Below are 57,671 nucleotides of genomic sequence, written 5' to 3'. Positions count from 1 at the left end.
TCTTGTGGCGGTTCTCCATCTGCCAGGATCCGGCAGCGCCCTTGGAGATCACCTCGACAACCTTCTCGATGTCGAGTCCGGCGCGCTTGCCGAAGTGGATGCCCTCCGCGAGACCCTGGACCAAGCCGGCGATGCAGATCTGGTTGATCATCTTGGTGAGCTGTCCGGCGCCCGGTGCGCCCATCAGTCCGACCATGCGAGCATAGGCGTCGATGATGGGCCTTGCCTTCTCGTAGGTTGCTTCATCGCCGCCGCACATGACGGTCAGGACGCCGTTCTCCGCACCGGCCTGTCCGCCGGATACCGGCGCGTCGATAAAGTCGACACCCTTTTCCCTGGCGGCGGCGTAGAGTTCGCGCGCGACATCGGCGCTCGCGGTCGTGTTGTCGATCAGGATCGCCCCCGACTTCATCGACTGCAGGACGCCGTCCTTCGCCGATGTCACCGAACGGAGATCGTCGTCGTTGCCCACGCAGGTGAACACGAAATCAGCGTCCTTGGCTGCTTCGGCCGGGGTCGGGGCCGACTTGCCGCCGAATTTCGCTGCCCACGAGGCAGCCTTTGCGGCGGTGCGGTTGTAGACAGTGACATCATGCCCGCCCTTCACCTTCAAATGACCCGCCATGGGAAACCCCATTACGCCGAGACCGATGAATGCGACTTTTGCCATGTGTCTATTCCTTTCATGAATGCCGTGGACGAGGATTAGCCGAAAGCGAGGCAGGCGAAAAGGCCGTCGTTGGCAGGTATTGGCGGTCGATGTTGGAACAAAATTCCGCAGAACCGAAAAAATCGGGTCAGGAAAATTTCAGCAAAGGCAAATATCACAAATATAAATGTCGATCTAATTTATCGATTTTATCAGTATGGAGTTATCGCAAACGGATGCGGCGGCTGAACCAGAGGCGGCACGCGCGGAAACAAAGGGGATTTGCCATGATTTCACGTCGTCAGACACTGGGGCTTTTGGGTGCTGCGGCAGCAACGGCGTTGCTTCCGTCCATAAGGACGGCCCGCGCCGCCGCAAGTGAATTGCGCATCGGCTGGCAGAAGAACGGTGTCCTGGCGCTTGCCAAGAGGCGTGGTGCGCTCGAAAAACGGTTGGCGGATCAGGGCATCACGGTAAGCTGGTCGGAGTTCACGTCGGGTCCTCCGCTGCTCGAGGCCCTCGGTGCCGGCGCGCTTGATTTCGGCGCGACTGGCGACGTGCCACCGCTCTTCGCGCAGGCGGCCGGGGGGCATCTCTACTATGTCGGAACCTATCGTGGCAGCCCGGCGGGTTCGGCCATCGTGGTTCGCAAGGACTCGGCCATCAAGACCGTGGAGGACCTGAAGGGAAAGAAGGTCGCATTCAAGCGCGGTTCGAGCGCACACAATGTCACCGTCAAGATCCTGCGCAAGTCGGGCCTCCAGATTGGTGACGTCGAGGCTCTCGACCTCTCACCGCCGGATGCAGCCGCGGCGTTCAAGAACGGCAGCATCGACGCATGGTCGATCTGGGATCCCTACCTGGCGATTGCCCAGGCCGATCCGGACACGCGTGTTCTGTCGACAGCTCAAGGCATCGTCGACTCCTACAGCTATTTCCTTGCAAACGCCGAGTTTACGGATGCAAACGGTCAGGTGATCGTCGATGTCATCGATGAACTTGCGAAGGTCGGGCGTTCGGCGCAGGGCAAGCTTGAAGAGACGATCAAGGAACTCTCTGAAATTACGGGTGTGCCAGAGGAGATAACGCGCGTGACGCTGACGCGGCCGGGCGCGGACCTTGGAAGCGTTTCCACCATCACCGACGATGCGGCCTCTTACCAGCAGGCGCTTGCCGACGAATTCTTCAGCCTCGGGATTGTGCCGAAGCAGCTGAAGACCGGTGATATCGTCTGGCGTCCGAAGGCGAGCTGATCGCGCCTGCTCGCTGGGACCTTTTTGCGACCCACGGCATGGGGGGATGCCCCGATGCCGTGAGATGGGAAAATTATTCTCTCAAGTCAGTTAGAATAGAAAATTGATATTGTCGATCTAATTGGTCGTCTATGTCACTATCACCTCATGAAACGGCGGCGTGAAAGCGCCGCCAGCGATCAGTAGAGGGATAAACGATGGTCACCCGCAGACAAACATTCGGCCTTATCGGAGCAGCGGCTGCCACAGCGATCTTGCCGGACGTGCGGGCGGCGCAGGCCGCCGGGACGACGTTGCGCATCGGCTGGCAGAAGTTTGGCGTGCTTGCCCTTGCAAGGCGGACGGGTGCGTTGGAGAAACGCCTGGAGGCCAAGGGCGTCAAGGTCGAATGGAATGAGTTCACGTCGGGTCCGCCGTTGCTCGAAGCCGTTGGCGCCGATGCGCTCGACTTCGGCGTGACCGGCGACGTGCCGCCGCTCTTCGCGCAGGCCGCAGGCGGCAACCTGCTGTATGTCGGCGCATACCGCGGACCGGCGGCTTTTCACGGCTTGCTCGTACAGAAGGGGTCACCGATCCAGACGATCGAAGACCTGAAAGGCAAGAAGGTTGCCTACAAGCGTGGCTCCAGTGCGCATAACTTCGCGCTGAAGGTTCTCGCCAAGGCTGGGCTGTCAGTCGCAGATATCACCGAAGTCGACCTGCCGCCGCCCGATGCCGGTGCTGCCTTCAAGAATGGCGCGATCGACGCCTGGGCGATCTGGGATCCCTTCTTTGCCGTCGCCGAGGCCGATCCACAGACGCAGGTCCTGACGACGTCGGACGGCCTTCTCGATAACTGGGGCTACTTCCTCGGAAACGGAACCTTCACGGCCGAGCATCCCGAAATCGTCGCAGATGTTATCGACGAACTGGCGAAGGTGGGCGCCGCCGCGCAGGCGGATCTCGACGGAACCGTCAAGACGCTCTCCGAAATCACCGGCGTTCCCGCTGCCGTGACCCGCGTGACGCTGACGCGCAGCCAGGCCGACCTCGGCAAGGTGTCGCTGTTCCCCGATGCCGCGTTGACCTACCAGCAGACGCTTGCCGACGATTTCTACAAGCTCGGCGTCGTGCCGAAGCAGCTGAATGTCAGCGACATCGTGTGGCACCCGAAAGCAAGCTGAACTCATTCTCCAGACAACAAGGTTCGTTCCCCATGACCGCCACCCACGACCCCATCAACTTCCTCTGGTTCATCCCGACTTCGGGTGATGGTGCTTATCTCGGTTCCAATGAACTCAACCGTGCACCCGAGATCGGCTATCTCACCCAGATCGCACAGGCCGCCGACCGTCTGGGTTATTCCGGCGTGCTGCTGCCGACCGGTGTTGCTTGCGAAGAGTCCTTCGTCACGGCAGCTGCGCTCGCCGCGAAGACAGAGAAGCTGCAGTTCCTCGTCGCTATCCGTCCCGGTACGGCATCGCCGGCCTACTACGCGCGCCTTGCGACGACGCTGGACCGTATTTCCAACGGACGCCTGCTGCTCAATATCGTTGTCGGCGGTAGTCCTGCGGAGCTCGCCGGCGATGGTATTCATCTGGCGCATGACGAACGCTACGCTCATGCCGACGAATTCTTCACCGTTTTCGAAGAGCTGCTCGAAAAGGGCGTGGCGAGCTACGACGGCAAGTACATCAAGGCCACCAACGCGCGTCTCGGCTTCCCATCCGTGCAAAACCCGCGACCACCGCTCTATTTCGGCGGTTCCTCGGATGCCGGTATCGATTTCTCGGTTGGTCGCGTCGACAAGTATCTGACCTGGGGCGAGCCGCCGGCACAGGTTGCCGAAAAGGTGCAAAAGGTGCGCGCTGCTGCCGCAAACAAAGGGCGCGAGGTCAGCTTCGGGATCCGTCTGCACTTCATCGTTCGCGAGACGGACGAAGAGGCATGGGCCGCGGCTGACCGGCTGATATCCAAACTCGACGACGACACCATACGCGAGGCGCAGGAACGCTTCGTCAACGAGTCGGATTCGGTCGGCCAGAAGCGCATGGCGGCGCTTCATGGCGGTCGTCGAGATAGTCTGGAAGTGTCACCGAACCTCTGGGCCGGCGTAGGCCTGGTTCGCGCCGGTGCCGGCACGGCTCTCGTCGGTTCGCCGCAGACCGTGGCAGCGCGGCTGCGCGAATACCAGGACGTCGGAATAGATACTGTGATCGGCTCCGGCTACCCGCACCTTGAGGAAGCCTATCGCGTTGCAGAGTTGCTGTTCCCGGAACTGGGGATAACCCGCGACGAACAGCGCCACGGCTTCCAGAGCGATTTCGGCAAACACCAGGTATTCGGCGGCGGCAGCCATGGCGGAAACCTGAAAGTTGTTTCCGGTTCCTGATCCATCCTGTTGCGCCGTCCTTCCATCTGGGCGGCGCAGCGATGCTCAAACTTACGCACAGCCTTGCCGTGGGTCTCCAGCGACATCCGGCACGTTGCAGAAGCGAGGAAAGTCTTCATGTCGACATTCGATACGCCGATCGTCCGGGCGCTGACCGAGCGCGGGGAAGGTGGGGCGAGACCGCGGATTTCGCTTCCGGGACGCGACAGGTTTTTCCCTTATCTTGTCCCTGTCGCGATCATCGCCGCCTGGCAACTGGCGTCGTCGGCCGGTTGGATTTCCTCCCGGATCATGCCGTCGCCGGTCGACGTCGCCGCTGCCTTCTGGTCGACGACTGTCACCGGTCAACTGCCGCACGACATTCTGGTCAGCGCAGCGCGGGCTTTCGGTGGCCTGCTGGTCGGCGGTTCGATCGGTTTCCTCCTCGGGATCGCCAACGGGGTCTCCAAGGTCTCCGAGCAGCTGACGGATACGACATTGCAGATGATGCGCACAATTCCGCATCTCGCCATGATCCCGCTGGTCATCCTGTGGTTCGGGATCGGCGAAGAATCGAAGCTGTTCCTGACCTCGCTCGGCGTGCTCTTTCCCGTCTATCTGAACACCTATCATGGCGTCCGCAACGTCGATCGCGATTTGATCGAGATGGGCCGCGTCTATGGCATGGGCAGCTGGACGCTGTTCCGGAAGGTGATTTTCCCCGGCGCTCTGCCATCGATCTTTGTCGGATTGCGCTATGCTCTCGGCATCATGTGGCTGACGCTGATCGTCTCCGAATCGATCGCCGCGTCCTCGGGCATCGGGCATATGGCCAACAACGCCCGCGAGTTCATGATGACGGACGTCGTAGTCCTGGCGCTGGTGATTTACGCCGTGCTCGGCAAGCTTGCCGATGTCGTTGCCCGGGCATTCGAACGCCGGGCGCTCAAATGGAATCCGGTTTACCAGAAGTAGGAGAGACGCCATGACCCTCATCGCGCATGAGCGTTTTCAAGGCACCGTGAACGAGCAGGAATATGAGATCGACCATGTCCCCGCAGCGGGCGGCGGGGCGGCTGCGATCACGCTGAAGGGGCTGGAAAAGAGCTTTGGCGGCAATCGCGTGCTGCGGGGCATCAACCTGCACATTCCTGCCGGCCAGTTCGTTGCCGTCATCGGCAAGAGCGGCTGCGGCAAGAGCACGCTGCTGCGCATCCTGATGGGACTCGATGAGCCGACGGCCGGCGAATTGTACTTCGAGAATGCCGACGGCGGCGAAGCCGAGGCGAATGCCCGTATCGTCTTCCAGGAGCCGCGCCTGCTGCCGTGGTTGAGCGTCGCCGATAATGTGGTGGTCGGCCTGGGAGACAAGGTCGACACACGTGTTGCCCGTGCCGAGGCCGATGCGGTGCTGTCGGAAGTGCAGCTTGCCGAGAAGGCGGGGCAGTGGCCGGCGCAACTGTCCGGCGGCCAGCGGCAGCGGGTCGCACTCGCGCGGGCATTGGTCAGCAAGCCTGGCGTTCTGGCGCTCGACGAGCCGCTCGGTGCGCTGGATGCATTGACGCGGATCAGCATGCAGGAACTGCTCCACAGGGTCTGGCGGGAGCTTGGCTTCACGGCGGTTCTGGTGACGCATGACGTCAGCGAGGCGGTTCATCTTGCCGACCGCGTGATCGTCCTGGACGAGGGGCGTGTGGCGCTTGATCTCGCAATTCCCTATCCGCATCCCCGACGGCACGGCAATCCGGCACTGGCGGAACTCGAAGGACGGTTGCTTGCATCCATTCTCGGGACCGACGGCGCAAGCTGATCCCGGCAGATGCGCCAGAGTCAGTGAAAAATGCTGCCTTCGCGTTCGACAAAAGCCTGGATGCGATCAACCAGAATCTGCGTTCCCTGCAGGCGGGAACCGTTATCAGCATAGCCGTCGAGGAACGCGACCTGTTCTACGAAGAGCATCCTGGTGCCGGTGGCGATTGTCTCGAACGTCACCGTTGTGAGTGACGCGGAGATGCGGGTTTCGCCGAGCTTCATGTCGTAGGCGTAGATGATGCGTGCGCCTGGAACGATATCGATGTACCGCGCCTCGTAGGCGTGCAACACGCCGTCGGTGTCGGCGACATGGTTTCGCTCCGCCCCACCGACGCGGAAGTCGAGACTGTACTCCAAAGGCACCCACTCATCATGGCAGGCAAACCATTGCCGTTTTGCGGTGGGATCGGCCCAGGCGGCGAAGACCCGTGCTGCCGGCGCCTTCAGGTTGCGCTCGATTGTGAGCGTTGCATGTTCTGCGGACGTACCGGTCATTTCGCTCCTCACTTTGACTGCTCTTCCGCCAGAAACCGGTCCAGCCGGTCGAAGGTCCCGTTCCAGTTTGACCTGCGCTCCGCAAGCCATCGTTCCACATCGGCAAACGATTCCCGCTGTAGGCTGTAGGTCCGTACCCGGCCGGTCTTCACCGAGAGAACGATGCCGCTTTCCTCGAGGACGCCAAGGTGTTTCATCACGGTCGGCAGGGCCATGGAAAGCGGTTCCGCGAGTTCCGAAACAGAAGCCGGTCCACGGCCGAGGCGATCGACCATGCCGCGGCGGCTACGATCGGAGAGCGCATGAAACATTCGGTCAAGGGCGCCGGGTTCTTGCGTCATTGCGCGTTTTCATGCGGCCTGAAGCGGGCAGGGAGATTCTCGCGATAAGGGTACAGCTTGAAATAGGGCATGGCTTCCCGCAGGACCCTGGCAAAGGACGGGCGTTCCAGCAGGCGCTGGTAGTAGGCCTCGAGCCTGGGTAGGTCGTCTGCGAACGGGACGAGTGTTTCGGCATAGAAGAGGGCCGGCGCAGCGGCGCAATCGGCCAAGGTGAAGCTGTCGCCGGTGATCCAGATGTGGTCGCCGAGTTGCTGATCGATCACGCCGTAGGCCCTTATCAGTGCACCCCTGGCATCGTCCGCGCGGTTCTGGTCGCCATTCGGGCGCAGGCGCTCTCCAACGATCTGCTGCATCGGTTCCTGAACATAGAGATCGAAGAATCGATCCCAAAGCCGGACCTCCAGGGCGTGATCGAAATCTTCCGGGACAAAGCGGACGGAACCCGCGTGGTAGCGGTCGATATATTCAACGATGATCGACGTTTCCAGCACGGTTCGGTTGCGTGCCTCGTCGCGCAGTGCGGGCATCTTGCCGAGCGGCGAGATACGCAGAAAGGCTGCTCGCGACGCTTCGTCGCCAAGGTTGACGAGCACCGCCTCGAACGGTGTATCGTTCTCGTAAAGTGCAATCAGAACCTTGTGACAGAAGGAGGCAAGCGGATGCTGGTGTAGGACGAGCGTCATGCCAATCACCTTTCGAGCCATTCAGACACTTATCTGAATGGCTAAGTATCAACGCGACGCTCTACTGGCAAGTAGATAGTTTGCCATTTGGCTAACTATTGCGCCAGGCGTGCAATCACCAAGTGCCCGGGTGTCGGCTGGCCGTCTTCCATGCGGACATTGATGTCGGTGACCTCGACCAGCACGAATCCTGTGGCAGCCAGTCGTTCGCGCACATAGGCTTCGGAGTGGGCGAAACGCTGGCGGGGACCGACCATATACGGCCGGCCTTCGAGGGTGGTCTCCGGGAGGGTTTCGGACGAGAAGATAAGGAGGCCGCCCTGGTTCAGGTTCTCGGCGGCACCGAAGAACAGCGGCTCGAGCGCGCCGAGATAGGGTAGGACATCCGTTGCGGTGATGAGGTCGAAGGGATCCTCGTCATTGTCATCCAGGAAATCCTCGACCTCGGCGACGAACAAGGTCTCGTATAGATCCTTCTCGTGGGCGATCTCGACCATGTTCTCCGACAAGTCTATACCGGTCATGTCCTCGCACAGGTCGCGCAGTGTGCCGCCGGTCAGTCCGGTGCCGCAACCAAGGTCGAGCATGCGCTTGAACGGGCCGAGCTTCAACTCCTGCAGGCGTTGCCGCACCAGCATAGGCACATGGTAGCCAAGCTGCTCGACAAGAACATCCTCGAAGACTTCCGCATGCTGGTCGAACAGGGTTTCAACATAGGCATCCGGTGCCTTGGCCGGGATCTCGCCGCGCCCCATGGCCGCGATGCGGACAGCCGCGCCACCGTGATCCTCGGGATCGATGGCCAGGACTTCCTCATAGGCCCGGACGGCCGCGTCGATGTCGCCCGCCTTCTCCAGCGCGAGGGCGCGGTTATAGGCTTCCGCGAGTGCGTCTTCGTCGATCTTCTTGGCCATAGCAATTCACCACCGTTTATCTCTTGCGCAGCCTCTAAGGGCACTGGATGCGTTTTGCAATGGCGACGTCGGCGGCGCGGTCGACGGGACTTCGAGCTGGCGGTGGCCGTTTCAGCAGCGCTGCATCCATGTTCCTCTCGACGCCCAGGCTGCAGCGTGGCGTTCTGCTGTTGGGGAAGCGCATGCCTGACCTGTCCGGTGGGTTGTCAGTGGATGATGAATTCACCCTTCAGCGCGCGCCACTCGGTTGCCGAGATCAGCTTGCGATGAATATAGCGCACCGAATGCAGGGGGCCGTCCAGTTTTTCCTGCCAGAACTTCAGGAAGTTGTGCATCTCCGGAAAATCCGGCGCGAGGTCGTAGTCCTGCCAGAGGTAGGTCTGAAGGATCGCCTTGTGATCCGGCATCCGGTAGATGATCTGGGCCGTCGTCAGGCCATAGCCCTGAAGCTGTCTTTCCATGTCCTTGTGCATGTTCGTCTCGCTTTTCGTTCCAATCGGCGTTTATTAGCGCCATGTGAAATGGAACCACGATATGCTTAACCGAAGCTTGACGAATTGCCAGTAACAAGTCTGTTTGGTTTTTAAATTCAATCGCTTAGCAGCGTGTCTCCACGAGTGCTGCCAGATCTCAGCGCTTCAGGTGGCGCGTCAGTCGCCCTTCGATCCAATTCCAGAGATGTCGCAGCGCTTCGACCATGCTGAGATATAAGATCGCCGCCCAAAGGTAGGTCTGGTAATCGAATGTTCGCGAAAACGCGTAGCGGGTCTCACCCATCAGGTCGAGAACGGTGATGATTGCGACGACCGCCGAACCTTTGATGAGTAGGATTATTTCATTGCCGTATGGGCGCAGTGCGACAATCAGCGCCTGCGGCAGGATGATCTTGCGAAACGCAATGAACGTGTGAAGGCCGAGAGAAGCAGCAGCTTCATGTTGGCCGCGCGGGACGCTCTGGATCGCGCCGCGCAGAATTTCAGCTTGGTATGCAGCCGTGTTGATGGTCATCGCGAAGAGGCCACAAAACCAGGCCTCGCGGAAGAACCACCAGAGGCCAACCGCCTCGAGTTGCGGCCTGAAACTGCCAAGGCCATAGTAAATAAGGAACAGCTGTGCGAGGAGCGGCGTGCCGCGGAAGACGTAGACGTAGCAGTACGCCAATCCGTTTAGGAACCGGTTGCTGGACATCCGGGCGAAAGCCAGCGGCAGCGACAGAATTGCGCCGAAGACGACCGATATGGCAACGAGGGTGATCGTCGTTAACAGGCCGTGGATGTAGCGCGGCCCGTAGCGCGTGAATTTCTCAGGGTCCCAGCCGCTGACGACCATTGCGATCAGTGCTGCGGCGAGAGCGATCCACAGGCCGACGGTGATGTAGCCGGCAACGCGAGCGCCGGTGAGCGGCCTATCACTGGCCTTGGGGGCAGGCTGCGGCGGGATAAGGACTTCGGAATGGCTCATCGCCGGACCTCCGAGCGCTTGGCCCAACGCTCGACATAGCTAAGGCCAAACGATGAGATGATGGCGAGCGCAAGATAGAGGCCGCAGGCGACAGTGTAGAAGAGGAAGGCTTCTTTCGTCACCTTAACCGCAACACCGGTCTGACGCAGGATATCGGCGAGGCCAATGATCGACACATAGGATGTGTCCTTGAGCAAAATCATCCACAGGTTCGCGAGGCCCGGAAGAGCAATGCGAACGAGCTGTGGAAGGATGATCAGGATCATGGTGCGGCCACGATGGAAGCCAAGCGCATCGCCTGCCTCGTATTGGCCCTTGGGGATGGCGCGGAAGGCCGACAGCAGCACCTCAGAGCAATAGGACGAGAAAACGACCGAAAGCGCGATCATACCCGCAAAGAAGGCATTGATCTCGACGCGGCCATCGTAGCCTGCATAAGCCAGCAGCGTCTGAATGAGGATCTGCATGCCATAGTAGATGATGAAGAGTGTCAGCAGTTCCGGTAAGCCGCGAAAGATCGTGGTGTAGATACCGGCCGCAAGACGCACCGATTTTTCCTCGGATTGCTGGCCGAGGGCGACCAAAAACCCGATGACTAGGCCAATAGGGAGCGTAAGCAGGGCGACCGCGACGGTGACCTTCAGGCCGGATGCAATCTCGTCGCCCCAGCCGGTGTCGCCACAGGCAAGGATCGTCGATGGGGCGAACCAGGTGAAAAGTCCTGCAGGTCCGCAGAGCGGATCGAAAACATAACCTATCCAGGTCCATAGCGAACCCAGCGCGGAAAATAATCCGCCCATACCACTTTTCCCCTCGCGGTTTTCTACCGCTTCAACCTTAGCATCTTTGTCAAACAAAAATGGCGGAAGGGCAAGCCTTCCGCCATCGCCTTGATCAGCGAACTACAGAAATTATCATTCGCCGTAAACGTTGAAGTCGAAGTACTTGTCCTGGATCTTCTTGTAGGTTCCGTCTGCACGGATGGCGGCGATTGCCGTGTTCAGCTTTTCGCGAAGCGGATCGCCCTGGCGAACTGCAATACCGGCGCCTACACCGTTGATTTCCTTGTCGACAGGCAGCGTCTGCAGGATCTTGCAGCAAGCGCCGGCATCCGACTTGACCCACTGCGACAGGACCACGACGTCGTCGATTACGGCGTCGACGCGGCCGTTCGAGATGTCGAGCTTGTACTCGTCGGCGGTGGGATAGAGTTTCAGCTCTGTGTCGGGCAGGTGCTTTTCAGCGTAGTTGGAGTGCGTCGTGGACGTCTGCGCACCGATCGTCTTGCCCTTGAGGCCAGCGATGTCGGTGATCGTCGAATCCTTCGGCACGGCGACTGCCGGCGGGGTGTTGTAGTATTTGTTGGTGAAGTCGACGAGCTTGGAACGCTCCGGCGTGATCGACATGGACGAAATGATCATGTCGAACTTCTTGGCGTTGAGACCGGGGATGATGCCGTCCCAATCGCTACTGACGATGGTGCAATCGGCCTTCATCTCGGCGCAGAGTGCGCGTGCGATGTCCATGTCGAAGCCGAGGAACTGGCCACTGGCGTCAACATATTCGAAGGGAGGGTAGGTCGAGTCCGTACCGATTACATATTTCTCGCCATCGGCCATTGCCGCGCCAGCGAAAAGAGACATCGCGGCGACGGAGGCTGCGGCAAGAATACGGGTGGAAATGCGCATGTTAGTCCTCTCTGTTGGTGACCGCCGTTCGTGTTTTTGTTTTGCGGCGGCGGCCGGGTATGGGCGGTATCTGCACCGCCTTGATGGGATAATCAAACCTTTTTTTCGCGAATTGCAACTGGAATCGCAGGGGATGCGGTGCGCCAAATGTGGCCAACATGAACTTTCCCACACTGCCACATTCATACCGGGTTAATGGTCCAGTTCCTAAAACCTGCGGAACAAATTCCGCCTTGCGCTGTTTGCCGACGCGAACGAGCGCACCAAAAAGCGACGCTGGATGAAGCGTCTAGAAGAAATAACCGATGAGGAGCCCTTATGGGAATGAAATCCAGATTGTTTGCCAGTGCCACCTTTCCGCTGCTGTCCCTGTCGCTCGTGGTACCGCCGGTACATGCGTTTGCCGCGGTCACAAGCGTTGATCAGGTTCGGACTGTTCCGCAGGCGGTCTCAGGCAGTTTCGAGGTGGCTCAGGACGCGCCGTCCGATGAAGAGCTTTTGAAACAGCGCGACAAGCAGCCGGCGGAAGGCGAGCAAGCGCCGGCACCGGAGCAGGCTCCTGCCGCGCAGGAGCAGCCTGCCCAGCAGGAAGCCCCAGCCGAAAAGCCGCGCAAGCGCGAACCGGTCGCTGAACAGCCGGTACAGCAGGAAGAGCCTCCTGCTGAGAAGCCGCGCAAGCAGCGTGAGCCGGCGCCTGAGCAACCGGTGCAGCAGGAGAGCGCTCCCGTTGAAAAGCCGCGCAAGCAGCGACAGGAACAGCCGGCCGCGGAAACCGCCCCTCAGGCGGAACCCGCCGCACCGCAGCAGGAGCAGGTAGCGCCGGCGCAGGAACAGCCCGTGGAGCAGAAGCCGCGACACAGCAAGCGCGATAAGCAACAGCAGGAGGCCGCTCCGCAGCAGGCTGATCAGGCCGCGCCACTGCAGGAGGGCGTGAAGCCGGAGGGCGAGGGCCAGCAGCGTCCGCGCAAGCATGACCAGCAGGCCGCCGAAGGCTCCGAGCAACCGGTGAAGCCGCGCAAAAAGCCGGTGGACGGCGCGCAGGAACCCGAAGTGCAGAAGCCTACAGCGGAGCAAGCACCGGTTCCCGAAGCTTCTCCGACACCGGAAAAGGCTACGAAGCCCCAGGAGGCGAGCGCGCCTGAAACGCCCCCGGTTCCCGAGCAGCCCAACGCCGCCCAGAAACCGTCTGCCGGAGAAGAGCCTGCCCAGCAGAGCGGAGAGGCTCCAGCCCAGCAGCAGGGCGAGCAGGTGCCCGCTCAGCCGAACGGCTCAGCCGAACAGGCAGGTCAGGTCCAACAGCCGATTCCTGCGCCTGAAAAGGTAACGCCCAAGGAACTGGAACGGCGCAAGGAAATTGCTGCCGACCCGAGCAAGAGCACCGAAACCGTCGTCCTGCCGGTCGAAAATGGTGCGGCCGTTCTCGACAGCGACAAGGATGCGGACCGCTCGGGCGGCGTGCAGTCACGTCGCGACCGCGACAAGCAGCGTGGACAGGAGCGGAATATACGCGTTCCGAAATCCGACGCGGACGCGCAGGTCGCTCCGGATGGCACCATACCGGCACCGGTCAAGATCGAGGCAGTCACCAGCGAGCAGGGTCGGCGCCTCGACCGCCGCCCGCAGTTCGAGCGTCCGGATGGCGCGCGATACGGCGAGCGTGGTGACGACAACCGGGTAATCATCCAGTTCAACAACCAGACTTTTGTTCGCGGTGACGACGACCGTCGCTTCCTGCGCGATGGCGAACGGCCGACCTACGAGCAGCTGCCGCGCGACCGGTACCGCGAGACGATCGATCGCGATGGCTATCAGATCGTCACGGTTCGCAACCGTTACGGCGATATCATCCAGCGTTCGCGCATCGACAATCGCGGTCGCGAGTCCGTGCTCTACTACGCGCCGGAACTCTACGACGATCCGGATCGCAGCTACTTCGAGGATCCGGGCCGCGACCTGCCGCCGATGCGTCTGCGGATTCCGTTGCACGACTACATCATGGACACGAGCAGCGATGACGACCGGGACTACTACGACTTCCTGCGCGAGCCACCGGTCGAGCCAGTCGAACGCGTCTATTCGTTGAATGAAGTGAAGTATTCGGCTCGTATCCGCGACAAGGTGCGGCGCATCGACCTCGATACGATCACCTTTGCGACGGGCAGTGCGGAGATCCCGATGAGCCAGGCGCGCAGCCTGCGCAAGGTCGCCGATGCCATCAACGAGGTCCTTCAAAAGGATCCATCGGAAACCTTCCTCATCGAAGGTCACACGGATGCCGTTGGTTCCGACCAGAGCAACCTCGTGCTCTCGGACCAGCGTGCGGAATCTGTCGCGAACGTGATGAGCGATGTATATGGAATTCCACCAGAAAACCTGGCCACCCAGGGCTATGGCGAGCGCTACCTTAAGGTCAACACGCAAGGTCCCGAACAGGAGAATCGTCGGGTAACCATTCGCCGCGTCACGGCGCTCGTAAGACCGGTCGCTTCGAGGAACTAAACAGACGTCAGACGGAGATGGAAGCCGCCGGGTGACCGGCGGCTTTTTCATTGCTTTCGGGGCAGGTCGACGATCCCGGCAATGAAATCGGCAATGGCGTGCGTATCGTCGAGATCGAAGACGGGCAGGGTGGTTGCCGGGACCGGATGGTCGGCCGCGATCGCTGCGATGAAGGGATCGCTCGGAGCGAGCGGCTCGCGGTTGGCAGCCTCCAGCCGGCGCGCCTCGATTTTGGGGATCGGCTCGCGCTTGTAGCCTTCGATCAGCACGAGATCGCACGGTGCGATGCGGGCGAGGATTTCCTCGAATGTCGGTTCCGGCGCGCCGCGCAACTCGTGCATGATGGCGTAGCGCGTACCGGAGACGATGGTCACTTCGTGCGCGCCGGCCTGACGGTGGCGGTAGCTGTCGGCGCCGACCTTGTCGATATCGAAATCATGATGGGCGTGCTTGATCGTGGAAATCCTGTAGCCCCGCCGCGTGAATTCCTCGACGAGCCGAACGGCGAGCCCGGTCTTGCCAGAGTTCTTCCATCCCGAGATGCCAAATACCCTGGGTTTGTCCATCAGACCAGCACCTTCAGCCACCGCTCGGCCTCTGCGAGGTCGTCGGGCGTGTTGACGTTAAAAAAGGGATCGAGAAGGCTTGCGCGGGTGGGACGTAGCGGAAACGAAACTTCCGTAACGTCATGCCGTAACAGGAAGTCACGCACGCGGTGCTTTTCGTCGGTCGCAATCCAGGTTTCCAGGTCGCTGGCGAGAGTTACAGGCCAGAGGCCGAAAACGGGATGGCTGCGGCTCTCCGAGGTGGCAATGGCGATCTTTTGCGGCGCGTCCACGGCTGCGGCCAGCCAGTCCACGAGATCGTGGGGAAAGAACGGGCTGTCGACCGAAACCGTCGCGACATGGGTAGCTCCGGGCAATGCCGCCCCGTGGACCATCGCTGCATGGATTCCCGCCATCGGTCCTGCTTTGCCGGGAATAATATCCGGGATGAAGTGCCGGTCGCAGTTTTCCGGAAGCGCGTCGGCGTTGACGGCAAGGGTTGCGACCTGTGGCGCAAGCGTTTCGATCACCCTCTGCAGCAAGGTGCGATCCCCAAGCGGCACCGAAGCCTTGTCGCGCCCCATGCGCGACGAGCGGCCCCCGGCTAGGACAACGCCAGCGATGTTGGTTCTGTCCAGCGAAAATTGGTTCATGCTTGCCTCAGACGGGAGTTCTCGGTTCGGACTCCTGCGCGACCGGCGCCACGTGACGCTTGGCCTCACGATAGAATGTATAGAGGCCGGACGCTATGACGATGGCGGCTCCGAACAGTGTCCACGAGTCGGGGAACTCCGCGAAGAACGCAAAGCCGAGCAACGTCGAGAAGATCAGACTGGTATAACGGAACGGGGCAACGAAGGAAATCTCCCCGGTGCGCATGGCCATGATCACCGATTGGTAACCGACCAGCACCAGGCTCGCCGCGAGCACGATGTGGGAAAGCGACGTAACGCTGATCGGCCGCCACCCGCCCAGCAACGGCGTCAGCAACGCTCCGAAGATTGTGACGGAGACCGCCGTCACGACCGTGATCATGAGCGACGGGATTTCAGGGTCGATGCTGCGCGTCGCGAGGTCGCGGCCTGCCGTGACCAGAACGCTTGCGACGCAGAGCAGGGCGGCGATGGTGAAACCTTCGGCACCCGGGCGGATGATGATGACGACTCCGATCAGTCCGACGAGGATTGCCGACCAGCGTCTCCAGCCCACCGGCTCCGCAAAGAAGAGCGCGGCGCCGAAGGTGACGACCAGCGGCAGCGACTGCAGGATGGCGGAGGCGTTGGCAATCGGCATCATGCCGAGCGCGGTGATGTAAGTGACGGCCGCCAGTATCTCGCAGACGACGCGCAAGATGATCATCGGCTTGAGGATGATCTTCCACGACCTGAGCGCACCCATGTAGCGGGCGATGGCGTAGACGAAGATGCTGGTAAAGAGGCCGCGCAGGCACATGATCTGGCCCGCGTTCATGTAGGTGATGACAGACTTGGATAGGGCGTCGCTGCAGGAAAATCCGGCCATGGCCGAACTCATGTAGATGGCACCCTGGGTATTGCGGGACCGAGGCATTATGACATTCCGATTCGCGTACGGCCCCTTTTAGAGGCGAACCGCAGTCAATGGAATCGAATGAAGGACACACCGACAAAAATTCGGTTGCGCGGTGCACAATTGCCTCGCGCGCCGTATCCGTTGCGGAAACTGCTGGAAGAGACGCCAGCTCACGAAATACTCACCCTCCGGTGACGCTCATATGGCGTGCGACGGCGGGGCGGTTGTGGGTGCGGTCGATGATGAAGTCATGACCTTTCGGCTTGCGCGAGATCGCCTCGTCGATCGCCGCATAGAGCAGTCCGTCGTCGTCTGTGGCGCGCAAGGTCGAGCGCAAATCGGCTGCGTCGTTCTGCCCGAGGCACATGTAGAGCGTGCCGGTGCAGGTGAGGCGGACGCGGTTGCAGCTCTCGCAGAAATTATGCGTCATCGGGGTGATGAAGCCGAGGCGACCGCCGGTCTCGCTGACTTCGACATAGCGGGCCGGGCCGCCGGTGCGGTATCCGATGTCGGAGAAGGTGAATTGCTGTTCGAGATCTGCGCGCAGCTTGGACAGAGGCAGGTAACGATCGGTGCGATCTTCCTCGATTTCGCCCATCGGCATGGTTTCGATGACCGTCAGGTCCATGCCGCGACCATGCGCGAAGCGGATTATGTCAGGCATCTCGATATCGTTGAAGCCCTTCAGCGCCACCGCGTTAAGCTTGATCTTTAGGCCGGCCTTCTGGGCAGCATCGATTCCCTCCATGACCTTACCGAAGTCGCCCCAGCGGGTGATCTGGCGGAACTTGTCCGGATCGAGGGTGTCGAGGGAGACGTTGATGCGCCGCACGCCGCAGTCGTAGAGTTCATCCGCGAAACGAGCGAGTTGCGAGCCATTGGTGGTCAGTGTCAACTCGTCGAGGCCGGAGCCGATCCGCCGGCCGAGCCCGCGCACCAGATGCATGATGTTCTTGCGCACCAGTGGTTCTCCGCCGGTCAGCCTGAGCTTGCGCACACCCTTGGCGATGAAGGCGGAACAGAGCCGCTCCAGTTCCTCCAGCGTCAGCAGATCCTTCTTTGGCAGGAAATTCATGTTTTCCGCCATGCAGTAGGTGCAGCGGAAGTCGCAGCGGTCGGTTACCGACACACGCAGATAGGTAACCGCCCGCTGGAACGGGTCGATCATCTGCCTTGCGTTCGCCACCAGCGGTGACGCGTTGCCCGTCGTTCCTACGTTGCTGTTCACGACTACCTCCGCAATGCTACTAATGTGCGTATAGGCCATTGCCACGTCAAGGGAAACCGCAGTTGCAGCATGTTAAATTGGCCTTGCCTCGCAATAGGCGATTGCATACTCCTGATTTGAAAAGGACGGGACAATGAGCGACATCTGGCCGACCGAGCTTAGGGTTTCGAAGGACCGGAAACATCTGTTGGTGACCTTCGGTGACGGGCAGAGTTTCGACCTGTCGGCGGAGATGCTGCGCGTGCTGTCGCCATCGGCCGAGGTTCAGGGACATGGGCCCGCCCAGAAGGTTACCGTACCCGGCAAGCGCGACGTTTCCATCATATCGATGACGCCGACGGGTAATTATGCAGTGCGCATCGGTTTCGACGACATGCACGATACCGGCATCTTCACGTGGGCCTATCTGTATGAGCTTGGTGAAAAGCGCGAAGAGCTCCTTGCCGGATACGAAGATGAGTTGCGCGAAAAAGGAATGTCGCGGGACACGCCCGAAAAACCACGTTAAGCGACAATTGCCATAAGGGGGAACGCATGGCGGCACTGAGAGAACGGAACTGGCTGCGTGCGAAGGATAGCCCGAGCGGAAGCAGAGTGAGCTTCCTAGAACTCTTTTTCGATCTCGTTTTCGTTTTCTCGATATCGCAGCTGTCGCATGCACTGGCGGGACACTACACGCCGCTCGGCGCGCTCGAAGCTGGCCTGATGACGTTTGCCGTCTGGTGGGTGTGGATTTTTACGGCCTGGGTGACGAACTGGCTCGACCCGGAGAAGACGCCGGTGCGAGGCATGCTGGTGGTACTTATGCTGCTCGGCCTTGTTCTGTCGGCTTCGATCCCCGAGGCGTTCGGTGACAAGGGGCTGCTCTTTGCCGGTGCCTACGTGCTGATGCAGGTCGGGCGGTCGCTATTCATGACCTTTGCCGTCAGGCATTCCGGCGCAGCACACTATCGCAACTTCGTGCGCATCAGCATCTGGCTAATTGTCTCGGGTGTTTTCTGGATTGCCGGCGGGCTTCTCGAACACGAGGCGCGGCTGATCGCCTGGCTCATTGCGCTGGCGATCGAATATGCCGGTCCGGCTTCCGGTTTTGCGGTACCGGGCCTGGGTAAGTCCAAGGCCGCCGATTGGGACGTTTCCGGCGCTCATATGGCCGAGCGTTGCGCGCTGTTCGTCATCATCTGCCTGGGCGAGGCGATCCTCGTCGCCGGGCGGACGTTCTCGGAGCTGCCTTTTTCGACATTGACAGCCGTCGTCTTCGTTACAGGGTTCGTCGGAACGGTTGCGATGTGGTGGCTCTATTTCCGCTTCGGCCACGAACGTGCCGCACACCGGATCGAGCATGATGCCACACCCGGGGGCGTTGCCCGACAGGCGTTCACCTACGCCCACATTCCGATCCTGGCTGGTATCATCGTCCATGCCGTCGCGGTCGAATTCATGTTCTCGCACCCGCACGAGGCCGGCAATCTCGGCGTCATCGCTTCCGTGCTTGGCGGACAGGCGCTGTTCCTTGCCGGGAACCTCTGGTTCAAGGGAGCCACGACCGGGCGGCCGCCACTCTCGCATGTTGGAGGCCTGGTGTTGTTGATAATGCTTGCTTTCGCGGCTCCCTTTGCGGAAGTTTACGTCATGGGCATTCTCGCGACGCTGGTACTGATCGTCGTGGCTGCATGGGAATACAAGTCCCTTGCTGACGGGACGGTCAAGCAGACAGCGCACTGACTCTTTCCTCGAGCATGCGCGCATGGCCCTCTGTTGCGCATAGGGTTGGGCGGTCGAGGCAATGCGTGCGGCCGCGCAACGCGCTTTTCGACCTTCCGGCGAGGCGCATGTCATTGTAGCGTTACAATACGGGACTAGAGGCATCACGAAAAAGCGGCAGGGCGATCATGAAAATTATCAGCACGGTAGAAGAACTCGCGGCAATCTACGCTGGCGGGTTGACGCAGGCATCTGTGGCAAAGGTCACGAAGTATCTGACGCCGCTCTACCGCCAGATGATCGAAGCCTCACCGTTCGTCGCTTTGGCGACCGTGGGACCCGAAGGTCTCGACTGCTCTCCGCGCGGCGATGTGGGCGGGGTCGTGCGTATTGTGGACGAGACCACGCTGCATATGCCGGACTGGCGCGGCAACAATCGCGTCGACTCACTGTCGAACATCGTTCGCGATCCGCGGCTTGCCTTGATGTTTCTAATTCCCGGCTCCAACACGACGATGCGCATCAACGGCAGGGGCGTGGTCTCCAACGATGAGGCGCTGCTGTCCAGTTTCGAGATGGACGGCAGGCATCCGCGAACGGTCATCGTGATCAGCATCGATGAAGTGTACTTTCAGTGCGCGAGGGCACTGATCCGGTCGGAGCTCTGGAATCCGGAGAATTTCGCGAATCCCGACAGCCTGCCGACACCCGGTCTGATGCTGAAGGCGGCTACCGACGACTTCGATCACGCGACATATGACCGAGAATGGGCAGGTCGTGCCGCGAAAACCATGTGGTGAAGCTCTGCTCCGGGGCGGGACACCCGGCCGGAAATCTATCCCTTGTAGATCAGCCAGCTCTTGGTGAAGTCCTTCTGCATGCCGTCCTCAAAGAGGATTGTGCAGTTGCGACCGGAATTCTTGGCGCCGTAAAGCGCCACGTCAGCCTTATGGTACAACTCACCGGCATCTTCGGCGGACGACGCCATGCAGACCCCCACGGAAACGGTCACCGGACCGTAATTTATTCTCGTGCGTGAATTGGTGAAGGGCGTTGACTCGAGTGTCCGGCGGATGCGCTCGGCGGTCCCCATGACCTCGTCGGCAGTATTTCCCTCGATGATCAACGCGAACTCCTCACCGCCGGTGCGGGCCACGAAAACGTCGCGCCGGACGTTCGAGCGGATCACCGAAGCCACTGTCGCCAGGATCTTGTCGCCGACGGGATGGCCATAGCTGTCATTGATCTTCTTGAAGTTGTCGATGTCCGCCAGCACCAGTGCGGTGACGGGGCGCATCGCCTGACCGTTGAAGACGGCGGCAAGGCGATCGTCGAAGGCGCGTCGGTTCGACAGGCGCGTCAGCGAATCCGTGTTGGCGATGCGCTTGTATTCGTCGAGTTCCTTGCGGACCTCGGCCATTTCGTTGGACCGCTGGACGAAATTTTCTACCGTCTTCTCGCCGTGCGCCATCGTGTTGCCGGTCGCCTCGGTCAGGAGGTGGATGGCACTTTCGAGAAGGTCGACGCTGGAGTTGCTTTTCGAACTGATCCGCTTGTAGGTTTCGCCGAGCAGCTTGTTGTAGCTTTCGAGCGATGTCTGTTCCTGACGCAGGACACGCAGCAGGGTCTCAAGTTCCGCTGCAATGCGCCCATGTGCGTCGTCAAAAACGCGGGCAGGACTATGCGTGAAATACTGTGCCCCGAGCTTATCGAGCTCTTCCTGACTGGCCTGGCTGCCGAGAGCGGAAAGATCGCGCGTGAGCGCGGGATTGGAGCCAATGTAAGCTTCATAGAAGAGTTCGTAGTTCCGGGGAATCGGCGCTACGCCCATGGAGCGCATCGCGAACGTAATCTGACCTGCCACGTCGGGAACCTGCGCCCTAGGCGCTGCGGCCGTCGTCATCCGGTTACTCCTCATGATATCCAAAGTGTTGTCAGTTATTACTTAGCGTACAAATGTTTGGAAATGATTAAGGCTAGATATACCAATGATTACATGTGAGATTCATGGTTGTTTCTGGAAACGGAAGCATCTTCATGATTTTTATCTATAAATTTGTATTTTAGCAATATTCTATACGCTCTGCGCGCGAGTGAAATCTGAAAAAATTTCCACCAGTCGTTTCGAATTGATTGTCGCCCGCGCCCTGACAATCGGTGCCGGGCGTAAGGCGAGCCGGTCCGATAATGTCAAGCCGCGACGAGCGCTGCGGTCGGTCGGTCGCACCGCACAGACAGCCTGTTCTTCCGCTTGCGAAACTCAGGATTTGGTACGACGGCACCGCCTTGCATGCGGCGGTGCCCCCGCAGGGTTGTTGTGAGAGCCGTGCTATTTCGGGCCGATCATCATCTCGGGGCGGACGATTGCGTCGTATTCCTCGATCGTCACGAGGCCGCTGGCCAAGGCTTCCTCCTTGAGTGTCGTGCCGTTCTTGTGCGCGGTCTTGGCGATCTTCGCGGCGCTGTCGTAACCGATCGTCGGAGCAAGGGCGGTCACCAGCATCAGCGAGCGTTCGAGGCCCGCCTTGATGTTGTCTTCCCGGGCCTCGATGCCGACGACGCAATTGTCGGTGAAGGATACGGCCGCATCCGCCAGAAGCTGAACCGACTGCAGGAAATTGTAGGCCATCATCGGGTTGTAGACGTTGAGTTCGAAATGGCCCTGGCTGTCGGCGAAGGTCAGTGCGGCATTGTTGCCGAAAACATGGATGCAAACCTGGGTCAGTGCTTCGCACTGCGTCGGGTTGACCTTGCCCGGCATGATCGAAGAGCCGGGTTCGTTTTCCGGCAGGGCGAGCTCGCCGAGGCCGGCACGCGGGCCGGAGCCGAGGAAGCGGATGTCGTTGGCGATCTTGAAAAGCGCCGCTGCGGCCGCGTTGATTGCCCCATGGCTGAACACCATCGAGTCGTGGGACGCCAGCGCTTCGAATTTATTCGGCGCCGTAACGAAGGGCAGATGCGTGATGCTGGCGATTTCCTCGGCGACCTTCTCTGCAAAACCGACAGGCGCGTTGAGGCCGGTGCCGACCGCCGTACCACCCTGCGCCAGCTCGCAGAGGCCGGGGAGGGTCATTTCGATACGCCTGATTGCCGAGCCGACCTGCGCCGCATAGCCTGAAAATTCCTGGCCCAGCGTGAGGGGCGTTGCATCCTGGGTGTGCGTGCGGCCAATCTTGATGATATGGCTGAACTCGGTGACCTTCATGTCGAGTGCGGCATGGAGGTGCTTCAAGCCCGGAAGCAGGTGGCGAACGATCTGTTCGGCGCAGGCGATGTGCATGGCTGTCGGATAGGTATCGTTCGACGACTGGCTCATGTTGACGTGATCGTTCGGATGGACCGGCTTCTTCGATCCCATCACGCCGCCCAGCATCTCGATGGCGCGGTTGGAAATCACCTCGTTGGCGTTCATGTTCGACTGTGTACCGGAGCCGGTCTGCCAGACCACGAGCGGGAAGTGTTCGTCCAGCTTGCCGTCGATGACTTCCTGGGCTGCGTCAACGATTGCGTTGCCGACCGCCGGCTCAAGCTGACCTAGCGCCATGTTGGCGCGTGCGGCGGCCTGCTTGACAATTCCCAACGCCCGAACGATCGACAACGGCTGCTTCTCCCAACCAATTTTGAAGTTGCCGAGCGAGCGCTGCGCCTGCGCGCCCCAATATTTGTCGTTTGATACTTCGATCGGGCCGAAAGTATCCGTTTCCGTACGGGTGGAGCTCATGGCGATGCCTTCCTGTCTTGGCGTCTGGACGTGTGCGGTCTTATAGGTCTCAAATGGCTTGAAGAAAACCGGCTGAATCCGAAAATATGAGGCCTGTATTCGTGGTGCCGATCTCTGATCAGTTGTTTTTTTGACACGTCTGGGTTTTTATCCACCAGAGGCTTTTTGTCCGCTGGGTGTCGCGCCAAAAATAAAGTAAAAAATTAACCAATAGTTTCATAATTTTGTGTGAACTGGTCGTTGGCGCAAGCGCCGAAGCGTTGATGTAGGTTGAGTTCGATGAGGCTAGCGGCGGCACCAGCTTTCTGCCATTTGACCTGCCGGCGCCGGATGAAACGAGTTTTGAGCTGGGCTCTGCCCGTGATTAAAGACAGCATGATACTGGGACTGGAAAAAACATGACTTTCCTTTTGAAAAGTGCGATTTCCGCACTTTCGCTTTCCTGCGGCCTGGTGGCGATGGGTGTCGCGCCCGCGCACGCCTACACGCTGATGGACATGATCCGAGGCGATCGTGCGCGGACCCAGAGCACGATTATCAATCCGCCGACCGCGCCGGCGGTTGGGCGTTCGGTAGACGCGCCGCTGCCCAAGGTGTCGAGCCCAACCTACTATACCTACAAGCCCGATGCGATGCGCTTTGTTGATACCGGCAGGTTCACCGATCCCGTCGTCACAGGAGCAGTCGCCGATGCCTCGGCCACTGCTGTCGCGGCTCCCTCGGTGCAGCGCCGGTTCCTGATCGAAGCCAAGGTTCGTGCTCCGGTCGAAGTCGCGAAGGTGCTCGAAGCCTATTACGGCGACATCAAGAACCCGTTCGTGTGGCTGACCGGGACGGACGTCAATGAGCGCGCCAAAGGGGCCATGGATGCGCTTGCGGATGCGGCCTCCGTTGGGCTTGATCCTGCGGACTACACTGTCGACGTCCCAGCAGTCGATCCGTCCAATCCCGACCCGTCTGCCCGGGATCATGCTCTGACCCAGTTCGAGCTGGAGCTTTCGGCCAAGGTGCTTGCCTATGTTCAGGACACCGTCCGCGGTCGTGTCGATCCGAACAAGCTCTCCGGCTACCACGATTTCAAGCGCAAGGACGTCAACCTTGTGCCGGTGCTTAAGCTTGCTCGCATGAGCCCGGATGTCGCGGCATATCTGAAAACCCGTACGCCCGACGGTCCGCAGTTTGTCGCGCTCGAATCCGAACTCGCGAAATTGCGCGCGGAAGGCGGCACTGAGGAACCGATCAAAATCGCACTCGACGGTCTTCTTCGCCCCGGCGATAACTCTCCCGAGGTCGCCAATATCGTCAGGGCTATCGACAAGCACGGCTCGGCATCGCTGAAAGCCGAGCATGCCGCGACGCTCTCTGCTTATGCGGGCGATAGCAAGTATTCGCCGGAGATCGTCTCGCTTGTCGAGAGCTTCCAAAAGGAACGCGGTCTGAAGCCGGATGGCGTCATCGGGCAGGCGAGCGTCCGGGTCATGACCGGGGGCGACAGCAACGGCGCGAAGATCGAGAAGCTCGTCGTTGCGATGGAGCAGGCGCGTTGGCTGCCTGAAGATCTTGGCTCGCGCTACGTCCTCATCAATCAGCCAGCTTATATGGTCTACTACCACAACGACAACAAAGAGCAGTTGTCCATGCGTGTGGTGGTGGGCCAGCCGTCGCACCAGACCTTCTTCTTCGAGGACCAGATCGAGACTGTCGAGTTCAACCCGTTCTGGGGTGTGCCGCAGTCGATTATCATCAACGAGATGCTGCCGCACCTGCGCAACGACCCGAACTATCTCGATCGGATGGGCTATGAGGTTGAGGTCGGTGGCAGAGCCGTCGCCTCGTCGAGTGTCGATTGGTACGGCTCGACGTCCAACGTTTCGGTTCGTCAGCCACCGAGCGGTGACAACGCGCTTGGCGAGTTGAAGATACTGTTCCCCAACGCCCATGCGATCTATATGCACGACACGCCGTCGAAGAGTTTCTTCAAGCGCGACATGCGCGCGCTCAGCCATGGTTGCGTCCGTCTCGCCGATCCGCGCGCGATGGCTGCGGCGGTACTGGGTACGTCGGTGGATCAGGTCGCCAAGGAGATTGCAACCGGCAAGAACCATGCGGTGCAGGTTCCGCAGAAGATTCCGGTCTATGTTGCCTACTTTACCGCGTGGCCGAACAAAGATGGCGTGGTGCAGTATTTCGACGATGTCTACGGGCGCGATGCCTACGTCGAAAAAGCATTCAGCGCCACGACGAAGACACGCGGCGCCCAGATTTGAAGTTCACGTCCTGAAATAAACGAAAAGGCGGCTTGCGAGCCGCCTTTTTAATGCCGTTAGCTCGTCGCGGCACGGGTAACGGAACCAGCGGCAAAGTCGTCGATAAGCGCGTCTACCAGTGTTGGCGTGAGTTCGTTGAAGTGGTGGATGACCCGCGTCGGTTCGAGTGTTTCGACCGGCACGTCGGAATAGCCAAAGGGTACTGCGATAGAGGGCACACCAGCGTTGCGCGCGACCAGAATGTCGTTGACGCTGTCGCCGATCATCACAGTGCGGCTGATGTCGCCGCGTGCACGTTCGATGGTGCCGATGAGGTGCAACGCGTCCGGCTTGCGGACGGCAAAGGTATCGCCACCGGTGATGGCGTCGAAATATCCGGTCAGCTGCAGTTTTTCGAGGAGAGTCCGCCCCAGGCCCTCCAGCTTGTTGGTGCAGATAGCAAGCTTGTAGCCTTGGCGCTTCAGCTCATCCATCGCATTGACAAGGCCGGGATACGGCGCCGTGTGACCGGGCATGTTCTCGGTGTAGTGGGTGATGAAGCGATCTAGCAACTGCGGCAGTGCGTCCGGCGCAAGCACGTGCCCCTGCAACGTGCATGCTCGCTCGATCATCACCTTGGCGCCGTGGCCCACCAGGTGTGTGAGGTCGTCGTAGGTAACGGGCTGGAGAGCGAGGGCAGCAATCGTATGGTTCAGGCTCTCGACCAGATCGGCATGAGTATCGAGCAGCGTGCCGTCGAGATCGAATACGACAAGGGCAGGGGTCAATGAGTTTCGGCCTTTTCGCGATTGTGGTTCTTTGGCAGTAGGCGAAGCATCGCGGAAAAGCAACGTCCGGAGTGCTTACGCGGCGCGATGAGCAATTCGCCCAGTATTTCGAAAATCACTGCGCTATTTTGGCTTTCGTTTAACCAGCGAGGCGTGTAAACAGCACATCCAATGTAACAATCGGAGTAAGCGGCGCATGGATGCCCGCGAAATGAAGATCAAAGCTGCCAGGGCGGCGCTCGCTCATGTGGAAAGCGGGATGCGGCTCGGAATCGGAACCGGCAGCACTGCTGAAGAGTTCGTGCGACTGCTTGCCGAGAAGGTGGCGGATGGCTTCAAGGTCGAGGGCGTACCGACTTCCGAACGCACGGCAAGGCTTTGTGTCGAGCTCGGAGTACCGTTGAAGTCGCTGGACGAACTCCCGGAACTCGATCTGACGATCGATGGCGCCGATGAGATTGACTACGATCTTCGGCTCATCAAGGGAGGCGGCGGGGCGCTATTGCGCGAGAAGATCGTTGCAGCAGCATCGAAGCGGATGATCGTCATTGCCGACGAGAGCAAGCTGGTGCGGATGCTGGGCGCATTTGGTCTACCGATCGAAGTCAATCCTTTCGGGCTCGTTTCGACACGGATAGCGATTGAAAAAGTGGCGTCCAAGCTGCGGTTGGAGGTCGATCTCCGGCTTCGGCAGTCGGGTGGCGGAGATTTTACCACGGACGGCGGGCACTACATCATCGATGCATCTTTTGGCCGCATTCCTGATGCAGAGGCGCTTTCATACGAGCTGAATTCAATTCCCGGAGTCGTTGAACACGGTCTCTTTCTAAATATGGCGGCGCTTGCGATTATTGCTGGTCCGGAAGATGCGCGCACGCTGCGGGCGAACAGGTAACAGGAGCATTGAAACTCATGATTAAATTTGCAGGTCTTGGCCGTTTTGCTGCTGCGACCGTCATTCTTTCGGCCGTGGCTTTCGGCTCTGCCGCGCAGGCTCAGGAAGCTTCACCAGAGCAGCTGAAGGCAGCACGCGCGGCGATCAACGCGATTGGCGCAACCGCCCAGTTCGACAACATCCTGCCGGGGTTGGCTGAACGGTTGAAGGCCGACCTCATCCAGGACTCGCCCAACTATCAGGATGCGATCAGCGCCGAGGTCGACAAGCAGGCGCTCGCGCTCGCTCCGCGTCGCGCCGACCTCGAGAAGGAGGCAGCGCTGACTTACGCCAAGGCGTTCTCGGTGGAAGAGCTCAATGCCATCGCGGCATTCTACGACTCGCCCGTCGGCAAGAAGCTGTTGAAGGATGGTCCTATTGCCTCGCGCGAGACAGTGAAGGCCGCCGACATCTGGGCACAGGGCATTTCGCGCGATCTGCAGAAGCAGACCAGCGCCGAGCTCAGCAAGATCATCAAGGCAACGTCGGCGGCGGAACCGGCCAAGCCTGCTGCCCCTGCGGCCAAGCCAGCTGCGAAGCCGTAAGGCGACATCGCCAGAGATTTGAAAGCCCGGCATTGTCCGGGCTTTTGTTTTTGCGGCGGCCGATACTATATCAGCCGCATCCATCCAGCAGATTCCACCTGGAGCTATCCATGTCTTCGTATGATTACGACCTCTTCGTCATTGGCGGCGGTTCCGGCGGCGTACGCGCCGCCCGTGTTGCTGCGTCCCTCGGCAAGAAGGTGGCGATCGCGGAAGAATATCGATACGGCGGCACCTGCGTGATTCGCGGCTGCGTGCCCAAGAAGCTCTTCGTCTATGCATCGCAATACCACGAGCACTTCGAGGATGCAGCGGGATACGGCTGGTCGGTCGGCGAGACCTCGTTTGACTGGAAGAAGCTCATTGCTGCAAAGGATGGCGAGATCGCGCGCCTGGAAGCGATCTACAAAAAGGGGCTCTCGGGCGCCAATGCCGAGATCCTGGAGACGCGCGCGGAACTCGTTGACGCACACACCGTCCGTTTGGTGAAGACCGGCGAGACGGTGACCGCCAGGACGATCTTGATCGCGACCGGCGGGCGGCCCAATCCGCATGCCTCGCTGCCAGGGCACGAACTCTGCATTTCCTCGAACGAGGCCTTTCATCTGGAAGAACTACCGAAGTCCATCGTCATTGCCGGCGGCGGCTATATCGCGGTGGAATTTGCCAACATCTTCCACGGTCTGGGCGTGGAGACGACGCTGATCTATCGTGGCGCGGAAATCCTCTCGCGCTTCGACCACGACCTGCGGCGCGGCCTTCACGAGGCGATGGTCGCCAAGGGTATTCGGATCCTTTGCCACGACATGCTTCAGAAGGTTTCGAAAAACGGTGATGACCTTTCCGTTGAGACGCTGAACAACGGTACGCTGAGGGCCGGTGTCGTATTGCTGGCGCTCGGGCGCATGCCGAATACCGAAGGATTGGGTCTTCAGGCGGCTGGGGTGAAGACTGACGAACGAGGGGCGATCGTCGTCGACGAATATTCGCGCACCACTGCCGCAAACATCTTCGCGTTGGGCGACGTCACCGATCGGGTGCAGCTGACGCCGGTCGCGATCCATGAGGCGATGTGCTTCATCCAGACCGAGTACAAGAACAACCCGACAAAGCCGGATCACGACACGATCGCCACCGCTGTTTTCTCGCAGCCGGAGATTGGCACGGTCGGTTTGACGGAAGAGGACGCGGGCAAGCGCTATGCGGAGCTAGAAGTCTACCGCGCCCAATTCCGACCGCTGAAGGCCACTCTTTCCGGCCGCAGTGAGAAGATGCTCATGAAGCTGATCGTCGACGCTGCAAGTCGCAAGGTCGTCGGCGCGCATATTCTTGGTCATGATGCCGGTGAAATGGCGCAGATCCTGGGTGTGACGTTGAAGGCCGGTTGTACCAAGGACGATTTCGACCGCACGATGGCCGTGCATCCGACGGCGGCCGAAGAGCTGGTCACGATGTACGCGCCGAGCTACCGTGTGCGGGACGGGGTTCGTATTTGAGCGAAGCCGCGGCGCGCCAATGGCACGCTGATGAGAGACAGAGTGTATTATAATCCTGACCGTTAAATTCGCCGACTCCATTTGAAATTACCGGACAAAGTTCCTTTATTTCTGGCGAAGCGGGATGCGGTCGCGTCGACCTCAAACGGCTCAAACGCAGCTATGCAAGGTGGCGCTAAAGGTTTATAAGCCGCGCAACATTTTAGACGGGACATCCGGCAGAGGCGGGATGGTGAAACAGGTGAGTGAGATGGCACAGAATTGGACTCCGAACAGTTGGCGGCAAAAACCGATCCAGCAGGTTCCGGACTATCCCGACCAAGCGGCATTGGCAGCAACCGAAGCCCAGCTCGCATCTTATCCGCCACTCGTTTTTGCCGGTGAGGCACGCCGCCTCAAGAAGCATCTTGCCAACGTCGCCGAAGGCAACGGTTTTCTGCTGCAGGGCGGAGACTGTGCCGAGAGCTTTGCCGAACACGGGGCGGATAATATCCGCGACTTTTTCCGCGCGTTCCTGCAGATGGCTGTCGTCCTGACATTCGGCGCGCAGTTGCCGGTCGTCAAGGTGGGTCGTATCGCCGGCCAGTTCGCGAAGCCGCGGTCTTCAGGGATCGAGACGCAGGATGGCGTTTCGCTTCCGAGCTATCGTGGTGACATCGTCAATGGCATCGAGTTCACGGAAGAAGCGCGCATCCCGAATCCGGAACGTCAGGCCATGGCTTACCGCCAGTCGGCTGCGACGCTGAACCTGTTGCGCGCGTTCGCGATGGGTGGCTATGCCAACCTCGAAAACGTGCATCAGTGGATGCTCGGCTTCGTCAAGGACAGCCCCCAGGGCGAGCGCTACCACAAGCTTGCCGGTCGCATCAGCGAGACGATGGACTTCATGAAGGCAATCGGCATCAGCTCGGAAAACAATCCGAGCCTGCGCGAGACTGATTTCTTCACGAGCCATGAAGCGCTGTTGCTCGGTTATGAGGAAGCACTGACCCGCGTCGATTCGACCTCCGGCGACTGGTACGCGACATCGGGCCACATGATCTGGATCGGTGACCGCACGCGCCAGACAGACCACGCGCATGTCGAATACTGCCGCGGGATCAAGAACCCGATCGGTCTGAAGTGCGGCCCCTCGCTGCAGGCGGACGATCTTCTCAACCTGATCGACATTCTCAACCCGGCTAATGAGGCAGGCCGACTGACGCTGATCTGCCGTTTCGGTCACGACAAGGTTGCCGAGCACCTGCCGCGTCTCATCCGCGCGGTCGAGCGTGAGGGCCGCAAGGTCGTCTGGTCTTGCGATCCGATGCACGGCAACACGATCACGCTTAACAACTACAAGACGCGTCCCTTCGAGCGGATCCTGTCGGAAGTCGAGAGCTTCTTCCAGATTCATCGCGCTGAAGGCTCGCATCCGGGTGGTATTCATATCGAGATGACGGGCAAGGACGTGACCGAATGCACGGGCGGCGCCCGTGCGGTGACGGCCGAGGATCTGCATGATCGCTATCACACGCATTGCGACCCCCGTCTCAATGCCGACCAGGCCCTCGAACTCGCCTTCCTGCTTGCCGAGCGCATGAAGGGTGGCCGCGACGAGAAGCGTATGGCCGTCAACGCCTGATCGCCTGCGACATCGATTGCATAGCCCGGCCATGTGCCGGGCTTTTTTATGGCGTGAACACGGATTTCGGTGCCCGTATCGCGGGGACGGGGTCGCGGCTTCGCGACAGTTGCGCGAAACGAAAAATCCAGAACAGCTGCGGTGCCGTCGCTTCAGTTCGGCAGGCGTTGGGCAATGCGCGCAATGTCCTCGCGCAGTGACGCGATTTCTGCCAGCACGCGCACGTCAATCTTCTGGTGAAGGGACAACACCTCGAGTTCAGCCTTGAGGTTGACTTCATAGTCCTTGGCGGCTTCGAAGCGATCCCGCTCGGCCTGTCGGTTCTGCGACATCATGATGATCGGAGCCTGAATGGCGGCGACCATCGACAGCAGCAGATTGAGGAAGATGAAGGGATAGGGGTCGAAGGAGTCCGTCAGAAGCACGACGGTATTGACGACGCACCAGACGACCAGGAAGAGCAGGAAACCTATAATGAATGACCAGGAGCCTCCGACGCGAGCGATGGAGTCTGATAATCTCTCGCCAAATGACGTTTCGGCTTGGAGTGCGGCATTGACGTCGGTCGAGATTATCTTGCGCTCATGTGCCTTGGCGAGAACGCGCTTTTCGATTTCGCCAAGTTCTTCCGCTGGCTTGTCGAAATGAACGTGGATGAAGTTGGGCAAGTTGTACATGGCAGGCTCCGATGCGTGACCGCTTTCACTTGCCAGTATTCCGCAATGTTTTCAAATTGCAATTCTCGGCGACGTCCGTGGCGTCACGTACCTTCAGGGTGAAGCCAGGCGTGCTGCGGGAAAAACCGGTCGAGCGTCTGTCCCTTGCCGAACATGATGTCGTGCTGGAGGTACCGGTAATCGCGCACGAGCGGATCGAGCGTTTTGGGCTTCAAAACCCAGTCCGGCGATGGCGTATTGTCACGGGCAATCAACTGATAGCGGTCGATAACGCCATACTTTCGCTGCACCCGACCAAGGAAACCCGTGTAGTAGGGGTGCTCAAATCCCGCGAACTTGAGCAGATGATAAGGGAGTAGCGACGGGCTGATGGTGCCGACGTCCTTCTTGCTCCCCTTCCTGTTTGACCAGATAACGAGTGGCGTCTCGTGCTCCTGCTTCATGATGCTAACCGAAGCCTTGCGGGTGGCCACCTGGTCGGGCATGTACCCCGTGGACATATAGACGTTTCCGAGCGGCGGGAGATGGTCACCCCATAGCACGATGATCGTTTCGCGCGGACGTTTCTCGGCCCAATCCATTAGCATCTTCAGACTGTCATCGGCTTCCCTGACGCCCTGTGTATAGGTTGCAAGCGTGGCACGGTCGGCGTCGTCCAGATTGCCCTGGATCTCGACGGTGTTGTGACCATATCGGTTAGGCTCGTACGGGCCGTGTCCCTGCAGGGTGACAGCGAAGAAGAAGAACGGGCGATCCATTCCATCCGCTTCGCTCATGATCTCCTTCATGAGGGAATCGTCGGACGCGAAGATGCCGCGTTTCCGCATTGGGGGCATGTTTTCTTCGGTACGGAATTCCTCGAAACCGAAGTCCTTGTAAACCTCGTTGCGGTTCCAGAACCAGCCGCTGAAAGGATGCAGCGAGCGCGAGGTGTAGCCTTCACCGCGGAAAAAGGTCGCGAGCGAGGGAATGTCCCGGCGGATATATTGCTGATAGGGGATGCTGCCATAGGGAAGGAAGGCGTTGGAAAATCCGGTCAGCGCCTCGAACTCAACATTGGCCGTCATGCCGCCGAACTCGGGCGAGAAGACGTGGCCCGACTGCGCAGCGCGGACGGCCGGCATCGGGTCCGGTGAGAGCGTAAGCGTTTTCAACCGCGTTGGATCCCAGAAGGACTCGCTCATCAGCATGATCACGTCGGGTTTCTCGCGGGGACCGCTCAGATAGCCGTAGTTGCGTGCCGGTATCGCGTCGAGCGCCTGCGTACCGAAACCGGCGGGGGTGGCAACGTCAGCCATCGGGATGTTGAAGATGAAGGCCAGGACAAAGCCGTTGCTGCGATAATTTTCCTTCTGATCCCACATCATCGGCACGACCTGCAGGCGGTCGCGGATATAGGAGTACTTGGAATAGTCCATCAACGAGCCGAATGCGGCAATCATCGGCAGACCGATGCACAACCGCCGTACGCGGGCGTTTGCTGAGAGTTTGGGAAAATGACGCCAGGCGTAGCGCCAGGCGAAATACGCACCAATGACGGACAGCGCGATGCCAACGACCAGAGCGACGGCAGTGCCGGGTCGGTCGCGCACCATGACCGGCAGCAACTCCATAATTTGGCGACCGAACAGGACGTCGGACGGGTAGAGCGGGTCCGAGAGATAGTGCTGCTTCTGGTTCGAAACGAAAGCCGGCACGAGAACCAGGGGTAATACGATCAGGGCCGAGATGAACCTGCGTCCAAGGACAGCATCCAGAGACAGCATCAACACTGTCAACATGACGATAGTCGTCATGCCGGGCCGGGCCGTGGAAGTAAGGAACTCGCGGACGTCGGCCGTTCCATCGCGGGCGATGGCTTCTACGGCTGCCGTGGCAAAAAGAGCCAGAAGCGCAGTCAGTCCGACTCCGAGCGATGCACGAGCAGCGGGCGAGCGTACGCTTTCGCCCAAACCGGACGAGAGCGACGCAACGCGCATTGCGGTAGCGGACCTCATTACCAACGCGATCAACCAGAGAACTCCAGTGTCATCAAAACTTCATCGAACTGTCACATCTCAGTCATGAACGCTAGATGAACCGTTCCTGTTTCCCGTATTTGTGATCGTCCGACGAATTTTTCCCTTTGATCGCTCGTGTGATGATCGCCCAGCTCGACTGACGTGCTTGTTCTTGACGCAAACCCGTCGTAGGTCAGGTGAACCGATTTGGAGGGTTCCGATTGCGCAGTTCAGTAGAGATCCACAATGTCATGACGGGCGAGACCCGGGTTGTCTGGCAAACCCGGCAGCTCGTGGAAGCGCCGAACTTTTCGCCTGACGGAGCCTACCTTCTGTTGAATGGCGATGGCCTTCTCTATCGTCTGCGCCTTGACGGTTCAGCCGAGGCCGAGAAGGTGGATACAGGCTTCGCTGTTGCCTGTAACAACGATCACGGTATCTCCCCGGACGGAACGCAGATCGTAATCTCCGACAAGATCGAGTTCGGGAAATCGGCGATCTATCTGGTGCCGTCAGTCGGCGGTGCGCCACGGCTGGTAACACAGAACCATCCGTCCTATTGGCACGGCTGGTCGCCGGATGGGCAGGAGCTCGCTTATTGCGGTATCCGGGATGATCTGTTCGATATCTACACGATCTCGGTGAAAGGTGGCGAGGAGAAGCGACTGACGAACGGCGAGGGCCGCAATGACGGTCCCGATTATTCCGCCGATGGCCAGTGGATCTATTTCAACTCCAGCCGTACGGGCCTCATGCAGATCTGGCGCATCCACCCGGATGGTACCGGCCTCGAGCAGATTACGCACGACAACTACGGGAACTGGTTCGCTCATCCTTCGCCGAACAACGACAGGGTGCTGATCCTCTCCTACGATCCCGACGTCTTCGACCATCCTCGCGACCTCAATGTGCGCCTGCGGCTGATGGACATGGATGGCGGCAACCTGACGACAGTGTTCGATCTGTTCGGCGGGCAGGGCACCATCAATGTCCCTAACTGGTCACCGTCCGGTGATGAATTCGCTTTTGTCCGTTATTTCCCGGCCACTTCTTAGAGGGTTGCCCCAACACGGTTTAAGCGCCATAGATCCGTTGTCGGGTGCCCGCTTGGGCGGGAGAATCGGGAATTCGGTGAAAGACCGAAACGTGCCCAACGCTGTAAGGTCGACGCTTGCCGTTAAATGCCACTGGCTCAACCCCGGGAAGGTGCGGCAGGCGGATGACGCCGAGTCAGAAGACCGGCCCGACATCAAAGACTGACCCGCGCGGACGGCGGGCCTGTTGTGTTGTTGGGGATTGACGATGCGACCAGACCTTTCCGGCTCTCTGTCGGGCGCCGCTGCCTTTTCGACAGACGAGCGCGATGCCGTCTATAGGGCGATCACGACCAGACGCGACGTGCGTTCAGAATTTTTGCCCGAGCAGATACCGGACGATGTGGTCAGGCGGCTGCTGACGGCAGCCCATCACGCGCCATCTGTTGGCTTCATGCAGCCGTGGAACTTCATGCTTTTGCGCGATCCACGGGTCAAGGAGGCGGTTTGGCAGGCGTTCGATCGCGCCAATCGCGAGGCGGCCGAGATGTTCGAGGGTGAGCGGCAGCGGACTTATCGATCCCTGAAGCTAGAGGGGATTCGTACGGCGCCGCTCTGCATCTGCATCACCTGCGATCCCGATCGCTGTGGCGACGTGGTGCTTGGCAGGACCCACAACCCGAGGATGGATTCCTATTCGACGGTGTGCGCGGTCCAGAACCTATGGCTTGCGGCGCGGGCCGAGGGCATCGGTGTCGGCTGGGTCAGCATATTTCATGAGGCCGAACTGAAGAAGATCCTCGGTATCCCTTCGTCAATCGAGATCGTTGCCTTGTTGTGCGTCGGTTACGTCGACCAGCTCTACGAGCAACCGGAACTCGCCGTGAAAGGTTGGCGCCAGCGTTTGCCGCTGGAGGAACTGATCTTCGCCGACCGATGGGGCCATTCCGATGGCGCCAGTGGCACTAACGTTGCTGTTGAGGCTGAGGACCCGACGTTGCAGGATTCTTAAGGTCAATCGCTCCCTTGTCGCCCGAGAGGAATTGCGGACCGATCTGGCGGACTTTGTTGGTTGCCGGATCGTAAGGGCGATCCGGCACCTGCGGCTGTGGCGCCGTCGCGGTTTCGGTTTTCGCTGCCGGTTTCTTGGTCTCGATCGTCATGATCGATCGCTGGGGTGCCGGCTCGATGACCGTCTGGTTCTTTCTCATCCGCTCGTAGTAACCGGTCAGATCGCAGGCGCACGAGGACGCTTCCCCGGGCTTGCGGTTCTTGTAGGCAAACGCATTCGGCATGGCGCTGTAGGGCGTGCCCGTAGTTGCGGATGTCATGTTCGCCGTCTCTGTGCTGGAAACGTCGTGGAAAAAGAGCTCGGTGTCGATCCCGGGGCACATTTTCGCACATGTGTCGGCGTCGCGCGCGAAATCCATGGAAGTCGCGTTCGAGCTGATGGGGAAAAAGCCGCCGTCGCAGCTCCGCACGCACACAGTATTGACGTTGGAAAGCGTCGACATGCGGGGCAATCCGTAGTGACTGCCATTCAGAGGAATGAACGTGTCCTCACTGAGGGTCTGGTCTTCGATACTTGGTACGGATGCATATCCTGGATCGTCCGAACGCCACTGATGCTCGTTGCAGCCGTTCTCGTCGAGCGCCGCCAGGAGCTCGTTCTTCATCCTGACATCGCCGCTCTGTTGGCGCGACTCGTCGCGGCGATCCTGCAGGTAGCGAATGTTGTCGGTCATCCTTGCTTCGGACTGTTCGAGCTCTCCGCAATAACCGGCCTCGTCGCCACCGATCACAACCATGCTGCCGCTCGTGCAGCCATTGCGGCGCAGGTCACTGCGGACCTTCCGCAGCTCGAGATTTTGCTCGGCAATGGCGCTGGCATATTTGCGCACCTCCGGCGTACTGCCGATGACCTCGGGCAAGTCGGCGAGGCGCGCGCGAAGATCGCCGCAGATTGCGGACATCTGAGCGTGAGCCGGGGTCGCCAGTGCGAGGGCGACCGAGAAGGAGAAAATCCAGCGTTTCAAGGCATCGTCCCATGGGTGAGCAAATACCAGGCAAATACGACCGCTCGGCCGTACCCCAAAGCTAACCTGTTTCTCTTAACAAGCTGCCGCTGAAATCCTAGTGCATTTCTCCGACCTGCGCCAAATCAGGCCGGTTGGGAGGCCTCCACCACCGCAAGGGCTGCCATGTTGACCACACCGCGCGAAGTGACGGAGGGCGCCAGGATATGAGCCGGCAGCGCCGCACCGAGCAGGATCGGACCGACATGCAATGCGTCGGTCATCGACTTGACCACCCCAAGCGTGATGTTGGCGGCATCAAGGTTCGGGAAAACCAGGAGGTTGGCTTCGTCGTGCAGTGTCGTATCCGGCATGACGCGCTTGCGCAGCGATTCCGAGATCGCGCTTTCACCGTGCATCTCGCCGTCGACTTCCAGTTCCGGCGCCGCGTGGCGGACGAGTTGCAGGGCGATGCGCATCTTGGTCGCACTCTCCGATTCGCGGGAGCCGAAATTTGAGTGTGAGACGAGGGCTACTCGGGGCGTGATGCCGAAACGCTTGATTTCTTCCGCAGCCAGTACGGCAGACTCGGCGACCTCTTCTGCCGTAGGATTGAAGGTGACATACGTGTCGGTGAAGAAAGTCGCGCCCCGCTGCGAGATAAGCAGGCTGAGGGCCGAGAAATCCCGGACATTTTCGCGCTTTCCTACAATCTGGCGGACGTCGCGCAGGTGCTTTTCGTAGCGGCCTTCAAGACCGCAGATCAACGCATCGGCTTCGCCGCGCTTCAGGGCCAACGCGCCGATGACGGTGGTGTTGGTACGAACGATGGTGCGGGCTGCTTCGGGGATGACGCCGCGACGGCCGACCAGCGAAAAATAGAGGTCAACGTACTCGCGGAAACGTGGATCGTCTTCGGGGTTGATGACGTCGAAGTCTGCCAGCGGGCGGATACGCAACCCGTAGCGCTTGAGGCGGGTCTCGATGACCTGCGGTCGTCCGATGAGGATCGGTTTCGCGATGCCTTCCTCCAGAAGGACCTGGGCTGCGCGCAGAACGCGCTCGTCCTCGCCTTCGGAGAAGATCACCCTCTTGCGTTCCGCGTGCTTCGCTGCGGCAAAAATGGGCTTCATCACGAAGCCGGAGCGGAAAACGAAGCGGTTCAGCTGGTCGAGATAGGCGTCGAAATCCAGGATCGGACGAAGGGCGACGCCGCTCTCCGCCGCAGCCCTGGCGACGGCGGGCGCAATGCGCAGGATCAGGCGCGGATCGAAGGGAGAGGGAATAAGGTAATTCGGGCCGAAGACCGGTGTCTCGTCGGAATAGGCGCGCGCGGCGACATCCGAAGGTTCTTCGCGGGCAAGTGCGGCGATGGCGCGTACGGCGGCCATCTTCATCTCTTCGTTGATGGTCACGGCACCGCAATCGAGCGCGCCACGGAAGATATAGGGAAAGCAGAGGACGTTGTTGACCTGGTTGGGGAAGTCCGAGCGGCCGGTGCAGATCATCGCGTCGGGGCGGGCGGCGCGGGCGAGGTCCGGCATGATCTCGGGGTTGGGATTGGCAAGCGCCATGATCAAAGGCTTTTCAGCCATCTGTGCCAGCAGTTCCGGCTTCAGAACGCCGGCCGCAGACAAGCCCAGGAACACGTCGGCGCCACCGATATTCTCGGCGAGCGTGCGCGTGTCGCTCTTCTGGGCATAGACGCTCTTCCATTCGTCCATCAGCTCGACACGGCCTTCGTAGACGAGGCCTTCGAGGTCGTGAACCCAGATGTTTTCTCGCTTGGCGCCGAGGGTGACAAGGAGGTTGAGGCAGGCGAGCGCCGCGGCACCGGCGCCGGAAGCAACGATCTTGACCTCTTCGATCTTCTTGCCAGCGAGCTCAAGGCCGTTGAGGATCGCCGCGGCGACGATGATGGCGGTGCCGTGCTGGTCGTCGTGGAAGACCGGGATCTTCATCTTCTCGCGAAGCTGGCGCTCGATCTCGAAACATTCCGGCGCCTTGATGTCTTCGAGGTTGATACCGCCGAAGGTCGGTTCCAGCGAGGCGACGGTCGATACCATCTGGTCGACGCTTGCGGCATCCACCTCGATATCGAACACGTCGATGTTGGCGAATTTCTTGAAAAGAACCGCCTTGCCTTCCATTACCGGTTTGGAGGCGAGTGGCCCGATATTTCCGAGACCAAGTACAGCGGTTCCATTGGAGATCACCGCGACGAGATTGGCTCGCGACGTGTAGTCGGCTGCCGTTTCCGGATTGTCGCGAATGGCGAGGCAGGGGGCAGCGACGCCCGGTGAGTAGGCAAGCGCCAGATCGCGCTGGTTACCGAGCGGCTTGGTGGCCTGGATCTCAAGCTTACCGGGACGGGGGTGGCGGTGGTAGAAAAGCGCCTGTTCGTCGAGGCTTCCACCTGCCAGGGTCTTTTCCGTCTTGGACTTTTCGTGATGATCCATCATCGCCTCCGGGCTGCCGCATGCTGTCTCTGGAGTGCCTTCAATACATCAATCGAAAGGCCGGAACAGTCAGAATTTCGGGTCGGCTCCTCAAAACCTCGTAAATGTGACCTCACACGATAGGGGTGCAGAAAAACACGGGTGACAAGCGGATTCGTCGTTATGTCATCATCCTGAAACACGACTCTGGTTTTGGAATGGGTAGGTGAACCATTTGACGCGGGCAGGATGCTTGTGAGGGAAAATATGGATACGCGGCACTTCCGTACGCTCTTCATTTCCGATGTACATCTTGGCTCGAAAGCCGCCAAGGCGGACTTCCTTCTTGATTTTTTCAAGTATCACGATGCGGACACCATCATACTTGTCGGTGATATCGTCGACGGATGGCGTTTGAAGCGCAGCTGGTACTGGCCGCAGGATTGCAACGACGTTGTGCAGAAACTGTTGCGCAAGGCGCGCAAGGGCACGCGCGTCGTCTATATCCCCGGCAACCACGATGAATTCCTTCGCGATTTCCCCGGTATGCATTTCGGTGGCATCGAGGTCGCCGAGCGCATCATGCACGAGGCCGCAGATGGCAAGAAATACCTTGTCCTGCACGGCGATGAATTCGACGTTGTCGTGCGCAACGCGCGCCTTCTCGCCTATCTTGGCGACTGGGCCTACGACATGGCCATCATGGTCAATGTCGGCCTGGCTGCGATCCGTCGCCGCCTGGGGATGCCCTACTGGTCGTTTTCGGCCTGGGCGAAGCTGCAGGTCAAGCATGCCGTCAACTTCATCGGCGAATTCCAGCGCGTCGTGGTCGACGAGGCTCGGAAGAACGGCGCTGACGGCGTGATTTGTGGCCATATCCACCATGCCGTCATGGAGGATATGGAAGGGATCCGCTACATCAACACCGGCGACTGGGTGGAGAGCTGCACAGCCATTGCCGAACACCAGGACGGCACATTCGAGCTGATCGAATGGCGCACCATCCGCGACGCTTTGCCGGCCCCGTTGGCCATCGCACATCGCGACAAGGAGTTGGCGCAGCGGGCCGCCTGAGCGTAGCTGATCCAGACACAATATTTTGTATCAATTTAGCCCGTTGCCTCTTCGCGACAGGCCCTATTTATTTCCTCAAACGTTTCCGGCCGGCTATTTCTTGCCATGGTCGCTTTCAGGGTGATGTGTTAGGCAGCGTGCAGTTTTCCTGCAGGTCCACCGATGATTCCCGCTCACGATTCCTCCATGGGTGAGGCGGCGCCTCCGCGCTTCCGGCTGCTCAGTGCCCTGTCCTATTGCGCGCCGTTGCTTGTCAACGGAGTCGCCTTGCCGTTTTTCCCTGTGTGGCTCGCGCTACACAAATTCAACGACCAGGAGATCGGGATCATTCTGGCGGTGCCTATGGTCGTCCGGGTGCTTGTCGCACCAATCGTCGCAATGTATGCCGACCGCATGAAGGAGCGGGCGGATGTCCTGGTCTTTTCCGGCGGGCTGTCGCTGCTGACGGCGATTGCCCTTTATTGGACGACAACGTTCTGGCCGGTGCTGATCGTCTACACCATTCAAGGCGCAACATTCTCACCGTATGTCCCTGTGGTCGAATCGATCGTAATTTCCGGGGTTCGCCGCTGGGGGCTCGACTACGGCGGCATGCGGGTCTGGGGGTCGATCGCTTTCATCGTGTCGACGCTGGTCGGCGGGCAACTGATCGGGCACTGGGGCGGCGAGATGGTGCTGCCGGTCATGGTTTTCGCCTTCGTCACGACGATAGTCATGGCCATCTATTGCCCGCGGATCGGTCCAACGCGGCGACACGGCACGCCGGTCGATATCCCCGCGGCGACCGGCAGTTCCCTGCGTCAACCGCACCTTCTGGTTCTACTGGTCGGCGTTGCCATCCAGCAGTCGAGCCATGCGGTACTGTATACCTTCGCTTCGATCTATTGGCGGGACCTTGGTTTTTCCGGTTCCGAAATAGCGGTGTTGTGGAGTGCCGGCGTGGCAGCGGAAGTTTCGGTGTTTTTCCTTTCGAAGCGGCTAAATCGGTGGTTTAGCCCCTGGACGCTGATCCGGCTGGGTGCGGCCGCCTGCGTTTGCCGCTGGCTGTTATTTCCCATGCATTGGGGATTTGCCGGATTCTTCCTGCTCCAATGCTTCCATGCCTTCACCTATGCGTTCGTTCATACGGGCGTCCAGCGGCGTATCGTGGAAACAGTGCAGGCGACGCAGGAGTCCTCGGCCCAGGGTGCATACTTCTTCTACAATGGCATGTTCCTGGGCCTGATGACGATCGCTTCCGGCTATCTTTACGCAGTGCTCGGTCTGGCGAGCTATTACGTCATGGCGCTCGTGGCGCTTGTTGGGCTCGGCCTGGTGGTGTTCGCCTACTATCTTCAGCCCCAGAGCGCAGGTTCCGGCGGCCAGACGAGGGAAGCCGCATAGTGCAGGCCGGGTGCGCGGTCTTGTGCGAGAAGTAGCGGCCCATCCAGGTCGACGAACTCGGCATCTTGCGCCAGCAGCACGGCAGGCGCCATTGCCAGCGACGTCCCGACCATGCAGCCCACCATGATCTTGAAGCCGAGGCGCTGGGCCTCGGCTTTCATCGCCAGTGCTTCGGTCAGTCCGCCGGTCTTGTCGAGCTTGATGTTGATCGCGTCATAGCGATCGCGGAGGCTGGCAAGATCACCGGTATGATGGACGCTCTCGTCGGCGCAGACCAGAACCGGGCGATCTATTTCGGCGAGCAGTTCATCTTTGCCGGCTGGCAGCGGTTGCTCGACCAGCGTTACGCCGAGGTCGGCGGCAACACGCAAGTGGTGTTCGAGCGTATGCTCCGGCCAGCCTTCGTTGGCGTCCAGGATGATGGCGGCGCCGGGGGCCGCCATTCGCACGGCGCGCATGCGGCTTTCGTCGTCACCGGTACCCACCTTGACCTTGAGCAACGCCCGGCCAGCGTTGGCGCGCGCCTGTGCCGCCATTGCGTCCGGTTCACCAAGGGAAATCGTGAAGGCGGTGGTCAGGGGTCGCAGTTCGGCAAGGTGGAGGCGCGCGGCGGCGGATATTTCGGTCCGTTTTGCCTCGACATCCCATAGGGCGCAGTCGACCGCATTGCGCGCGGCGCCGGGTGGCATCGCCCGCTGCAGGTCGTCGCGCGACAAGCCAGCCTCGATAAGTGGCCTCACGGCCTCGAGCTGAGCCGCGACGCTTTCCGTTGTCTCGCCGTAGCGTCGGTATGGAACACACTCGCCCCAGCCAGTGGAGCCGGCATCCCTTATGATGCAGGCGATCACCTCGGCAGACGTCTTGGTGCCACGCGAGATTGTAAACGTCCCGGCAATCGGAAAGCTGTCCGTCTTAATTTCGAGTGACCGTGGCATATTTGCAATCCTGCGCGCATGGAAATCTTGTGCGGTTTCGGTATATTAACCGTAAGCGACGAACCGGTTGTTCGCGAGTCGGCAATGTCGCCGTAAGCCTTGAAAGACACAAGCGTTTTGAAGTCCGAAACCCGTAGCGCCGCCTCACTGCACGTGGACGACCAGTACGATGGTACGAGCCAGCATGTGTATCTCGAAGGCAATTGGCGTAGCGCCAACATTCACCTCGTTCTGAATGATTTTGAAAGATTTACCGCGGGAAACAAGGGGGATGTGACACTCGACCTCTCTGGTGTCACCGAGATCGATACCGCCGGTGTCTGGCTGCTCTGCCGCCTCAAGAAGCATGTCGAGGACAGCGGGCACAGCGTGCGTTTCGACGGCAGCAATCCGCATATCGATGAGATGATTTCGACCTTCTCCGCGGAGCAGGAGAATCCCGAGGCTGAGGAAGGGCCGAAGCTGACGGTGGCCGAGCGGGTATTCGCGCCAATCGGCAAGATCATGTACGACGTGTGGAACAATCTCAGCGCCGCCATGTATATCCTCGGCTCGGCCGTTCGTGGTGCGCAGATGAAATTCGGTCGGGGCAGTGGCGTTTCGCCGGCTTCGATCGTGAACCAGATTGATCACATGGGCGTGAGGGCCGTCCCCATCATCCTTCTGATGTCGTTTCTGATCGGCGCGATCATTGCGCAGCAGGGTGCATTCCAGCTTCGCTATTTCGGCGCCGAAGTGTTCGTGGTCGACCTCGTGGGCATCCTGCAGTTGCGCGAAATCGGTGTGCTGCTAACTGCCATCATGATTGCCGGACGCTCGGGAAGCGCCATCACCGCCGAGATCGGTTCCATGAAAATGCGCGAGGAAGTCGATGCGCTGAAGGTGATGGGTCTCAATCCTGTCGGCGTGCTGATTTTTCCGCGTCTGGTCGCGCTTACCGTCGCGCTGCCGCTTCTGACCGTGCTGGCCAACTTCGCGTCGCTCTTCGGTGCCGCCGTCGTTGCATGGGGCTATTCAGGCATTACCTTTGCCAACTTTCTTGCGCGCCTGCATGAAGCAGTCACGCTGTCTACGGTGCTTTCCGGGATGATCAAAGCACCTTTCATGGCGCTCGTTATCGGTATCGTCGCGGCAGTGGAAGGCTTAAAGGTAGGCGGAAGCGCCGAGTCGCTCGGCCAGCATGTGACTGCCGCGGTCGTAAAGGCGATCTTTGTCGTCATCCTCATGGACGGGCTTTTTGCCATGTTCTATGCCTCTATCAATTTTTAAGGGTCGACCTTGGACGAAGAGCAGACAGACAGCCGAAACCAAGAGAAGCGCGATATCGTGCTTTCCGCTCGCGACGTAACGGTCGGGTTCGGGTCGAAGGTCGTCCTCGACAATCTCAACCTCGATATCTACCGCGGTGAGATCCTCGGATTTGTGGGTGCTTCGGGCACCGGCAAATCCGTACTAATGCGTACAGTGCTTCGGCTGCTACCGCGCCGCTCCGGCAGTATTACGATTCTCGGACAGGATTTCGACGATCTCGACGAGCCGCAGCGCAATGCGCTCGACATGCGACTGGGCGTGCTTTTCCAGCAAGGCGCATTGTTTTCTTCGCTGACGGTCAAGGAGAATATCCAGGTGCCGATGCGCGAATATCTGGACCTTCCCGTCTCGTTGATGGACGAACTGGCACACCTGAAGATCAGGCTGGTTGGCCTGGCAGCGGATGCGGCCGACAAATATCCCTCCGAGCTCTCTGGTGGCATGATCAAGCGTGCAGCGCTGGCGCGCGCGTTGGCGCTCGATCCGGAACTGGTCTTCCTCGACGAGCCCACATCAGGTCTGGATCCAATCGGCGCGGCGGAGTTCGACGAACTGATTGGGAGGCTTCGCGATACGCTTGGCCTCACCGTCTACATGGTAACCCACGACCTCGACAGCTTGTTCTCGGTCTGTGACCGCATTGCGGTGCTCGGCAAGAAGCGGGTAATGGTTGAGGGCACTATCGAAGACATGCTGGCCTACGACGATCCGTGGGTTCAAGCTTATTTCAAGGGGAAGCGAGCGCGTTCGATCGTGCCGCAGCATAGCCACGGCGCCGACGACAGGTTGGCGCAAGATAGCCGCGGGAAGTGATCTATTACGATGGAAACCAAAGCGAACTACACGATTGTCGGTTTTTTCACAGTGCTCGTGATCGCGGCTGCGTTCGGATTCGTCTATTGGATGGCCGAATACGGGCGCGGCGGGCCGATGGCCGAGCTCATCGTGCGGATCCCCGGCTCGGCCAATGGCTTGAGTGTCGGATCGCCGGTACGTTTCAACGGTATTCAGGTCGGCTCGGTCAAGTCTCTGTCGATCGATGCGGACGATCCGAGTTTCTCGCTGGCATTCACCGAGGTTCGGGTCGATGCGCCGATCTATCCGTCGACAAAAGCGATCCTCGAGATTCAGGGATTGACCGGTGCTGCCTATATCGAACTTTCGGGGGGCAAGGTCGGCGAGAAGAACATCCTGCAGCAGTCGATTGACAGTGGAAAGCGGGCGGTGATCGTTGCTGACCAGTCGAGTGTCACCAACCTGTTGGCGACGGCGGACAAGATTCTCGATCGTGCGAACGATGCGATCGGACAGGTTCAGGGGTTCGTGAAGGATGCGCGCGGGCCGCTGACCAAGACGCTGCAGAACGCGGAGACGTTCTCGGACGCGCTGGCAAAGAACTCCGGCAACATCGACTCGTTCCTGCAAAGTGTCGGTCAGCTTTCGGATACCGTCCGCAAGGTTTCAGGTCGTGTGGATTCGACACTGGAGGCGGTGGAAGCTCTGGTGAGGGCCGTCGATTCCAAAAAGATCGACAACATAATCTCCAATGCCGAAAAGGTCAGCAGCGATATCGCGAACGCCTCCGGCGACCTCAAGGGCGCGATCCAGAAGTTCGATGAGACGGCGACCACGTTCAACGATTTCGGCAAGAAGGCGCAGGTGACGCTCGACCGCGTCGATACGCTGGTTGCGCAGATCGATCCGGCGAAGGTGAAGGGATCCGTCGACGATATTTCGCAAGCGACCAAGGATGCTCGTGTTGCCGTCGCGTCGATCAAGGATGTTGCGAATACAGTCGCGGCCCACCAGAAGGACATCGATCAGACAATCCAGAACGTCTCGCAGATGGCGACCAAGCTGAATTCCGCGTCGACGCGTGTCGACGGTATCCTGATCAAGCTCGACGCCTTGCTCGGCACGGATAACACGCAGTCGCTCTTTGCGCAGGCGCGTGAGACCCTGACGTCGTTCAAGGCCGTTGCCGACAACCTCAATGCGAGGGTCGGACCGATCGCCGACAATCTGCAGAGGTTCTCGGGCGCCGGATTACGGGATGTGCAGGCGCTCATCAACGATGCGCGCTCCGCCGTGCAAAACCTCAATGGCGCGATCAGCGATTTCGATCGCAATCCGCAGCGGCTGATATTTGGCGGCGATACCGTAAAGCAATTTGATGGCCGGACGCGGCGATAACAGGAAATCAGGGGAAGCGCATATGGCCGTATCGGATCTGTTAGTGCGTCGTTCGTGGATATTGAGAACCACGATCGCACTGCCGCTGTTGGCTGCGGTCCTGGCCGGCTGCGGGACGGCTGCCAAGAACGACACTTTCGATTTGTCCGCGCCCGTAACCGGCAGTGGACCGCCTGCAAAAAGGGTACAGATACTCGTGCAGCAGCCGACGGCGCTGAGCGCGCTGGACAGCGAGCAGATCGTCGTGCGTGTCTCTGCCTCCGGTATAGAGTATCTCGCCAAGTCGCAGTGGAGCGACAAGCTCCCTCGCATGGTGCAGTCGAAGCTTGTCGAGGCCTATGAGAATTCGGGCAAGCTCGCCGGCGTCGGCATGCCTGGCCAAGGTCTTGCAATCGACTTTCAGGTGGTGACTGACATACGCGCCTTCGAGATCAACACCGCCGGCGGCAGCCGCGCCGTTGTCGAGATATCCGCCAAGATCCTCAACGACCGCAACGGTTCCGTACGGGCACAGAAGGTATTCAGCCAGACCGTGCCGGCGGGCGGCGGGGCAGCTGGTTTTGTCAAAGCGCTTGATCGCGCTTTTGCAGTGGTGGCCGGCGAGATCGTCGACTGGACGCTGCGTTCGATCTAGCTGCAAGCTAGCCGGCTGCGATGTCGACTGCAAATTTCGTCCGACCTAGCGCCCGTGTGGCGAGATCCTGCGCATGAAAAGACCGCCACAAGGGCGGTCTTTTCAGATTGAGGGCTTGCGCGCGCGTGCTTACTTCAGGCGACCGGCCGCATGTGCGAGCATCGTGTAGACCTTGCCCGTGTCCGAGGTCAGGTACGACTGCGTGATCGACTTGTCGCGGTCGGTGCGGGCCACGTCTGCCAGCAGCTTCTCGAAATCCGCTATGTAGCGATCGACTGCGGTACGGAATTCCGGCTCGCGTTCGTACTTGCGCTGGATCTCGTCAAACGTCTGCTGGCCCTTCAAGGTGTAGAGACGGCGGGTGAAGACATCACGTTCGCCACGCTGGTAGCGGCGCCACAAATCGACGGAGGCGTCATGATCGATCGCGCGGGCGATATCGACGGACAGGGAGTTCAGCGATTCGACGACATGGCGCGGATTGCGGCTGTCGTTGCTTCGCGGAGCTGTTGCCGGTGCCTCCGCTCGCGGCGCTTGCTGGCGGGCGGGCGCTTCGTCGGCAGCTTCGTCACGCGATGCGCCGCGGAGAAGATCGCTGATCCAGCCGCCGGAGGTCGGAGAGGTGGGTGTCGGCGCTGCGACCGGCGCACGCTGCTGCGTGGCTGTGGCCGGCGTTGTTGGTGTCAGAGTACCACGCAGGCCAAGGTTTTCGACCGGCGAGGGGGCGACAACACTCGGAGCAACGGCCGGCGTCGCGGGCTGCGTTTGCTGAGTAATCGTCTGTTGCGCTGGGCGTGGGGCAGGCTGGACCTCGGACAGGGCGCGGGCGGCAGGTTCGGAGATTTCCAGCTGTTGCGTGGAGCGGCCGACGATATGCGAGATATCCTGCAGCGCCTTGATTTGCTCGGCAACCGCGCGGCGCATCGCAGCAGCACTTTCCTTGGCCTCTTCCGGAAGGTCGAAGGCACCGCGCTTCAGTTCGCTGCGGGTCATGTCGAGTTCCTTGCGGATATCGCCCGCGGAGCGCCGGATTTCCTCGGTTGCGCCGGAGAAGCGGCTAACCGCCTCGTCAACTGCCTCACGAAGCGATTCGCGCAGCTGCTGGGCGGCTCCATCGGACGCGCGGCCGGCTTCGCCAAGCATGCGCTCGACATCCGAGAGAGAGGCCGTCAGGCCGCCACGCATCCGGGTGGAAAGCTCGCCGGATCGCCGCTCGGCATTGCTGAACGCACCTTCGATCGTCGCGTTTGCTTCTTCGCCCGCCTTTGTGAGCGCGCTGCGCATCGACTCCGCAGCTTCCTGGGCACGCTTCTCGGTTTCGGAGAGGACGCGGCCGATATCTGAGAACGAGGACTGCACGCTCTCGCGAAGATTGCCACTCACCTGGTTGGAGCGCTGTTCGGCACGATCGAACGCGGACTCGACCATACCGCCGAGCGACCGCATGGTCTTTTCTATTTCCTCCGAGCGTTGAACGAGCCCGACAGACAGGTTTTGGAGCGCACTTTCGCGATCCTCGAGTGTAGAGACGAGGTTCGACTGTGCCGCCGCGAGCAGGCTGGAGGCCTGACCCAACACCTTGGAGTGTTCGTCGAAGCGACCGATGATGCCACCCACCTGCGCAAGCGTCTGGCCGGAAATGTCCGACAGGCGATCGACCTTGCCTTCGAGCAGGCGCGTCGAGGCCGAAACCATCTCCGCTGCTTTCGAGGCCGATTCGGTGAAGCGCGACGTCGTGTCGCCAAGACGGCTGTCGACGGCCGTCAAGTCTTCGGCGGCGCGGCTCATCATGGCACCCATCGCGTTGCCGTTGTCGGACAACCGCTCGATAAGCTTGTTGACGTTGGCGAGCAGGCTGTTCTCCATCGCGTCGACCGCCGAAGACGCACTTTCCGTGCGCATTGCTATGGCGTTGATCAGTGCGTCATTCTCGGTCTTCAGGCGCTCGGTGCTCTGTTCGGTTGCTGCGACGATGCGCGCGGCCGCTGACTTGCCGGTTTCGGCATATCGATCGATCAACGGTTGCGCCGTCTCGTCGAGTATGCGCGTCAGTTCGGCGGAACGGCCGGAGAGCATCGAGTTGAGCTCGCGCGTGCGCTCGTCGAGTGTCGCGCGGATCGTGTTTCCGCGCGTTTCCAAAGCCTTCTCGACGTCGGTCAAAGTGCTGTCGATCTCGCGGGTGCGATCCTCCAGGCCGGAGCGGATCGCATTGCCGCGCGCTTCGAGCGCACGCTCAACCTCTGCCATGGTCGAGGCGATCTCCTCGCTGGCGCCGGTGATGGTGGTGCGGATGTCCGTGCCGTGGCTCTCGAAAGTCGCCTGGGCGTCGCTGAGTGCGCGGGATATGGCGCCAACCTGGCCGCTGACGAGCGTTTCGGCTTCGGCAACCTTGTTGATGATCGCATTGCCGGCCTCGGAGAATGTTTGCGCGACAGCCGCCGCCTGTCCGGCCAGGCGGTTCTGGGCTTCGGAAACGCGGCTGACAATCTGCTCGGAACGCTCACCCATGGTACGCGTGAATTCGGCGCTGCGGGCGTCAAGGCCTTCAGTGAACTGTTGGCCGGTTCGGCTGAGACTTTCCGCAGCGCGGGCTGCTTCCCCGTCCATGCCCTCGCTGACCTCGGCAACCGCGCTGCGCAAGGAAGTTGCAAGGCCCGCTGCCTTGCCTTCGATCGTGCGGTTTACCGCGTCGAGACCGAAGGTGAGGGCGCGATCCATCGTCGACAGGCGCTCTTCCAGGTGGGCGCTGCCTCGATCCATCGCGTCGCCGATGCTTGTCGCTCGGGCGTCGATGCCGGTGGTGAGTCTCGAGGTGCGATCGTCGATCTCGGAGGTGAGATTGGCGGTGCGGGCGTCGATTATGTCGACAAATTTGGTCGCACTGTCATCAAGCACGGTCGCGATGCGACCGGTGGCCTCTCCGCCAAGCGCGCTAAAGCGCGAAATGCCATCTGACAATGTTGTCGAAAGCCGGCTACCAGCGGCATCAACCTGCTCGGCAACGCCTCCGACACCATCGCGGATGCGGTTTTCGAGGGTTGCCAAGCCCGCTTCGACGCGTGAACCGGTTTCGGCAAAACGCCCTGTCATGCCATCGATCGATTGATCGAGGTGCGACGAGAATGATTCGGCAGAGCGCGAAATCTCGCCGGCAGCGTCCTGGAAGCGACCGGCAATGTGACCGGTGCTGTCGCGCAAACGATCTTCCAGCGCCTTGGCGCTGGTGTCGATCGCCTGGCGCAGCGAAACTTCGTGATCCTCGAGCGACATTTCGAGCATGCCGACGCTGGTCGCGATCGAGGCGCCAATCGTCGTCGCCTGATCCGAAAGCGTATCGCTGATGCGATTGTGGGCGTCGCTCAGGGAGAGGCTGATCGCCTGTTCACGGTCCTCAAGGGTTGCGCGGATACGCTCGTGGGCGGAATTCAGGCCACCCTCAATGCGCGTCGTGGCGTTCCCGGTCAGCGCTTCGAAACGGTCGTGCGCGGCTGCCAGCCCACCCTCCAGGCGTGCGGCAGTATCGGCATGCAGCGCCTCGAGGCGCTGATGGGCGCCCGATAGGCTGCTCTCGATACGCGATGCCGCATTGCCGGTGAGAGCGTCAATGCGATCGCCGCCGCCCGTCAGCGTTCCGGCCAGCGCGGACGCGTGATCGGAGAGCGAACGTTCGAGACGCTCATGGTTCTCTGTGTAGGCATTGCGGATGGCATCCGCCTTGTCGGTGAATGCGCCGGCGACCCGCGCCTCGGCTCCCGCGACGGTATCCAGCAGCGCGTTGGTGCGCGCCTCGAGCGCGTCGTCGAAACGGCTCTGGCTGTCGCCGAAGGAGATGGCGAGAGCCATTGCCTTTTCGTCCAGCGTATCGGACAGGCGGTCGTGAACTGTTGCGATCGAATGCGCGATGGTGTCGACGCGCCGCGACAGGGTATCCTCGATCCGGCTGTGCCCTTCATTCAGCGACACGGCCAGCGCCATGACACGCTCATCAAGCGCGTCATTGATACGGTCGTGGCCCGATGCCAGTGAGTTGGCGATAGTCTCGGCGTGCTGGCCGAGCGTATCCGCGAGCCGGTTTTCGCTCTCGTTGAGAGAGATCGCAAGCGACATCGACCTGTCGTCGAGCGCCTCGGTGATCGTGTCGTGACCGGCAACGATCGACTTTGCGATCGCCTCGGAGTGGTGGCCGAGCGTATCCGCGAGCCGGGCTTGCCCCTCGTTCAGCGAAACGGCGAGTGCCATCGTCTTTTCATCGAGGGTATCGGCCAGTTTCTCATGCCCCCCCGCAAGCGAGTCGGCGATCGCCCTGGCATGCTGGTCGAGCGTGTCCCCTATGCGGTTCTGGCTTTCATTGAGCGCTATCGCCAACGACATTGCCTTTTCATCGAGGGTGTCGGCCAGTCGCTCATGGCCGCTAGCGATCGAGCTTGCGATTGCCTCCGCGCGCTTTCCGAGGGTGTCTTCAAAGCGGTTCTGGCTCTCGTCGAGAGAGATCGCCAGTGTCATTGCCTTGTCGTCGAGCGTCTCCGCCAGTCGCTCGTGGCTGCCGCTGACAGCATTTATGATCGCCTCGGACCTGGTGGCCAACGTGCTCTCGAAGCGATTCTGGCTATCGGTGAGGGCGACAGTAAATGCGTCGCCGCGATTTGCCATCACGCCGTCGATGCGCTCATGGGCGGAGTCGAGGGCCTGGGTAATGTCGGCGGCGCGCTTGGAGATCATCGTGTTCAGATCGTCAGCGCGACCGAAGGCGGAGGTGATCTGCTCGGTGCCAGCGGAAACGGCTGAGCTGAGGTCGGAAGTGGTCGTCAGCAGCGTGTCGCGGAATTCCGTGGCGCGAGCGGAGAGATTGTTGTGCAGATCCGACGTTCCTGATGCGAGAGCGAGGGATATCTCCGAGGTCGCATGGCTGAGGGCCGAGGTCATTTCGGCGGTGCGCGTGTGGATGACGCCGGTAACCTCGTCGACCTTGCTCGTCAGTGAGCTTTCCAGCACTTCCTGGCCGGTAGCAAACGTGGTTGCAAGCGCAAAGGACTGGTCTGTCAGCGACGAGCCAATGCGCTCTATGCTGGAACTAAGTATGCCGTTCAGCGAGTCCGAGCCACCGGTCAGCGTGTCGTTTATGCGGTTGAGGCTTTCCATGAGCTTGGAATCGAGCGATCCCGCGCGCTTGTCGAATGCGTTCGTGAATTCGGCAACGCGGTCGTCGAAGGAAGTCGAGAGCTGTGCGACGGTTGCATGCAGTCTCTCGTCGAAGAAGCCGGAGCGCAGGTCGAGGTCCATGATCGTGTCATCGACGGTAGACTGCAGGCTGTGACGGAAGGATGAGCCCTTCTCGTCAAGCGCACTGTTCAATTTCGACAGCACATCATCGAGGGTGCCGCTGATGCTGCGTTCGCCGCCCGTCAGACTTTCGCTGATCTCGCGGGTGCGGGCGATGAGGATTTCGTTCAGCTGGCGGGCGCGGTCGTTGAGTGCGGCGTTCAGCTTGTCAGCGCTGCTGTCCATCGTGGACGCGCGGGTCTCGAACTGGGTGAGGATGTGGTCGCCGCGCTCACTGAGGCTGGAGGTGAGGGATTCCAGGCGGGTATCGAACTCGTTGGCAAGCGAGAAGCCCGACGAGGTCAGCGTCTGCAGCAATGAATCCGTCTTTGCCGCGAGCAGCGAACCGAGCGACTGGATAGCGGATTCCGACTTTTCAGTGATAGCCGCGGCGCGGGTGTCTATCATGGAGGCAAAGGCTTCGCCTGAGGTCGCAAGACGAACGGCGATCTCCTCGGTGGCGAGAGACAGGTCTTCCTTCAATTGATCATGCACACCGGTAATCGACGTGCGGATACGTTCAGCGTGGTTGACGATCGCCTCGCGCTCGGAGCCGAGTTCGTGAACAAGGCCACGGACCCGTAGCTCGTTGTCGGCATAGCTACGCTCGAGCGCGTTTACCTCGGAGTGGACGAGGGTTTCCAGTTCAGAGGCGCGGGCGATGGTTCGCTCGATGCCTTCATTCATTGCTGAGACTTCGCGGCGCACGGCCTGGCCGACCGTCATGATGCGTTCGGAAGCAACCGTCTCCGGCTCGGACAAGCGAAGCGCGACTTCAGCCATGGAGCGTGCGGCGTTTCGCATATCCTGGGCGCGCGACATCATGATCGCAAATGCATAGAACATCAGCACAGGAACGATGATGCCGACGATGCCCGCGATCAAGCCAGGCAAAGCCAGAATGTCGGCGGTCGTCCGGATCTGCCAGATCTGTGGCGAATAAAGCAGGGCCATCAAACCGATTCCAGCCACGATCCACAGGAGCGAGACGATCGTCGCGTTGCGCATTGCCGAGCGGCTGGTGCCGCTTTCGAGCGATTTCAGCAGCGAGGCCGGCGTGATACGGCTGCCGTCGTTGGCCGCAAAGGCTGGTGCCCTCGACGTCGGCTCGGGCGGGCGAGGGGTGTTGGCTGCAGGCCGTCGCCGCGCCTTGTCCTGACCCTGCTTATTGCGCGCACTTGGTGTTTCGGACACTTTGGCCTCCGGGGCGTCGGGCGTTTTGCCGTTAAGCGACGGCGTATCGTCTTCTTCGAAGTCAATCTGGAGCGCTTCGTCCAATGCCTTGAACGCTTTGTCCTCGATCGACTCGTTGTACTTGTTGTTCGCCATTACGTTACGCCTCGTTACATCTCAGCCGGTTCACCAATGTATCCGGACCCGCTTCGCCCGAACCAAACCTTTGCCTCTGAGCCCTTCCGTCCACGTTTCCGAGGGCGGATAAGCATATCATTTCAGAGTAGATAGCTGCTTTTTCATACAGACGGTATCAAAACATTACCATTATCCACTTGGCGAGCAAAGGCAGGTGCCGGAAAGCTCGCCCAGCAGTATCGTAGTGACACATCCGCGCCTGCTAGACAATTAACGGGGTTGCTCAAATGCCTCGACATTAAGGGATTGTTAACACAATAGAAGATCGCGCATGCGCGGAAAACCAACGGCTTAGCGATGTTTGCGGTGCGTTAACCATATCTCGAGAAATCCGCCTTGAATGTGCTCGAATTTAACGCGATGGCCACCGCGCGCCCGCAAGGCTAGACAACGGCGGGAATATACGACGGGAGAATTGGCACATGGCAGCAGTAAGTATCGCGTTCGCAGCGCCCGACAATTGCAAGGGACCTCGCCCTTCGCAGGAACGCCCCGTGGATCTGGTGCATCTGGCAAACCAGACGATGGGCGACAAAGCACTGGAAATCGAGGTTTTGCAGATGTTTGCTCGGCAGGCACGGGCATGCCTGAGCGAGATCGCCTCTGGCGAGGCGAAGACCGTGGCGGCAGCAGCCCACCGTCTAAAGGGCGCGGCCGGTTCCGTTGGCGCCTTTCGGGTGTGCGAGGCCGCGGAAACGCTGGAAGGCAATTCCGGCGATGCCGCCAGCATGGCGGCGGTCGGGATGGCGGTGCTGGAAGCCGAGAATTTCATTCTCAAGCTCTGCCGCTAGTCGCCAACAGCGATAATCCGTCTTGAAAAGACCTGTTGCTCCATTTCGAAGCAACGGGTCTTTTTGTAGCGCTCCGCGTGCCGCATTTTGACAAGCATGTCGCTTCTCAATCTGAGATGAAGGACTCAGGCGGTCGTTGTTGACTGCTTCACCGAATTGTTGGAAGAAAAATCCAGACCCTCCCGTTGACGAATACCGGAAATCATGATGCCCAAACTATCTATTGTCGCCTTCGACGGCACGCGCTTCGATCTTGATGTCGATCAGGGATCGACCGTTATGGAAAATGCCGTGCGCAATTCTGTGCCGGGCATCGAAGCTGAATGTGGCGGCGCCTGCGCCTGTGCGACCTGTCACGTCTACGTTGACGAAGAGTGGACGGAGCGTGTCGGTCCGCCGGAAGCAATGGAAGAAGACATGCTCGACTTCGCTTTCGACGTACGCCCGACCTCGCGCCTTTCCTGTCAGATCAGGATGAAGGCCGCGCTCGACGGCCTGACCGTTCACGTGCCCGAGCGCCAAGCTTGATTTCAACTAGGCAAAAAAAGCCTCGCTGGCCGCAAGACGAGCGAGGCTAGGTAGGCGCATTACCAACGAACGAGGGAGGATCGTTCGCGGCTTCGCAACGCGCCAGGAGAACCCAGGAGCGAAAGTTCTAGCTTACGAAACCTGAACTTTCGAATGTTTGAATATTAGCGTGTTGTGTTCGGTTTAGCTAGGGCGAGAAATCACCAGTAAATCACTGGGGACACTGTCGTTTCGCACAAGATTTGTTACGCGGCTAAACTTCCGTGATCGCTTTTGGACCGAGAATCAGCTATTTTTCTCCGCCTGACATTTTGAGGCGGTTGTCCAGCAGGCGCATCATCCTGTTCTGGAAATTCACCGCTTCGACTCGATCGAATCGGGCCTGAAGCCTGTCATGCTCTTCGATTCCCCGGGTCGACACATCGCTCACCAGTTGCTGCATGCGCTCACAGCTGCGTTGTGGCGGCAGGGCGAGAATCTGCTTTTCCATTGCTCGCGCCTGGTTTCTGGCGATCTCCGCGTGGCGTTCCTCATGACGCTTGATATCACTGGAAAGCGCATCCCATATCATCGACAGCTGCTTGCTCGCACCCTTGCGGCTGCTCCAGCGCGGTAGGATGATCTGCGTATGGACTGTAACCTTCGCGCTGCCGACGCTGCACCGGCCGTCGTGCTGGACGTAGGTCGCCTCGCCGCCAAAGCGGATCTTCGTCGCTCCGGGATGGCGTGCCGACGAGCCGTTCGCCGTCGGACCGCGTGTGCTCAGTTGCAGGTCGAGGTCGTCCGCCGTCTTACCCTTGATGGTGAAGTAGGAGTAGCTCTTTGTCGCAACCACAGCGGCAGTCGCGGGATTGCAAGTCGACATGACTATGGAAAAGGCAAAGACGATGGGCATATAACGCGGTACGGAAGGCATTATGCAAATACTCATGTTGAAGTTTGGCGGAGCTTGGGGCATAGGCACGGCCAGCGCAATATCGTGAGGCGCTTTTTTCGATCGACAGGATGAATGCCGTGGCACAGCGTGGAAGCAGTTTCTGGCGCGTCGCACATGGCCGTGAGATCGAGCTCGGTGCTCGCGCCGCCATCATGGCGATCGTCAATGTGACACCGGATTCCTTCTCTGACGGTGGACGCTACGACAGTGTCGACGCTGCTGTCGCTTATGCCCTCCGGGCTGTCAGCGACGGCGCTGACATCGTCGATATCGGTGGAGAATCGACGCGCCCCGGGGCCGATTTCGTCAGTCCCTCGGACGAGCAGGCGCGTGTTTTGCCGGTGATCGAAGCGCTGCGTGGCGAAACCGATGCCCTGATTTCGATCGACACCTACCGCGCCGCTACGGCGCGTCTTGCCGTAAGCGCCGGAGCCCATGTCGTCAACGACGTGTACGGACTGCAGCGGGAGCCGGAGATCGCGGCGATCGCTGCCGAGACCGGTGCGGGTCTCTGCATCATGCACACGGGCCGAGACCGGGAGAAGCTTGCCGACGTCATCGACGACCAGTTTCTGTTCCTGGGGCGGTCGTTGGCGATTGCATTCGAGGCCGGTGTGGCCCGGGAGCGCATCGTGCTCGATCCGGGCTTCGGCTTTGCCAAGGACACCCAGGAAAACGTGGATCTGATCGCGCGGTTCAGTGAACTGCACGCTCTGGAATTGCCTTTGCTCGCCGGCACGTCGCGCAAGCGCTTCGTCGGTGCAATCACTGGCCGCGAAGCAGCCGACCGCGACGCGGGAACGGCAGCAACGAGCGTGCTGCTGCGCCTTCAGGGAGCGGCGATTTTTCGAGTACACGATGTCGCAATCAACAGGGACGCACTGGCTGTCGCCGATGCTATGCTGGCGGCGCGCCACGGCTTTCAGCGGAGACACACGGCATGAGCACCACCTACACGATCACGCTTCAGAACTGTGCGTTCTTCGCACGTCACGGCGTCCACGACGAGGAGGAGTTCCTGGGACAGCGGTTCTTCGTCGATGCTGAACTTGACGTTGTGGCTGGCGATGCGTTGGAAAGCGATTCGATTCACGACACGGTGAACTACGGCATAGCCTTTACTGTGATCGAGGAGATCGTGACGGGCAAGCGCCGCTACCTGATCGAGGCTTTGGCGCTCGATATAGCGAGAGGCTTATGTGGAAGGTTTCCACAAATCAGGCGCGCCAAGATCAACCTACGCAAGCCGAATGCGCCGGTACCCGGCGTTCTGGATTTCGTGCAAGTGAGTGTCGAACATTTTGCCTGAGCGTGTTTTCCAGACAGCAACACTTGGCCTAGGCGGGAATATAGGCGACCCGGTTCATGCGATGGCGGTGGGGCTGCGCGCGCTCGACGAGCGCCAGGACTGTCGCGTGCTCGCCGTTTCGCGGCTCTTCAGGACCCCGCCCTGGGGCAAGACCGATCAGTCGCATTTTTTCAACGCCTGCGCTCGCGTCGAGACGACACTGGCTGCCGAAGCCCTTCTCGACGTCTGTCTCGATATCGAACGCGGCATGAAGCGGGAGCGGGTCGAACGGTGGGGGCCGCGGACGCTGGATATCGACATTCTGACGTATGCCGATCTGGTTCAGGAGGCGCCGAAGCTGGATCTGCCGCATCCCCGGATGACCGGGCGTGGCTTCGTACTGTTGCCGCTTGCCGATTTTGCCGCCGATTTGCTGGTCGAGGGCTGGACGATTCGTGAGTGGCTGTCTCGGGCGGACATTCAAGGCATCGAGGTCGCTGACCAAAACGTGGATTGGTGGCGGACAGCCTGAAAAGAAGAAGGCGGCGAAATGATCCGCCGCCCGGAAATTGTGGCCAGGGAAATCTGGCGTTCTATTCGACCGACCCGACCGTTATCTCGTCGACCTGACGGGCAAGGGTCAATCCGATCACCGGGATCATCTGGTTTTCCACCTTGACCGAAATCGTCACATTCATGGTCTTGTCGTCACGCACGCGGGCGATCATTGCGCCGTTGAGCTTGGAACGGTTGAGACCGACGACAACGGTATCCTGTGTTACCGCACCGGAAACGACGTCGAGGCCCTTGCCTTCGGCACCATCCAGAAACTTGCCCTTGTAGCTGCCGCCGGACTGGGTGATCAACGCTGTCATTGGCTGTTTGAAGACGCCGACTCGGCAACTGCCATCAAGCTTGATGCCGGCGCCACTGCCGTTGACAGGTTCGCCCACTAGGTTGCAGGTGAACTTCGTGCCCTTGTACTTGCCGGCAACGATCTCGCCGGGGCCTTTCCAGCTGCCTGCGACCGACTCAAAGAAAGCCTTGTCGCGAGTGGCGGCCGTCGCAGACGGAGCCATTGCGGCGAATGGGGGAAGTGCAACCACCGCGAGGCCGAATAGAAGAAGAAACTTGCGCGAATGCATTGATTTTCCTTGGCGACACCATCGCTTAACTGATGCCAAGTTTTGCCCAAAAATGGTTAACGCTTGGTTTC

51 protein-coding genes and 1 riboswitch (1 of these 52 only partly in view) are annotated in these 57,671 nt (G+C 60.1%); of the genes, 27 read left to right on the top strand and 24 right to left on the bottom strand.

Going from position 1 to position 57,671, the window contains the following annotated elements; translation table 11 throughout:
- Positions 1-670 carry the 5' portion of an NAD(P)-dependent oxidoreductase gene (locus ASC90_RS11495; protein ID WP_056539871.1) on the bottom strand. Its footprint begins 200 nt before the window's first position, so the window shows 670 of its 870 coding nt (coding positions 1-670); the start codon lies at positions 668-670; its stop codon lies beyond the left edge, outside the window.
- Between the two features lie 266 nt (positions 671-936).
- On the opposite strand from ASC90_RS11495, the gene ASC90_RS11490 reads away from it, so the two are divergent.
- The 5 genes from ASC90_RS11490 (at position 937) to ASC90_RS11470 (ending at position 6,062) form a co-directional block, all read left to right on the top strand.
- On the top strand, positions 937-1,902 hold the full coding sequence (locus ASC90_RS11490) for an aliphatic sulfonate ABC transporter substrate-binding protein (protein ID WP_056539868.1): 966 nt from the start codon (positions 937-939) through the stop codon (positions 1,900-1,902).
- 197 nt (positions 1,903-2,099) lie between these two features.
- Complete coding sequence (locus ASC90_RS11485; RefSeq protein WP_056539866.1) at positions 2,100-3,065, top strand: aliphatic sulfonate ABC transporter substrate-binding protein; 966 nt, start codon at positions 2,100-2,102, stop codon at positions 3,063-3,065.
- A 32-nt stretch (positions 3,066-3,097) separates the two neighbouring features.
- On the top strand, positions 3,098-4,273 hold the full coding sequence (gene ssuD, locus ASC90_RS11480) for an FMNH2-dependent alkanesulfonate monooxygenase (RefSeq protein ID WP_056539863.1): 1,176 nt from the start codon (positions 3,098-3,100) through the stop codon (positions 4,271-4,273).
- A 117-nt stretch (positions 4,274-4,390) separates the two neighbouring features.
- A complete protein-coding gene (locus tag ASC90_RS11475) occupies positions 4,391-5,227 on the top strand; it encodes an ABC transporter permease subunit (protein ID WP_056539860.1) in 837 nt (278 codons plus the stop codon).
- A 10-nt stretch (positions 5,228-5,237) separates the two neighbouring features.
- The gene (locus ASC90_RS11470) at positions 5,238-6,062 is read left to right on the top strand and encodes an ATP-binding cassette domain-containing protein (RefSeq protein WP_056539854.1); all 825 of its coding nucleotides are present in this window, start codon (positions 5,238-5,240) and stop codon (positions 6,060-6,062) included.
- A 20-nt stretch (positions 6,063-6,082) separates the two neighbouring features.
- Here ASC90_RS11470 and ASC90_RS11465 read toward each other — a convergent pair whose 3' ends face one another.
- The 8 genes from ASC90_RS11465 to ASC90_RS11430 form a co-directional block, all read right to left on the bottom strand.
- Positions 6,083-6,559: an SRPBCC family protein gene (locus ASC90_RS11465; protein WP_056539850.1), complete on the bottom strand. Its 477-nt coding sequence runs from the start codon at positions 6,557-6,559 to the stop codon at positions 6,083-6,085.
- A gap of 8 nt (positions 6,560-6,567) precedes the next feature.
- On the bottom strand, positions 6,568-6,900 hold the full coding sequence (locus tag ASC90_RS11460) for a metalloregulator ArsR/SmtB family transcription factor (RefSeq protein WP_056539848.1): 333 nt from the start codon (positions 6,898-6,900) through the stop codon (positions 6,568-6,570).
- Positions 6,897-7,583, bottom strand: a complete 687-nt coding sequence (locus ASC90_RS11455) for a glutathione S-transferase family protein (protein ID WP_056539846.1) — start codon at positions 7,581-7,583, stop codon at positions 6,897-6,899. Before ASC90_RS11455 ends, ASC90_RS11460 begins: the two co-directional genes overlap by 4 nt.
- 95 nt (positions 7,584-7,678) lie before the next feature.
- Positions 7,679-8,497, bottom strand: coding sequence for a methyltransferase (locus tag ASC90_RS11450; protein ID WP_056539844.1), 819 nt, complete (start codon positions 8,495-8,497; stop codon positions 7,679-7,681).
- Positions 8,498-8,703: 206 nt separating this feature from the next.
- On the bottom strand, positions 8,704-8,970 hold the full coding sequence (locus tag ASC90_RS11445; RefSeq protein ID WP_056539841.1) for an aspartate-semialdehyde dehydrogenase: 267 nt from the start codon (positions 8,968-8,970) through the stop codon (positions 8,704-8,706).
- Between the two features lie 157 nt (positions 8,971-9,127).
- Complete coding sequence (locus ASC90_RS11440; RefSeq protein ID WP_056539838.1) at positions 9,128-9,958, bottom strand: ABC transporter permease; 831 nt, start codon at positions 9,956-9,958, stop codon at positions 9,128-9,130.
- Positions 9,955-10,758, bottom strand: coding sequence for an ABC transporter permease (locus ASC90_RS11435; RefSeq protein WP_056539835.1), 804 nt, complete (start codon positions 10,756-10,758; stop codon positions 9,955-9,957). Before ASC90_RS11435 ends, ASC90_RS11440 begins: the two co-directional genes overlap by 4 nt.
- A gap of 114 nt (positions 10,759-10,872) precedes the next feature.
- Positions 10,873-11,646, bottom strand: a complete 774-nt coding sequence (locus tag ASC90_RS11430; RefSeq protein ID WP_056539834.1) for a transporter substrate-binding domain-containing protein — start codon at positions 11,644-11,646, stop codon at positions 10,873-10,875.
- A gap of 318 nt (positions 11,647-11,964) precedes the next feature.
- On the opposite strand from ASC90_RS11430, the gene ASC90_RS11425 reads away from it, so the two are divergent.
- Positions 11,965-14,145 carry an OmpA family protein gene (locus tag ASC90_RS11425; RefSeq protein WP_056539832.1) on the top strand — a complete coding sequence of 727 codons (2,181 nt, stop codon included), beginning with the start codon at positions 11,965-11,967 and terminating at the stop codon, positions 14,143-14,145.
- 47 nt (positions 14,146-14,192) lie between these two features.
- Here the strand turns inward: ASC90_RS11425 and mobB are convergent, their stop codons facing one another.
- The 4 genes from mobB to moaA form a co-directional block, all read right to left on the bottom strand.
- Complete coding sequence (gene mobB / locus ASC90_RS11420) at positions 14,193-14,711, bottom strand: molybdopterin-guanine dinucleotide biosynthesis protein B (protein ID WP_056539829.1); 519 nt, start codon at positions 14,709-14,711, stop codon at positions 14,193-14,195.
- Positions 14,711-15,343, bottom strand: a complete 633-nt coding sequence (gene mobA, locus ASC90_RS11415) for a molybdenum cofactor guanylyltransferase MobA (RefSeq protein WP_056539826.1) — start codon at positions 15,341-15,343, stop codon at positions 14,711-14,713. Before mobA ends, mobB begins: the two co-directional genes overlap by 1 nt.
- 7 nt (positions 15,344-15,350) lie before the next feature.
- Complete coding sequence (locus ASC90_RS11410; RefSeq protein ID WP_056539823.1) at positions 15,351-16,259, bottom strand: DMT family transporter; 909 nt, start codon at positions 16,257-16,259, stop codon at positions 15,351-15,353.
- A gap of 163 nt (positions 16,260-16,422) precedes the next feature.
- Complete coding sequence (moaA, locus tag ASC90_RS11405; RefSeq protein WP_056539817.1) at positions 16,423-17,469, bottom strand: GTP 3',8-cyclase MoaA; 1,047 nt, start codon at positions 17,467-17,469, stop codon at positions 16,423-16,425.
- A gap of 133 nt (positions 17,470-17,602) precedes the next feature.
- On the opposite strand from moaA, the gene ASC90_RS11400 reads away from it, so the two are divergent.
- The 3 genes from ASC90_RS11400 to ASC90_RS11390 all read left to right on the top strand — a co-directional run bounded on the left by ASC90_RS11400 (position 17,603) and on the right by ASC90_RS11390 (position 19,973).
- Positions 17,603-17,977 carry a DUF971 domain-containing protein gene (locus tag ASC90_RS11400; protein WP_056539814.1) on the top strand — a complete coding sequence of 125 codons (375 nt, stop codon included), beginning with the start codon at positions 17,603-17,605 and terminating at the stop codon, positions 17,975-17,977.
- A gap of 26 nt (positions 17,978-18,003) precedes the next feature.
- Positions 18,004-19,194 (top strand): low temperature requirement protein A, encoded by a 1,191-nt coding sequence (locus tag ASC90_RS11395; protein ID WP_056539811.1) that lies wholly within the window; start codon positions 18,004-18,006, stop codon positions 19,192-19,194.
- Between the two features lie 167 nt (positions 19,195-19,361).
- Positions 19,362-19,973: a pyridoxamine 5'-phosphate oxidase family protein gene (locus tag ASC90_RS11390; RefSeq protein ID WP_056539806.1), complete on the top strand. Its 612-nt coding sequence runs from the start codon at positions 19,362-19,364 to the stop codon at positions 19,971-19,973.
- Positions 19,974-20,008: 35 nt separating this feature from the next.
- Here ASC90_RS11390 and ASC90_RS11385 read toward each other — a convergent pair whose 3' ends face one another.
- Both ASC90_RS11385 and fumC read right to left on the bottom strand, forming a co-directional pair.
- On the bottom strand, positions 20,009-21,076 hold the full coding sequence (locus ASC90_RS11385) for a GGDEF domain-containing protein (protein ID WP_056539803.1): 1,068 nt from the start codon (positions 21,074-21,076) through the stop codon (positions 20,009-20,011).
- Between the two features lie 426 nt (positions 21,077-21,502).
- Positions 21,503-22,894 (bottom strand): class II fumarate hydratase, encoded by a 1,392-nt coding sequence (gene fumC / locus ASC90_RS11380; protein WP_056539800.1) that lies wholly within the window; start codon positions 22,892-22,894, stop codon positions 21,503-21,505.
- Between the two features lie 398 nt (positions 22,895-23,292).
- Between fumC and ASC90_RS11375 the strand changes: the two genes are divergently transcribed.
- Positions 23,293-25,161: a murein L,D-transpeptidase gene (locus ASC90_RS11375; protein WP_056539797.1), complete on the top strand. Its 1,869-nt coding sequence runs from the start codon at positions 23,293-23,295 to the stop codon at positions 25,159-25,161.
- A 56-nt stretch (positions 25,162-25,217) separates the two neighbouring features.
- Here the strand turns inward: ASC90_RS11375 and ASC90_RS11370 are convergent, their stop codons facing one another.
- Complete coding sequence (locus ASC90_RS11370; protein ID WP_056539795.1) at positions 25,218-25,928, bottom strand: HAD family hydrolase; 711 nt, start codon at positions 25,926-25,928, stop codon at positions 25,218-25,220.
- A gap of 196 nt (positions 25,929-26,124) precedes the next feature.
- Between ASC90_RS11370 and rpiA the strand changes: the two genes are divergently transcribed.
- The 4 genes from rpiA to ASC90_RS11350 all read left to right on the top strand — a co-directional run bounded on the left by rpiA (position 26,125) and on the right by ASC90_RS11350 (position 30,527).
- Positions 26,125-26,823, top strand: coding sequence for a ribose-5-phosphate isomerase RpiA (gene rpiA / locus ASC90_RS11365; protein WP_056539792.1), 699 nt, complete (start codon positions 26,125-26,127; stop codon positions 26,821-26,823).
- Positions 26,824-26,840: 17 nt separating this feature from the next.
- Positions 26,841-27,407, top strand: coding sequence for a DUF2059 domain-containing protein (locus ASC90_RS11360; RefSeq protein ID WP_056539789.1), 567 nt, complete (start codon positions 26,841-26,843; stop codon positions 27,405-27,407).
- 110 nt (positions 27,408-27,517) lie between these two features.
- Entirely contained in the window at positions 27,518-28,903 is a 1,386-nt protein-coding gene (gor, locus tag ASC90_RS11355) for a glutathione-disulfide reductase (RefSeq protein WP_056539786.1), read from the top strand.
- Positions 28,904-29,153: 250 nt separating this feature from the next.
- Positions 29,154-30,527, top strand: coding sequence for a 3-deoxy-7-phosphoheptulonate synthase class II (locus tag ASC90_RS11350; RefSeq protein ID WP_056540258.1), 1,374 nt, complete (start codon positions 29,154-29,156; stop codon positions 30,525-30,527).
- Between the two features lie 152 nt (positions 30,528-30,679).
- Here ASC90_RS11350 and ASC90_RS11345 read toward each other — a convergent pair whose 3' ends face one another.
- Positions 30,680-31,204 carry a DUF1003 domain-containing protein gene (locus ASC90_RS11345; RefSeq protein WP_056539783.1) on the bottom strand — a complete coding sequence of 175 codons (525 nt, stop codon included), beginning with the start codon at positions 31,202-31,204 and terminating at the stop codon, positions 30,680-30,682.
- Positions 31,205-31,287: 83 nt separating this feature from the next.
- The gene (locus ASC90_RS11340; protein ID WP_056539781.1) at positions 31,288-33,216 is read right to left on the bottom strand and encodes an LTA synthase family protein; all 1,929 of its coding nucleotides are present in this window, start codon (positions 33,214-33,216) and stop codon (positions 31,288-31,290) included.
- A gap of 209 nt (positions 33,217-33,425) precedes the next feature.
- Here ASC90_RS11340 and ASC90_RS11335 point away from each other — a divergent pair, with 209 nt between their 5' ends.
- Both ASC90_RS11335 and bluB read left to right on the top strand, forming a co-directional pair.
- On the top strand, positions 33,426-34,259 hold the full coding sequence (locus ASC90_RS11335) for a TolB family protein (RefSeq protein WP_056539778.1): 834 nt from the start codon (positions 33,426-33,428) through the stop codon (positions 34,257-34,259).
- A gap of 25 nt (positions 34,260-34,284) precedes the next feature.
- Positions 34,285-34,466, top strand: a riboswitch (cobalamin riboswitch).
- 40 nt (positions 34,467-34,506) lie between these two features.
- The gene (gene bluB, locus ASC90_RS11330; RefSeq protein WP_056539775.1) at positions 34,507-35,250 is read left to right on the top strand and encodes a 5,6-dimethylbenzimidazole synthase; all 744 of its coding nucleotides are present in this window, start codon (positions 34,507-34,509) and stop codon (positions 35,248-35,250) included.
- On the opposite strand, the gene ASC90_RS11325 is transcribed toward bluB, so the two are convergent.
- Together ASC90_RS11325 and ASC90_RS11320 are read right to left on the bottom strand one after the other, a co-directional pair.
- Positions 35,204-36,274 (bottom strand): DUF2865 domain-containing protein, encoded by a 1,071-nt coding sequence (locus tag ASC90_RS11325; protein ID WP_056539773.1) that lies wholly within the window; start codon positions 36,272-36,274, stop codon positions 35,204-35,206. The genes bluB and ASC90_RS11325 overlap by 47 nt on opposite strands.
- 125 nt (positions 36,275-36,399) lie before the next feature.
- A complete protein-coding gene (locus ASC90_RS11320) occupies positions 36,400-38,712 on the bottom strand; it encodes an NADP-dependent malic enzyme (protein WP_056539771.1) in 2,313 nt (770 codons plus the stop codon).
- 246 nt (positions 38,713-38,958) lie between these two features.
- On the opposite strand from ASC90_RS11320, the gene ASC90_RS11315 reads away from it, so the two are divergent.
- Complete coding sequence (locus tag ASC90_RS11315; protein ID WP_056539769.1) at positions 38,959-39,765, top strand: UDP-2,3-diacylglucosamine diphosphatase; 807 nt, start codon at positions 38,959-38,961, stop codon at positions 39,763-39,765.
- A 162-nt stretch (positions 39,766-39,927) separates the two neighbouring features.
- Positions 39,928-41,148 (top strand): MFS transporter, encoded by a 1,221-nt coding sequence (locus ASC90_RS11310; protein ID WP_056539767.1) that lies wholly within the window; start codon positions 39,928-39,930, stop codon positions 41,146-41,148.
- On the opposite strand, the gene dgcA is transcribed toward ASC90_RS11310, so the two are convergent.
- On the bottom strand, positions 41,100-42,083 hold the full coding sequence (gene dgcA / locus ASC90_RS11305) for an N-acetyl-D-Glu racemase DgcA (protein ID WP_056539764.1): 984 nt from the start codon (positions 42,081-42,083) through the stop codon (positions 41,100-41,102). The genes ASC90_RS11310 and dgcA overlap by 49 nt on opposite strands.
- 99 nt (positions 42,084-42,182) lie before the next feature.
- On the opposite strand from dgcA, the gene ASC90_RS11300 reads away from it, so the two are divergent.
- The 4 genes from ASC90_RS11300 to ASC90_RS11285 are packed head-to-tail and all read left to right on the top strand — an operon-like array spanning position 42,183 to position 46,221.
- Positions 42,183-43,352: an MlaE family lipid ABC transporter permease subunit gene (locus ASC90_RS11300; RefSeq protein WP_200950875.1), complete on the top strand. Its 1,170-nt coding sequence runs from the start codon at positions 42,183-42,185 to the stop codon at positions 43,350-43,352.
- 9 nt (positions 43,353-43,361) lie between these two features.
- Positions 43,362-44,207: an ABC transporter ATP-binding protein gene (locus tag ASC90_RS11295; RefSeq protein ID WP_056539758.1), complete on the top strand. Its 846-nt coding sequence runs from the start codon at positions 43,362-43,364 to the stop codon at positions 44,205-44,207.
- 9 nt (positions 44,208-44,216) lie between these two features.
- Positions 44,217-45,587: an MlaD family protein gene (locus ASC90_RS11290; RefSeq protein ID WP_056539756.1), complete on the top strand. Its 1,371-nt coding sequence runs from the start codon at positions 44,217-44,219 to the stop codon at positions 45,585-45,587.
- 22 nt (positions 45,588-45,609) lie between these two features.
- Positions 45,610-46,221, top strand: coding sequence for an ABC-type transport auxiliary lipoprotein family protein (locus ASC90_RS11285; RefSeq protein WP_056539753.1), 612 nt, complete (start codon positions 45,610-45,612; stop codon positions 46,219-46,221).
- Positions 46,222-46,350: 129 nt separating this feature from the next.
- Here ASC90_RS11285 and ASC90_RS11280 read toward each other — a convergent pair whose 3' ends face one another.
- Entirely contained in the window at positions 46,351-52,869 is a 6,519-nt protein-coding gene (locus ASC90_RS11280) for a hypothetical protein (RefSeq protein WP_056539750.1), read from the bottom strand.
- A gap of 464 nt (positions 52,870-53,333) precedes the next feature.
- On the opposite strand from ASC90_RS11280, the gene ASC90_RS11275 reads away from it, so the two are divergent.
- Together ASC90_RS11275 and ASC90_RS11270 are read left to right on the top strand one after the other, a co-directional pair.
- Positions 53,334-53,702, top strand: coding sequence for an Hpt domain-containing protein (locus ASC90_RS11275; RefSeq protein ID WP_056539749.1), 369 nt, complete (start codon positions 53,334-53,336; stop codon positions 53,700-53,702).
- Between the two features lie 207 nt (positions 53,703-53,909).
- Complete coding sequence (locus ASC90_RS11270; RefSeq protein ID WP_056539747.1) at positions 53,910-54,230, top strand: 2Fe-2S iron-sulfur cluster-binding protein; 321 nt, start codon at positions 53,910-53,912, stop codon at positions 54,228-54,230.
- Positions 54,231-54,519: 289 nt separating this feature from the next.
- On the opposite strand, the gene ASC90_RS11265 is transcribed toward ASC90_RS11270, so the two are convergent.
- On the bottom strand, positions 54,520-55,146 hold the full coding sequence (locus ASC90_RS11265; RefSeq protein WP_056539745.1) for a DUF922 domain-containing protein: 627 nt from the start codon (positions 55,144-55,146) through the stop codon (positions 54,520-54,522).
- A 98-nt stretch (positions 55,147-55,244) separates the two neighbouring features.
- On the opposite strand from ASC90_RS11265, the gene folP reads away from it, so the two are divergent.
- The 3 genes from folP to folK are packed head-to-tail and all read left to right on the top strand — an operon-like array spanning position 55,245 to position 56,987.
- Complete coding sequence (gene folP, locus ASC90_RS11260) at positions 55,245-56,111, top strand: dihydropteroate synthase (protein ID WP_244480361.1); 867 nt, start codon at positions 55,245-55,247, stop codon at positions 56,109-56,111.
- A complete protein-coding gene (gene folB / locus ASC90_RS11255) occupies positions 56,108-56,476 on the top strand; it encodes a dihydroneopterin aldolase (RefSeq protein WP_056539738.1) in 369 nt (122 codons plus the stop codon). The genes folP and folB overlap by 4 nt, the downstream gene beginning before the upstream one ends.
- Positions 56,469-56,987, top strand: a complete 519-nt coding sequence (gene folK, locus ASC90_RS11250) for a 2-amino-4-hydroxy-6-hydroxymethyldihydropteridine diphosphokinase (protein ID WP_056539732.1) — start codon at positions 56,469-56,471, stop codon at positions 56,985-56,987. Before folB ends, folK begins: the two co-directional genes overlap by 8 nt.
- Positions 56,988-57,048: 61 nt before the next feature.
- On the opposite strand, the gene ASC90_RS11245 is transcribed toward folK, so the two are convergent.
- The gene (locus ASC90_RS11245; RefSeq protein WP_056539730.1) at positions 57,049-57,600 is read right to left on the bottom strand and encodes a hypothetical protein; all 552 of its coding nucleotides are present in this window, start codon (positions 57,598-57,600) and stop codon (positions 57,049-57,051) included.
- Positions 57,601-57,671: the final 71 nt, after the last annotated feature.

The sequence above is a fragment of the Rhizobium sp. Root1220 genome (assembly GCF_001426265.1).
Lineage (GTDB): Bacteria > Pseudomonadota > Alphaproteobacteria > Rhizobiales > Rhizobiaceae > Rhizobium.
Note: the sequence above shows the minus strand (reverse complement) of the source record. Positions and strands in the feature narration are given on the sequence as shown.

Coding starts and splice junctions, on each gene's coding strand:
- ASC90_RS11460 (WP_056539848.1), bottom strand. CDS start 6,900: ATGACGCAAGAACCCGGCGCCCTTGACCGAATGTTTCATGCGCTCTCC.
- folB (WP_056539738.1), top strand. CDS start 56,108: ATGAGCACCACCTACACGATCACGCTTCAGAACTGTGCGTTCTTCGCA.
- ASC90_RS11490 (WP_056539868.1), top strand. CDS start 937: ATGATTTCACGTCGTCAGACACTGGGGCTTTTGGGTGCTGCGGCAGCA.
- ASC90_RS11270 (WP_056539747.1), top strand. CDS start 53,910: ATGCCCAAACTATCTATTGTCGCCTTCGACGGCACGCGCTTCGATCTT.
- ASC90_RS11385 (WP_056539803.1), bottom strand. CDS start 21,076: ATGACGACGGCCGCAGCGCCTAGGGCGCAGGTTCCCGACGTGGCAGGT.
- ASC90_RS11435 (WP_056539835.1), bottom strand. CDS start 10,758: ATGGGCGGATTATTTTCCGCGCTGGGTTCGCTATGGACCTGGATAGGT.
- ASC90_RS11425 (WP_056539832.1), top strand. CDS start 11,965: ATGGGAATGAAATCCAGATTGTTTGCCAGTGCCACCTTTCCGCTGCTG.
- ASC90_RS11390 (WP_056539806.1), top strand. CDS start 19,362: ATGAAAATTATCAGCACGGTAGAAGAACTCGCGGCAATCTACGCTGGC.
- fumC (WP_056539800.1), bottom strand. CDS start 22,894: ATGAGCTCCACCCGTACGGAAACGGATACTTTCGGCCCGATCGAAGTA.
- ASC90_RS11475 (WP_056539860.1), top strand. CDS start 4,391: ATGTCGACATTCGATACGCCGATCGTCCGGGCGCTGACCGAGCGCGGG.
- ASC90_RS11440 (WP_056539838.1), bottom strand. CDS start 9,958: ATGAGCCATTCCGAAGTCCTTATCCCGCCGCAGCCTGCCCCCAAGGCC.
- ASC90_RS11455 (WP_056539846.1), bottom strand. CDS start 7,583: ATGACGCTCGTCCTACACCAGCATCCGCTTGCCTCCTTCTGTCACAAG.
- ASC90_RS11360 (WP_056539789.1), top strand. CDS start 26,841: ATGATTAAATTTGCAGGTCTTGGCCGTTTTGCTGCTGCGACCGTCATT.
- ASC90_RS11400 (WP_056539814.1), top strand. CDS start 17,603: ATGAGCGACATCTGGCCGACCGAGCTTAGGGTTTCGAAGGACCGGAAA.
- ASC90_RS11395 (WP_056539811.1), top strand. CDS start 18,004: ATGGCGGCACTGAGAGAACGGAACTGGCTGCGTGCGAAGGATAGCCCG.
- ASC90_RS11445 (WP_056539841.1), bottom strand. CDS start 8,970: ATGCACAAGGACATGGAAAGACAGCTTCAGGGCTATGGCCTGACGACG.
- ASC90_RS11320 (WP_056539771.1), bottom strand. CDS start 38,712: ATGGATCATCACGAAAAGTCCAAGACGGAAAAGACCCTGGCAGGTGGA.
- ASC90_RS11430 (WP_056539834.1), bottom strand. CDS start 11,646: ATGCGCATTTCCACCCGTATTCTTGCCGCAGCCTCCGTCGCCGCGATG.
- ssuD (WP_056539863.1), top strand. CDS start 3,098: ATGACCGCCACCCACGACCCCATCAACTTCCTCTGGTTCATCCCGACT.
- bluB (WP_056539775.1), top strand. CDS start 34,507: ATGCGACCAGACCTTTCCGGCTCTCTGTCGGGCGCCGCTGCCTTTTCG.
- ASC90_RS11345 (WP_056539783.1), bottom strand. CDS start 31,204: ATGTACAACTTGCCCAACTTCATCCACGTTCATTTCGACAAGCCAGCG.
- mobB (WP_056539829.1), bottom strand. CDS start 14,711: ATGGACAAACCCAGGGTATTTGGCATCTCGGGATGGAAGAACTCTGGC.
- ASC90_RS11375 (WP_056539797.1), top strand. CDS start 23,293: ATGACTTTCCTTTTGAAAAGTGCGATTTCCGCACTTTCGCTTTCCTGC.
- ASC90_RS11275 (WP_056539749.1), top strand. CDS start 53,334: ATGGCAGCAGTAAGTATCGCGTTCGCAGCGCCCGACAATTGCAAGGGA.
- dgcA (WP_056539764.1), bottom strand. CDS start 42,083: ATGCCACGGTCACTCGAAATTAAGACGGACAGCTTTCCGATTGCCGGG.
- mobA (WP_056539826.1), bottom strand. CDS start 15,343: ATGAACCAATTTTCGCTGGACAGAACCAACATCGCTGGCGTTGTCCTA.
- ASC90_RS11290 (WP_056539756.1), top strand. CDS start 44,217: ATGGAAACCAAAGCGAACTACACGATTGTCGGTTTTTTCACAGTGCTC.
- ASC90_RS11310 (WP_056539767.1), top strand. CDS start 39,928: ATGATTCCCGCTCACGATTCCTCCATGGGTGAGGCGGCGCCTCCGCGC.
- gor (WP_056539786.1), top strand. CDS start 27,518: ATGTCTTCGTATGATTACGACCTCTTCGTCATTGGCGGCGGTTCCGGC.
- ASC90_RS11465 (WP_056539850.1), bottom strand. CDS start 6,559: ATGACCGGTACGTCCGCAGAACATGCAACGCTCACAATCGAGCGCAAC.
- ASC90_RS11265 (WP_056539745.1), bottom strand. CDS start 55,146: ATGCCTTCCGTACCGCGTTATATGCCCATCGTCTTTGCCTTTTCCATA.
- ASC90_RS11410 (WP_056539823.1), bottom strand. CDS start 16,259: ATGCCTCGGTCCCGCAATACCCAGGGTGCCATCTACATGAGTTCGGCC.
- ASC90_RS11315 (WP_056539769.1), top strand. CDS start 38,959: ATGGATACGCGGCACTTCCGTACGCTCTTCATTTCCGATGTACATCTT.
- ASC90_RS11485 (WP_056539866.1), top strand. CDS start 2,100: ATGGTCACCCGCAGACAAACATTCGGCCTTATCGGAGCAGCGGCTGCC.
- ASC90_RS11450 (WP_056539844.1), bottom strand. CDS start 8,497: ATGGCCAAGAAGATCGACGAAGACGCACTCGCGGAAGCCTATAACCGC.
- ASC90_RS11350 (WP_056540258.1), top strand. CDS start 29,154: ATGGCACAGAATTGGACTCCGAACAGTTGGCGGCAAAAACCGATCCAG.
- ASC90_RS11245 (WP_056539730.1), bottom strand. CDS start 57,600: ATGCATTCGCGCAAGTTTCTTCTTCTATTCGGCCTCGCGGTGGTTGCA.
- rpiA (WP_056539792.1), top strand. CDS start 26,125: ATGGATGCCCGCGAAATGAAGATCAAAGCTGCCAGGGCGGCGCTCGCT.
- ASC90_RS11285 (WP_056539753.1), top strand. CDS start 45,610: ATGGCCGTATCGGATCTGTTAGTGCGTCGTTCGTGGATATTGAGAACC.
- ASC90_RS11280 (WP_056539750.1), bottom strand. CDS start 52,869: ATGGCGAACAACAAGTACAACGAGTCGATCGAGGACAAAGCGTTCAAG.
- ASC90_RS11470 (WP_056539854.1), top strand. CDS start 5,238: ATGACCCTCATCGCGCATGAGCGTTTTCAAGGCACCGTGAACGAGCAG.